Origin of the sequence: Rhodomicrobium sp. Az07, from assembly GCF_018619475.1 — a bacterium.
Lineage (GTDB): Bacteria > Pseudomonadota > Alphaproteobacteria > Rhizobiales > Rhodomicrobiaceae > Rhodomicrobium.
This window is the reverse complement of record NZ_JAHFZG010000018.1, coordinates 1-56,306: the sequence shown is the minus strand read 5'-3', so window position 1 is coordinate 56,306 and position 56,306 is coordinate 1. Positions and strand designations below refer to the sequence as shown.

Here is a 56,306-nt window from a genome sequence, read left to right as displayed (position 1 = left end):
CTTCACGCTTTTCTATATCGCGCTTTCCCGCCTCGCGCTGCCGCGCATTGCGAAAGTGCTTGCCGACCGCAAGACGAAACTCGGCGGTGATCTCTCGGCCGCTCGCGAGGCTCAGGCTTCGGCCGATCAGGAAGCTCAACGCTACGAGACCGAACTCGCCAACGCCAAGGCGAAGGGCAACGGGACGATCCGCAGCGCTCGCGAAAAGCTCGAAGCCGAACTTGGCGAAAAGCGGCGGGTGCTCGAAACGGAGCTTGCGGCCAAGGCCGCTGAAACCGAGACAAAGGTCAAGGCCGTCCTCGAAAAGGCGTCCGGCCAGATGGAAGCCATGACCGCAGATGTGGTCAGCGACATCGTCAAGGAATTGGCGGGCATCGACGTCACCGAAAACGAGGTTCGCGATGCGCTTCGTCAGAGATCGAAGGAGTAGATAGCATGTTGATGGATCCTGAAGTCTGGGTTGCTATTGCCTTCGTGCTCTTCATCTGCCTCATCCTTTACTACAACGTTCCCGGAATGGCTTTGAAAGCGCTTGACCAGCGTTCCGCCGCCATCGGCCGGGAGCTGGAAGAAGCGAGGAAGCTCCGCGCCGAGGCCGAGACGCTTCTGGCGGATTACAGGCGCCGGACGGCAAACGCAGAGGTCGAAGCGCAGGAAATCATCGCTCAGGCCGAGCGGGAAGCGGCCGCCTACGCTTCGGAAGCCCGGGCTTCGTTCGATGAATTGATCACCCGGCGCCTGACCGTCGCCGAGCAGAAGATCAAGCTTGAAGAGGAAAAGGCTCGCAAACAGATCCGAGCGCAAGCGGCAGAACTCGCGGTTTCAGCTGCGGAACAGCTTCTTCAGCACAAGGTTACCGGCAAGATCGCCGACGACACAATCGCCACCAGTCTTGACCGCATCAAGAAGCGCCTTCACTAGTCGATTTTGACATTATGGCGACGGGTGCCGCGAGGCTCCCGCTCAAATGTCGGAATCCTGCGAGCTGGCATTGCTATCCCGCTCGACATCGACCTGAGCGCCTGCCGTGGCGATACGGCGGGTGTTTTTCGTTTCGGCCGCCGCGCCGGACGCCACGCCGGACCCCACTGGCTCGCTCCTCCCCGGTTTCGCGGGGAACAGTTCCGCCGCCCACGCGAAAAAGACGACCTATTCCCCTCGGACTACAGCCCGAATAACTGATGCTGTTCAGCACCAGTCGTCGCAAGTTGTCCAAAAGTGTTTGAAAACTTATCGCTCGACACTTTACGAATTCGGGCCTTTCGCGCATAATCCGCCGCAATCGGGCAAATATCGGAACCCGTGGAACTGCGCGTTTAATAGAATGCCGCAATAGCGGACCAGGATACGCATGACTTCCCCCGATACCGCTTGCTCGCATAGGTTAAAACATGGCGCGAGACCATGTTTTGTTCGTTGGGGAAGAGGAGTGTCATCCCATGCGCCAGACCGGAACGGTCAAATTCTTTAATCAGGCGAAGGGCTTCGGTTTTATCACGCCGGACGAGGGCGGCAAGGATGTGTTCGTTCACATCTCTGCGGTCGAACGCTCGGGCGTCGGGCTGCTCGACGAGGGCATGCGGGTGACTTACGAAACCCAGCCGGACCCCAAGGGCAAAGGTCCGAAGGCGGTCAATCTTGAGCGCGCCGACTAACCAAATCGGCGAATCCTCCTGCGGGGTTGAAAAACCTCACCGTGTCGCTTGCGTCGGAGCGCAAATCTCCTTAACTGCGAGCTATGCGATTTCTTGATCAGGCAAAAGTTTACATTCGCTCTGGAGACGGAGGCAGTGGGTGCCTCTCTTTCCGGCGTGAGAAGTTCATCGAGTTCGGCGGCCCCGATGGAGGGGACGGCGGGCGCGGCGGTAACGTGTATGTCGAATGCGTCACGAACCTCAACACGCTTATCGATTTTCGCTACCAGCAGCACTTCAAGGCCGGTAACGGCCGCCCTGGCGAGGGCGCGAATCGGCACGGGGCGAGCGGCTCCGACACGGTTCTGCGCGTGCCGCCCGGCACTCAGGTCTTCGCCGAAGACAACGAAACGCTGATCGCGGACCTCACTACGCCGGGCCAGCGCGCCCTGATCGCGGCGGGTGGCAATGGCGGTTTCGGCAACGCGCATTTCAAGTCGTCGACCAATCGCGCGCCCCGGCGGATCAATCCCGGCCAACAGGGCGAAGAGCTGACGATCTGGCTTCGGCTGAAGCTCATCGCCGATGCGGGCATCGTCGGGCTGCCTAACGCAGGCAAATCCACTTTTCTGGCGGCCGTCAGCGCGGCAAAGCCCAAGATCGCGGATTATCCCTTCACCACGCTCCATCCCAACCTCGGCGTCGTCAAGGCGGGCGACACGGATTTCGTGCTCGCCGACATTCCCGGCCTGATCGAGGGCGCGCATGAAGGCGCGGGTATCGGCGACCGTTTTCTGGGCCATGTCGAGCGGTGCCGCGTTCTCCTGCACCTCGTCGACGTCACCGAACCCGATGTCGCGGCGGCCTATCGCACGATCCGCGGCGAATTGAAGGCTTACGGCGCGGGCCTCGGGCGAAAGCGCGAAATCGTCGCCCTTTCAAAATGCGATGCGGTGACGCCGGAGGTCGCCGCCGAGAAGGCCGCCGCGCTCAAGGCGGTCGCGCGAAAGAACCCGCTGCTCATATCGGGCGTTTCGGGAGCGGGTGTGAGGGACGCGTTGCTGCGCCTCGGGAAAATCATCCGCGAGCCGGCGCGCGACGAGAAGGCCGCCCCCGCCGCCTGGCAGCCTGAGCTATAGCGAGCGCCCGGCAACTCGTGGGCGCAAAACGCCCCGCGCCGCTATCGCCCGACCAGAAACTTGCGCATGAAATCAGCGGCGCGGCCATAGGGCGGGTGCAGCAGGTTGGTCGCGTTGAGGCGGCTCTGCAAAAACACACTCTTCGCGTGGCTGAATGTACGGAACCCGGCCTCGCCGTGATAGGCGCCCATCCCGGAAGCACCGACGCCGCCGAACGGCAGGTTCTCCGCCGCGACGTGCAGTAGCGTTTCGTTGACCGCCGCTCCGCCGGATGTGGTCCGCGCAAGCACGCGGTCGCGGCCCGCCGTACCCACGCCGAAATAGTACAACGCAAGCGGACGCGGACGCGCGTTCACGAACGCGATGGCGTCGTCGAACGCGTCATATGACAGGATCGGGAGCACCGGCCCGAAAATTTCCTCGCGCATCACTGCGAGGTCGGCGGGCGGGTCCACAACCAGTGTGGGCGCGAATTTCCGGGCCTCGGGCGCGAGCTTCTCAGCCGCCGGGTTGATCTCCACGACGCGCACCCCGCGCTCGCGCGCCTCATCCACGAGCCGCGCGATACGGGCATAGTGACGCGCATTCACGATGCTTGTGTAGTCCGGATTGTCGCGAAGCGTGGGGTAAAGCGCGCGGATCGCGGCTTCGAGACCCGCGACGAAATCGCCGAGCATCGGCTTCGGGACCAGCGCGTAGTCGGGCGCAATGCACGTCTGTCCGGCGTTCAGAAGCTTGCCGAACGCGATGCTTCGGCAGGCGGCGGCGAGGTCTGCGTCAGCGTTGATGATGCACGGCGACTTGCCGCCCAGTTCGAGCGTGACCGGCGTCAGGTTTTCGGCGGCGGCGCGCATGACGCGGCGGCCGATCTCGGTCGAGCCGGTGTAGAAGAGATGATCGAAAGGCAGCGCGGAAAACGCCGCGCCGACTTCGGGGCCACCCAGCACCGTCGCGACCTTCTCTTCCGGGAAAAGCTTCGCGAGAAACCCGGCCAGAAATTCCGACGTGCGCGGCGTCAACTCCGATGGCTTCAGCATGACACGATTGCCGGCGGCGAGGGCCGCGACCAGCGGCGCGATAGCGAGTTGGAACGGGTAGTTCCACGGGCTGACGATGCCAACAACACCAAGCGGCTGATAAAGGATACGCCCCCGCCCCGGCAGAAGCTCGATGCCGACGCCGACGCTCTTCGGCTTCATCCAGCCCGGCAAGTGCTTCGCGGCGTTGCGTGCGCCCGCCACCACGGGCCAGGTATCGGCGACGATCGACTCTTGCTTCGAGCGCGAACCGAAATCGGCGGAAATGGCCGTCGCGATGGCGTCGACGTTTTCCTTGATTGCGGCGATAAGGCGCTTGAGGTCGTCGCGGCGCTCGTTGAGGCTCGGCGCACCGTCGCGCAGAAAGGCCGCGCGCTGGAGATCCAGAACCTCGGCAAGGCGGGTCTGCGGTTTGACATCCGGAGCCTCAAGAGTGGTCATGCTGCCGTCCTCCCGCATTGCCGCCACCAATGACGCGATCAGCGGCATTTCCAGGCAAGATAGGATGAACGCCCACTCCTGAAAAGGCTCTCCGGGGCTTTCTGACAGTTTCGTCAGGCATCGCGCCGCGAAGGGCAAATGGGCCGACACTTCAGTTCGACGAATAATCGAACGGCACAAGCAGCGTGCGCGGCCCTTTCGCGATGTCGGCCGGGATCGGCGGGAACGGCGCAGCGCGCTTCAGCGACGCCATCGCCGTCTCGTCGAGATCGCGCGCGCCCGAGCTTTTCACCACGCGGTGCGATAAAAGCTCCCCCGTCGGCGCGATGGTCAGTTCGAGCAGGACGCGACCCCGTTCCCGGTTCTTCGGCCGGGCCGCATTGCGCATGAGCGCCTGATGGACCTTTTGATTATAGGCGGCGAGAAGCTGGGCGAGGCGGGCCTCGTAGGCGCGTGTCGATGCGCGGGCTTCGTCCTGCGCCGCGCTCGAAGGCGCGGGTGTGGACGGCGCTCGCTCCTGCGGCTTCTCCGGCTTTTCCTCCTCCTTGGTCGGCAGAGTGACCTCGGCCTCCTCCTGCGGCACCTCGATCTTTTCGGCCTCTTGCACCGGCTCCGGCTCGGGCGGCGGCGATTGCTCGCTTCCGGCCGACGCCGCGCTCTGCTCAATGTTCACCGCATCGGGACCGATGCTTTCCACATCGTCGAGCGAGATGGTGGCGACGATGGTCAGGTCGTCGAACCCCGCGCCGGACTGGATCGCGTTCGTGTCGAGGTCTGGGGCGCCGGTCATCAGCAACGCCAAGGGCGCTGCATGGAGGGCGAGTGCGGCAAGCGCGGATGCGAGGCGGACGCGGGTCATCGGATCAGCGCGGCGCGGGCGGATGCGGACCGTGCGAGGCCTGCGGGGCTGCCGCGTCTTTTTGAGGGAGCGAGCCAGCGGGCGCGCTTTCGGCGGACGCCTCCGACAACAGCGAGATACGCTTGTAGCCCGACGCGTCGAGGCGCCCCAGAAGCTCCATCACCTCGCCGTAAGGGATCGTCTTGTCGGCGCGAAGAAACACGAAGCCGTCGCCTTCCGCCGCATGGATCGAAGACAGGCGCGGGATCAGCGAACCGGCGTTCACTTCCTCGTCGCGGATATACAGGCGGCGCTCGGCCGTAAGCGACACGATCACGGGTTTTTCGGGCTTGGCGATCTTCTGCGCGGACGTCTTCGGCAATTGCACCGGCACGCCCGCCATAAGCAGCGGCGCCGTCACCATGAAGATCACCAGCAGCACGAGCATCACGTCCACCATGGGCGTGACGTTGATGTCGGCCATGATCTTCGATTGCGGGCGCGACGACCCATCTCCGGGGATCAAACCTGCCATTCAGCCCTCGCCCTGTCGGCGCACCGAACCACCATCTCAGCGCCCCGCCTGAGCCAGCACAGGCTCGCGCGGCGCTTCGCCTTGCCCCGCCCCGTAAACCCGGAGCTTCGCGAAGCGCGTCGAGGCGGCGGACAGGCGCTCGGCTACGCGGCCAAGCATCACATTGCTCTGATTGTAGAAGATGACGGCGGGGATGGCAGCAAAAAGGCCGACAGCCGTCGCGAACAGCGCTTCCGCGATGCCCGGCGCCACCACGGCGAGGCTCGTATCCTTTGCCGCCGCGATACCCGCGAAGCTTCGCATGATGCCCCACACGGTGCCGAACAGGCCGACGAAAGGCGCGGTCGAGCCAACCGTCGCGAGGAAGGGAAGCCCGGCCTGGAGGCGCTGCAACTGCGCCGCCGCTTCGACATGCAAGCTTTTTTCGAGCCGCGCGCTGAACTCGGACGGCCGTTCGCCACTGGAGCGGGGCTCCTCGTCCACGATCTGGCGCATGCGCTCGACAAGCCATGAGGGCGACGCGCCGCCCGCCGGATTTGCGCGCTCAAGCGCGGCGACTTCCCTGGAGAAGGCGAGAAAGCGTGCCAGCTTTTCGATCGCGATCGTCCAGCAGGCGATGGACGCAATAACCAAAATCGCCATCACACCTTTGACGACGGGATCGGCATTTGCTAACAGGTCGCCAATCGCGAGATGATCCATGCTGCTCTCTCTTGGAAGTTGCGTTCGGATCGCAGGCCGGCAAGGCGGCCACCGCACCTGAAGCTATGCCCCATGAGGCACGACTTCGCAACCTTGGCTTCCGCGAAAACACGACCGGGACAAGTCGGATTTCTCCCCTCACAAGCCGTAACAGACTGCGGTCGCCGGGTTTGGCCCAAGGTTTGCATTCACCATGTGGCCAATCACGTTCTTGATTTATTAGCGTTAAGCGTGAGTAAATGGCGGTGTCGCTTAATCCTGCGGGGGCAGGGGAAGTAAGTAGGTTGAAATGAGACGAGCTTTGCTGATGGGCATTCTGGCGCTTTGCGTCGGAAATGCGGAAGCAACACAGGCTGGGGTGCTCTTGCAGGTGGATGACCGCCCCATGCGCTGGTCGCCGGAAGAACCGGGCAAGAAGACCGTTATCACCTATACACTTCTTTCCGCACCGTACAGGGTCCAAAGCAATCGAAGCATCCTCAGCCCAAGCAATTGCGCGCGTATGCGCCCGTTCGCCGACATCGTTGCGGTTTCGCCAGACGTGAAGGAGCAGGCCGCAAAGAGCGAGCTGCGCGAGGCCCTGCGCACCTGGGAGAGTGCCGCCAACATCGCGTTCGAAGAGGTTTCCGATCCTGGCGCGGCCAAGATCGTCATCGGTGCGGCGGACGATCCCGGAGGGCGCGCCTTCGCCAATCTCAGCTATCGCAGCGAAAAGGGCGTCGCCACGCCCGTAGCCATGGCGCTCGGCAAGCCTGGTATGCGAGCGCAGAGCGGACGCGCGCCGATTGCCCATGGCGGCGACGCCGTCGCGATCGAGCAGGCCTATGTCTGCCTTAATCCGAAATCGCCCTGGAAGATCGGCTTCGACGGAAATCTCAATATATACGACCTCCGTCACACCTTCACGCACGAGGTGGGCCACGCCATCGGCCTCGACCATCCCGACGCGACGGGCGCGATCATGGGCTATCGCTACGATGAGCGGGTGCGGACGTTGCAGCCCTCCGACATCGCGGGTGTGCAACGCCTCTATGGCGCGCCCGCGAGCCGTTGAGCGACGCGTTCCCGATCCTTCCGGCAATGAAAGGGCGGCCTTGGCCGCCTTATTCTTGCCTCGGGTCAGGACGCCGCGAAGGTTCCCTTCTGTCCCGAAAGCGACAATTCCGGCACCGCGTAGCAATCGTCACAGTAGGACGCATACGGCCAAGTCAGGCGTCACACTCCAAAGGATAAGAACTCTGGTTTCATCCGCAGGCGTCACAAATGCGAAGACGCATCCAGCATTCGCCGAACCATCCGCAGTAATTGAAACGCGCCTTCTTCTATCGTTCGAAATACTTTCCTGACTGCGACGTCAGGCCGAGACGATACTTTTCCGAACCTCTCCACGGAACCTACCGCGCTCCAGCGCCTTTCCTTCCTACGCGATACGAAAACAAAGTCGCATGTTCCAGTTGGGAGTGTACGTCATGGAAGAAAAACGGCCTGAGGATAAAAATCTCGGTAACTTCAAGGACAATCCGGAGCGCGCCTCCGAAGCAGGCAGGAAGGGTGCCGAGCAGTCCCACGGCGGACAGTCACAGGGTGGCCAGGATAGCCGTTCCCCGCAGGGCGGAACGCACGAGCAGCATGTGAAAGCTGGTCAACAGAGCCACGAGAATAAGTAAGGTTAGAGAAAGGAGCGGCGGTTCGATCCGCCGCTTTTTTTGCCCGGATTGCAAAGTATTTTAAATTAATTATTGACACAATGGCGTTGGTCTTTTTGCAAAAACGCCTTTTTTGCGGATCAATCAACATCGCCCCGCGTTCCTCCCTCTGACAGGGTGCCGAAATCAGCGGCCAACAGGGAGGAAAGCCTTTGATCAGCAACGAATACATCATTCCAACACTCGCTTTCATGACGCTCGGCATCGTGCTCGTGTTCGCGGGTGTGCATTTCGCTCGCTTCATGCAGAAGCGGCGCGAACGCCAGAACACCCCGCTCGTCCGCAGGAGCGAAAATACCCGCGACCGCGAGCAGATGTACGACAGTCGTTAAAGCGCGGTGAGCGGCCCGAGGCCGCTCACCTCCGGAGGTCAGTCCAATGGCAAAGGAATCAGCCGACCAGAAGGAAGTCGTCGAGCGCGTGATGCACGAATACAAGCATGGCGAGCTGGAGTCGGGAAGCGGGAAGCCCGTCAAATCGCGCAAGCAGGCGGTGGCAATCGCGCTTAACGAGGCAGGCGCGTCGAACCGGAACAGCCCGCAGAAAAATCGCGAAAACCTTCGCCAGACGAAAAAGAAGGAGCGTGAGGGCGCGACAGCCAAGCAGCAGAAGGAAGGGCGACACTGAACATTTGCAGCCGAGGCGCACCGATCTGATTAACCCGATGCCTCGGCAAGCGCGCGCCTGAATGCCTCGATATTTGCCACAACGACCGGCCGCTCCGCCGGTTTGTCGATGCCCGCCGGCACGTCGAGACGCATGCGTTTGTTGAAATAGTAGAGCAGCGCGTACCTGACGGGAATATGGGCCTCCCCATCCTGCATCCCGTAGTCGAGCGCGATGGTTTGCTGCTGGCTTGGCGCAAGTTCGGGATTGGGAACCAGAACCGCCGTGAAAAGCGTATGCCATAGCCGATCGTCGGCGGCAGCCGCGCCTGGTTCGCATTCGGCGCGCACCTCGCGGCAACGCGACAGCAGGAAGTCCTTGAACTTCTTATCCATGTGACAGAAGGCCCGCACATGCCAGCGCATCCCGTCATGCGCGAAGGCGTGGGGGGTGATGCGTCGCCAGATGGGTCCGTCCGTGCGCCTCGATGTCATGGATTGATAGAGGATCTCGATGGAACGTCGATCCCTGATGACACCGACGAGGCGCTTCAGAACTGAGGAATCGATGCGGCGCCTCGGCACCGGTACGACGCCCGCCTCCGGCGCGCGCACGATCCACGTCTCGTCGAGGCCGATGAGCCCATCGGCGACACACCAGAGTTGATCGAGATAGCGGTCCGCGTCCGGCTTCATGAAGCGCGGCGCGAATTCGGCCGTGGGCACATAGCGCTTCTCGCTTGCATCGTAACGCAGGTTAAGCGGCGCCAGACGTTGATAAAGCGCCAGATCGTTGGAGGCCTGAGGGACGGAAACGCCGAATTGCCCGGTGATGTCGCCGCGGCGAATTCCCCCTTCCCAAAAGGTACGAAACTCAATGAACTCCAGACGTTGCTCTGTGCCCCAGCGCAGGCGCTCGTCCGCCTTATCCAAATTCGCTCTCCCTACGGATCAAGTTTCTTGACGGGTCGTCAAATTATACGCATAATTGAACTATAATCTCGTTCTCCTTGTCTTTCAACGGGGTAGACAGCGTTTTCGGGCGAAAGGTGAGGCCGTCATGGTGGGAAAGATCGACATTATTGCGGCCAGCGGAGCCATGCTCATCGACATTGGAGACGGGCGGACGACGCTCGTCTATTCGGAGGTCTCCACCGGGTCGTGCTTCCGCCGGGACGCGGGGAAGGAAGCGAGAACCGAACTGCGGCGCCATCTCGAAAAATCCGGCCGCGACAGCCTCGACACCGTCTGCATCACGCAGCGTGCCGTCTGCAAGGACTTCGGCGATGTGTTCTGGCTCGAACATGCCCCGGCATACCAGGCGTTCGGCCGCATACGAATAGGCGAGCTGCGTGTTCCTGCCTCGCTTCTGATGGAGGACGATGCGCGAGATGGCGACGAACTCCTGCGTCGAGAAGCACTTCATCGCCTTCGGCGAGGAAAAGGCGTGCTCGTCTTCTGCGGCGTGGCAAGCGTGCGAGCGTGGATGGACCGCCATGCCATCGACTACGACAGCCGCAAACATCTTTTTGTCGACATGGCCGGCGCGGGAAGACGCGATCACGTCGCGGACGCGCCGACCTCGCTGCCGCAGTAGGAAATCCCCGCTTTCCAAATCCGACTTGGAAGACGGGACCAGTGCCCGGCGCATAGGTTTGCGCCGCCTTTCCGCACGATCTCAAACTCCGCGCCCGAGCACAATTCGCCGACAAGATGGGCGAGCCGGTCGACGCGCGATTTTGCCGCGATCATCGCATTCCTGTCAGGTTTGGGCGTTATCAGGAACGCGCTCCTGATTCCCCTCCTCGCGGAAGGCGAATGCGGAGACCGGAAGACATGGTCCAAGGGCCATCGAGGCCATGCTCGTCCCGCCAGGGGCGCATGTCACCGCGCAAGCCGGCACTTCAAGACACGGCGCGCGAGTGACCGTCAACCGCACATCAGAAAGCGGAACAGGCAGACGTTCAGGGGAGAACGCGAAAGGAACGTGTTCAAACTCGAAAAGGAATTGCCATGCCCGCTATCGTCGATCTTAACGGAAAACGCGGCCTTGTTATCGGCATCGCGAACGAAGACAGTATCGCGGCCGGATGTGCGGCTGCGTTTCACCAGGCCGGCGCAGAACTCGCGGTCACATACCTCAACGACAAGGCGTTGAGGTATGTCAGCCCCGTCGCCGAGGCGGTCAGAGCGAGGATCATGCTTCCCTGCGACGTCCGCGTGCCCGGCCAGCTCGAAGAGGTGTTCGAGACGATCTCCCGTCAATGGGGACACCTCGATTTCGTGCTGCATTCCATCGCCTTCGCGCCGCGCGAGGACTTGCAGACAAGCGTCGTGAATTGCTCGGCGGAGGGTTTCGCGCTCGCGATGGATATCTCGTGCCACTCCTTCATCCGCGTGGCGAAGCTCGCCATGCCGCTGATGAGTGACGGCGGCTCGCTGCTCACGGTTACGTTCTACGGATCGGAACGCGTCGTGCAGAACTATAACCTCATGGGTCCGGTGAAGGCCGCGCTCGAATCGACCGTGCGCTATATCGCGGCGGATCTCGCCGACAAGCGCATCCGCGCGAACGCCATCTCGGCAGGTCCGGTCAAAACCCGCGCGGCTTCCGGCATCGGACGTTTCGACGAGCTTCTCGACGAAGTTCGCGACCGCACGCCCGGTCATCACCTCATCAGCATCGAAGATGTGGGCCGCGTCGCGGCTTTCCTTGCGAGCGATGCGGGCGCGTCGACGAACGGCTCTGTGGTGTTCGCCGATAACGGCTTCCATACGGTAGCCTGACGCAGGTCGGGCCGGGTGCGTCGCGGGCTTTCGCCGCCGCCGCATCCGGTCACGCACAACGCTTCGGCACGAGCTTCTCCCGAGCCGCTCGCGCCGTGGAAAGGTCCGAAGAACAAATGGACACGATCACGACCGCCCTCGTGCTCGCGCTCGCCGTCGTGTTGAGCGGATGGGTTTCGCGTGCGCTTCCTGTCGCGCTGCCGCTGCCGCTCGTACAGATCGCACTCGGCGCCGCAATCGCCACCGTCGCGGATCTCGGCGTGGAGCTGAAGCCGGACATCTTCTTCCTTCTGTTCCTGCCGCCGCTGCTCTTTCTCGACGGCTGGCGAATCCCGAAGGAAGGTCTGTTTCGCGATGCAACGGCCATCCTCGAACTCTCCTTCGGCCTCGTGATTTTCACGGTCCTCGGCGTGGGGCTTTTCGTGCATTGGCTCATTCCGTCGATGCCGCTCGCCGTGGCCTTCGCGCTCGCGGCTGTGATATCGCCGACGGACCCGGTCGCAGTGTCCGCCATCGCCCAGCGCGTGCCCGTTCCGAAGCGGCTCATGCATATTCTCGAAGGCGAGTCGCTCCTGAACGACGCGTCCGGCCTCGTCTGCATGCAGTTTGCCGTTGCGGCGGCGCTCACGGGAACGTTCTCGCTGATCGGCGCGGCGGGCACATTCCTCTGGCTCGCGGCGGGCGGCATCGCCATCGGCACCGGCGTGACATGGGCGGTAACACGCTCGAAAAACTGGTTCGCCCGAACCTTCGGCGAAGACCCCGGCACGCAGATCCTCATCAGCCTTCTCATTCCGTTCGGCGCTTATCTGCTGGCCGAACACTTTCATTGTTCAGGCATCCTGGCTGCGGTGGCCGCCGGCATCACCATGAGCTACGCGGAACAGACGGGGCAGGCGCTCGCCCTGACACGGGTGAGCCGGGCCGCCGTGTGGGACACGGTGCAGTTCGCGGTGAAGGGCGTCATTTTCGTGCTTCTCGGGGAGCAGTTGCCGACGATCGGAGCGGGAGCGGCGAAGGCCGTGCAAGAGACGGGACATAGCGATCCGGCATGGCTCATTGGATATGTCCTTGCCATCAGTGCTGCATTGATCGTCCTTCGTCTCCTCTGGGTGTGGGTGTCGCTTCGCTTCACGCTCTTTCGGGCGGCGCTCCGGGGCGAGGTCATGCAGCGGCCCGGCTGGCGTATCGTCGCTGTCACCGCGCTCGCTGGCGTGCGCGGCGCGATCACTCTCGCGGGCGTGCTCTCGCTTCCCCTCCTTATGGAAGACGGGCTGACGCCATTCCCGGCGCGCGACCTCGCGATCTACCTCGCGGCGGGCGTGATCATCGTCTCGCTCGTCGTGGCCAGCATCGCCTTGCCGTTTCTCCTCGGCAAACTTCAGCTTCCGCCAGAACCCGCGCGGGAAGAAGAAGAGGACAAGGCCCGCAGCCTCGTCGCCGAGGCCGCGCTGAGAGCCGTCGAGACGCACAAGCGCACCGGCGGAGACACTATCGAAGACGCCGCTCTCTACGCCGATGTTGCGGCGAACATCGGGGACTTTTACCGTCAGCGCATCCGCGACAAGACAGCCGACGGCGAGGGGCGCGAGGCGGTGCGCCGGGCCTATCAGATCGAGCGCGAGCTTCGTCTGGCGGCCATCAGGGCGGAGCGCGTGGAGATTCTTCGCCTCAGGCGTTCCCGTCAGATTTCGGAGGAAGTCGCGCGCAAGTTCGTCCACGAACTCGATTTCATCGAAGCGCGGCTGATGTCGGCCTGACGTCGGACGAAAAATCGGCCACCGTTGTTGGCCTTTTTCTGATCGCGCGTTCGGGAGATAAGCCGCAAATGTCTCACTTAGCGGAAGGCGACTCTACGCCCGCTTTCTCCAGAATGCCCGATGCATGGGCCATGACATGGAAGATCATGTTCTGCTCGATCACGCCCTGAAACAGGTGCGCCGAAGGCCCTTGCGCGAACACCGCCACGTCGTCGCCCGCGTGCGTTTCCGCGTAGATCGGGACCAGCGCCTGCTGACGGTAGTCGAGGGCCGTGGTGTCTACGCCGTTAAGATCGGCGCGTGCTTCGTTCGCCCTGGCGCCAGGCCCGTTAAGATAGCCGAGCGTGGTGTAAGGCTTGCCGTCGAGGCCGTAGCCCGCAAGGCCGAGAATCGGATTGCCGCGCTTCGGATATCCCGCGATGGAAAAGACGTGGCTGTGGTCCGCCGTCAAGATGATCAGCGTCTCCTCGGGATTGACCTTGGCGTAGGCGGCCTTCACCGCCTCGTCGAGCGCGAGCGTGTCGAGAAGCGCGAGACCGGCCTTGCCGTCGTGATGAGCGTGGTCGATCCGGCCAGCTTCCACCAGGAGCACGAAGCCGTCCTTGTTTTTCGAGAGGAGGTCGATTGCCTTGGCGGTCATCTCGACGAGTGACGGCTCGCCCGCCTTGTCCTGCGCGCGTTTGGCCTCGTATTGCATGTGGCCGCGCTCGAAAAGGCCGAGCACATGGCCCGTTTTCGCCGGATCGATCTCGTCGAACTGGGCCTTGTTCCAGACATAGGCCGCGTCGTTGTATTTGCGTTGCCATTCTTCGACGAGGTTTCGGCCATCCGCGCGCGCGCCCGTCTTGCCTTCGGCTTCGGGGTCTGCGACTTCCTTCGGCAGGAAATACGACCGCCCGCCGCCGAGGATCACCTCGAAACCGTTGCCTGCGGGCCATTCGATGAGCTGTGCGGCGATGTCCTTGCAGCCCGCCGCTTTCGCGGGGCCGGGGAGGTTCCTGTCGACTTCCCAGTCGCGGCCCGCCGTCTTGGCATAAGCCGCGGCGGGCGTCGCATGGGTGATGCGCGCCGTCGACACGATGCCAGTCGAAAGCCCGGCCTTTTCGGCCAGCTCGAAGATTGTCGTGACCTCGGTGCCCTTCTGGCTCGCGCAGTTGCCGGCCGTGACATGCTGATCGACGCCGATGGTGCCGTTCACCGACTTCACGCCCGAGACCATTGCCGTCGCGGTGGGAGCGGAATCCGCCACCTGCGCGTCGTGCGTATAGGTTTTCGACAATGCCACATAGGGTAGAAGCGTCTCGAAAGCGAGCGAGTTGCTCTCGCCGTCAATACCCCGGCGCTGTCCATCCAGGATACGCGCGGCAGTAACCGTCGGGATCGACATGCCGTCGCCGACAAAAAGGATGATGTTCTTGGCAGTCCTCGTATTGGGCTGACGTGCGATGATCTTTTCGAGATCGGCTTTCGCCGCGAGGTAATAATTGTCCGGAGCCCGCTTCACGACGGGTTCTTTCTCGGTCATGAAGATCGCTGCGATGCCCGCAAGAAACGCGATCAACGCGAAGAGTCGTAATGACATTATCGTGCCCCCCAACGGCTGCCCAACCGGTCGGCCGGAGCCTAGGGTCTTACTGCGTACTTGTCACAGATATATGTCGGCGCCAGACGAGCCGCTGACACGGAAAGCAGGTTTTGCATTTGTTATGCCAGACATGCCGTGTCCGCATTCCTCGCGGTCATTTCACCGATTCTTGTCGTCCCTCTCTCGTGGATTTTTTCTCATTTTCTTTAATGTTTTCAACGGTACTCCCAAAGTCTTAGCCCCAATGTCTTAGCTCCGTCGCATGGGAGCCATGCTAGATCTGCGATGTATTCGCGCGCCGGAAACGTCTCCGGCAACCGCCATTTGTCCGGTTTTTCGAAAACAGACGCATATCCAATCAGGAGGGTTTGGTGACAGACATCGCAGCAGGAAGAGCATACACGCCCGCCGGGGAAATAAGCCCGGCGGAACAACGCAAGGTGGTCCTTGCGTCGTCGCTCGGGACGGTCTTCGAATGGTACGACTTCTACCTTTACGGCTCGCTCGCGGCCATCATCGGCTCGCACTTCTTCTCCGGCCTGACAGAGTCTGGTCAGTTCATCTTCGCGCTTCTCGCCTTCGCGGCGGGCTTCTTTGTCCGCCCCTTCGGCGCCATCGTGTTCGGCCGCCTCGGCGACCTCGTCGGCCGTAAATACACCTTCCTGATCACGATCATGATCATGGGCCTGTCGACGTTCCTGGTCGGTGTCCTCCCCGGCTACGATACGATCGGCGTCGCGGCCCCTGTCATCCTGATCGTGTTGCGCCTGCTGCAAGGCCTCGCGCTCGGCGGCGAATATGGCGGCGCGGCGATCTACGTGGCGGAGCATGCGGAGCCCACCAAGCGCGGTTACCGTACGAGCTGGATTCAGACGACGGCGACGCTCGGCCTGTTCCTTTCGCTCATTGTCATCCTTCTTTGCCGCTATTTCTCGCCGGGCGAAACGGCCGCTGAAAAGGCTGCCTCGTTCGCGGCCGAATACGGCTTCTGGCGCATTCCCTTCCTGGTCTCCATCGTACTGCTCGGCGTCTCGGTCTGGATCCGCATGACCCTGAACGAATCGCCGGTCTTCAAACAGATGAAGGAAGAGGGCCGCACCTCCAAGGCTCCCCTCTCTGAAGCGTTCGGCAACTGGACCAACGGCCGCCTCGTGCTCATCGCGCTGTTCGGCCTTACCGCCGGTCAGGCTGTCGTGTGGTACACGGGCCAGTTCTACGCGCTGTTCTTCCTTACGCAGACGCTCAAGGTCGACCCCTACTGGTCGAACATCATGATCGCGATCGCGCTTCTGATCGGCACGCCGTTCTTCGTCTTCTTCGGCTGGCTTTCCGACAAGATCGGCCGCAAGCCCATCATCATGACGGGTCTGCTGCTCGCGATCCTCACCTACTACCCGACGGGTCTTCTCAAGCCGCTCGGCCTCGGCTCCTACGCCTATCCCGGCGTGTTCGAAATCCTGACGCACGCCGGCAACCCGCAGCTTGCCAAGGCCATCGACACCTCTCCGGTGACGGTCGTCGCCGACCCGGACCAGTGCCGTCTCCAGTTCGACCCCGTGGGCAAGTCGAAGTTTACCTCGCCTTGCGACGTGGCGAAGGCGTCGCTCGTGAAGGCTGGCGTGCCTTACATCAACGAAACGGGTCCGGCTGGCGCAGCCGTGATCAAGATCAACGATACGGTGATCCAGTCTTATGACGCGGCTGGCCCCAATGCCAAGGTTGAGGGCGAGCGCTTCAAGAAAGAACTCTCGCAAGCACTCCAGACCGCAGGCTATCCGGCCAAGTCTGCGCTCGAAGGCGTGAGCTGGGCGGTTGTTGCCATCCTCGTCTACCTCGTCTTCCTCGTGACCATGGTGTATGGCCCGATCGCGGCGATGCTCGTCGAACTCTTCCCGACCCGCATCCGCTACACCGCGATGTCGCTGCCCTATCACATCGGCAACGGCTGGTTCGGCGGCTTCCTCCCGATCACCGCCTTCGCCATCGTGGCCTCGACCGGCAATATCTACGCCGGCCTGATGTACCCGGTCATCGTGGCGATCATGACCCTCGTCCTCGGCGTGCTGTTCCTCCGCGAGACGAAGGGCCGCGATATCGCCAACTAAGGCAAGCGAGTCTTTGGGCCTTCGGTTTCAAAGCCTCCGCCGCAAGCAATGGAAAAGCCCGCGTTACAACGCGGGCTTTTTTCGTTTCCGGTAAAAGAGCGGTGGACCGTACGCATGCGCCAGAGCCAGAGGCGAGGCTACTGCGCGGGGTGCGCCTCACCGCCAGGCGGGACGCTCCGCTTCGACCTCGCGGAGCGCCTGATCGATGACGTGCCTCCAGTGAAACAGATCGATGCAGGCGGCGACGTAGCCGATTTTCCGCACCATCAGCGCGACACGCTCCTCCACATAGGTGGCGTGATCGTCGCGTTCGGCGCCGATATCGAAGGAAACGCGCAAGAGCGATTGAGACATGGCGATTGACGCAAAACGAGCAAAATTCCCGCATAATTTCTATCCCGGCGCGCACCTTTACGCAAGTGCAATCTAAGATTGCAGCGGGAACCAGCCAAGCGCGCTTCAGAAAGGCTCGCCCCGGACCGACGGGGTCTGGCGGTGTTCGAGCAGGCAGAGAAACGCCTCGCCGAGAGCCTTTGGGACTTGTGCCCACGCGGCTGTTTCCCGGGGCGCGCGCCATCTTTTCCCCAGTCTCGTTTTCGTCAGAATGCGCCGCCCACAACCTCGCGCCTTGTCGAAGTCAAGAAGCCGAGACGAAGCGTCTCGCCTTTTCTCTCTGTCAAGGGCGCGCCTCTCGGAAAAGTGAAGCCAATAAATCCCTGTCAATCCTGCAACTTCATGATCGATGTGTGATAGGCCACCCTTGGATTTGATCGAAATCAAGGCCGCGAAGCGGCTGCGTAGGAATTCTCGCAAAAGATCGCAAACGTATGCCCGCATTCGCCGGCTGACGGGGAGAACATCATGGAAGTTGCGAGCACTAAGACAGGCGGCGCAGCGTTTCTCGATTGGGGAGCGCTCGCTCTAACCCTTGTAGGGATGGCCCTCGGTATTTTCGTAGCCCTCTTCTCGCACGACGCCGTGATGCAGTTTCATGCCGTCCTCTTCGCGCTTTTTGCGCTGGCCGGAACCATCTTCCTGGCGGGCAAGGCATTTTCGAGCGCGCCGAGCCAACCGGCAGACTTCTACGCGGACAACGTCATCAAGGCGGGCACGATCGCAACGGTGTTCTGGGGCGTGGCGGGCTTCATGCTCGGCGACATCATCGCCTGGCAGCTCGCCTTTCCGGCGCTGAATTTCGACCTGCCATGGACGAACTTCGGCCGTCTGCGTCCGGTTCACACCTCGGCGGTGGTTTTCGCCTTCGGCGGCAATGCGCTGCTCGCCACGTCGATGTACGTGGTGCAGCGGACCTGCAAGGCGAAGCTCTTCGGCGGCTGGCTGCCGTGGTTCGTGTTCTGGGGCTACCAGCTCTTCCTGCTGATGGCCGCTTCGGGCTACCTGATGGGCGTTACCCAAAGCAAGGAATACGCGGAACCGGAATGGTACGTCGATCTCTGGCTGACCATCGTCTGGGTGGCTTACCTGCTCGTCTTCCTCGGCACGATCATGAAGCGCCGGGAGCCGCACATCTACGTGGCGAACTGGTTCTACCTCGCTTTCATCGTCACCATCGCGATGCTGCACATCGTGAACAACCTCGCGGTGCCGGTGTCCTTCCTCGGAACGAAGAGCTATTCGGCCTTCTCCGGCGTGCAGGACGCCATGACGCAATGGTGGTACGGTCATAACGCGGTGGGCTTCTTCCTGACCGCGGGCTTCCTCGGCATGATGTATTACTTCGTGCCGAAGCGCGCCGAACGACCCGTGTACTCATACAAACTCTCGATCGTACACTTCTGGTCGCTGATCTTCCTCTACATCTGGGCCGGCCCGCATCACCTGCATTACACCGCGCTGCCGGATTGGGCGCAGACGCTCGGCATGACGTTCTCGATCATGCTCTGGATGCCCTCGTGGGGCGGCATGATCAACGGCCTGATGACGCTGTCCGGCGCGTGGGACAAGCTTCGCACCGATCCCGTGATCCGCTTCCTCGTCGTGTCGGTCGCCTTCTACGGCATGTCGACCTTCGAAGGTCCGCTGATGGCCATCCGCTCGGTCAACTCGCTGTCGCATTACACCGACTGGACCGTCGGCCACGTGCATTCCGGCGCGCTCGGCTGGGTCGGCATGGTGTCCTTCGGCGCGATCTACTGCCTCGTTCCGTGGCTGTGGAAGCGTCAGGGGCTATATTCGCAGCGCCTCGTCGAGTGGCATTTCTGGGTCGCGACAATCGGCATCCTGCTCTACATCACCGCGATGTGGGTGTCCGGCATCATGCAGGGCCTTATGTGGCGGGCGACGGACGCGCTCGGCGTGCTGCAATACTCGTTCGTCGAAAGCGTCGAGGCGATGCACCCCTACTACGTCATCCGCGCCATTGGCGGTCTCCTGTACCTCACCGGCGGTCTTATCATGGCCTACAACGTCTTCCGCACCATCCGCGGCGACGAGCCGGTGGACGTAGCCGACCAACCGAGGATCGCAGCGGCGCCTGAGATTCGCCACCCGCAAACCGTTCCAGCCGTGTAGGAGGCGAACATGAAACTCAGTCACGCACCGTTCGAGAAATACTCTCTCGTCCTCCTCGTAGGCATTCTCTTCGTGGTCTCCATCGGCGGCCTCGTTGAGATCGCGCCCCTCTTCTGGCTGAAATCGACCATCGAAAAGGTGGACGGGGTGCGCCCCTATTCGCCGCTCGAACTCAAGGGCCGCGATGTCTACATCCGCGAGGGTTGCTACGCCTGCCACAGCCAGATGATCCGCACGCTCAAGGACGAGCTTGAGCGCTACGGTCATTACAGCCTCGCGGCGGAGAGCATGTACGATCACCCCTTTCAGTGGGGCTCGAAGCGGACGGGGCCGGACCTCGCCCGCGTCGGCGGCAAATATTCGGACGAGTGGCACGTCGCGCACATGACCGCCCCTCGCTCGATCGTGCCGGAAAGCGTCATGCCGGGTTATCCCTTCCTGGCGAAGCGCAAGCTCGACTACGACGACATTTCCGAACGGCTGAAGACGCTCCGCAAAGTCGGCGTGCCGTACACCGACGAGCAGATCGAAAACGCGAAGCTCGACATCATCGCGCAGACAAAGCCCGACACGCCGGAAGCCGCCGCTGTCGCCGCGCGTTACCCGAAAGCCGTCGTTCGCAAGTTCGACGCCAAGCAGGGCGATGTGACGGAACTCGACGCGCTGATCGCGTATCTCCAGATGCTCGGAACGCTCGTCGACTTCGCGAAGTACGACGCATCCGGCCCGAACCTGCGCTGAGGAGGAGGACACCATGACTTACGAAACGGTTCGATCACTCTCCGCGATGACGGGTCTCTTCATCTTCGTGACGCTCTTCATTGGCGTGCTGGTCTTCGTGTTCTGGCCCGGCAACCAGAAGGGCTTCGACGAGGCGAGCCGCATTCCGCTGGATTCGGACGACTTTGGCGCTGGGGGCAACAATGGCCGATAAGCACGAGAAAACAGTAGATCCCCACACCGGCACTGCGACCACAGGTCACGAGTGGGACGGTATCGCCGAACTCAACACGCCTCTGCCGCGCTGGTGGCTGTGGACGTTCTACGCCTGCATCATCTGGTCGGTCGGTTACTGGGTCGCCTATCCGACGTGGCCGCTGGTGTCCGATTACACCAAGGGGCTGCTCGGCTACAGCGAGCGGATGAACGTGACCGAAAGCCTTCAGGCCGTGCGCAATAGCCAGGCAAAGCTGAACGACGCCATCGTCAATGACAGCTTCGCCGACATCAAGGCCAACCCGCTGCTTCTCAATTTCGCCATGGCGGGCGGCAAGGTCGCTTTCGGCGACAACTGCGCGGGTTGTCATGGACGCGGCGCGCAGGGCGGGCTCGGCTTCCCGAACCTCAACGACGACAGCTGGATCTGGGGCGGATCCTTCGAACAGATCCTCCAGACGATCCAGTACGGCGTTCGCGGCGACCATCCCGAGACGCGGATTTCCCAGATGCCCGCATTCGGGGTTGACGGTCTCCTGACGCCCTCCCAGATCAGCGATACGGCGGAGTTCGTCCTCTCGCTGTCGAATCTCCCGCATGACAGCGCTGTTGCCGAGCGCGGCAAGGCGGTCTTTCACGGCGACGGTGCCTGCGCGAGTTGCCATGGCGAAGACGGCAAGGGCAATCAGGAGGTGGGCGCACCGAACCTCACCGCGAATATCTGGCTCTATGGCGGGACGAAAGAAGCCATCATGAATCAGATCACCACGGGCCACGGCGGCGTCATGCCGGCATGGTCGGGGCGCCTCGATCCCGCGACGCTCAAGAAGCTCGCCATCTACGTTCATTCGCTCGGTGGCGGGCAATAACACCGTCGCCCGACCGCTGGCGAGGGACACGGGCGGAAAGTGGCCGGCTCCCGGCCTCTGCCCAACCCTCCCGGCGGGGGAACCGAGCAGAAGCGAGGTAGCAAGCCATGAGCTGCTGCGATTCGATTTACGCCCGTGCCCTTATTCTGGAGCACACCATGACCGACATCTCGACGTCCATCACTCCTGCTGCAAGCCCGACTCCGGGCAAGAAGCGCGCCGAGGTGTCTCCCCCGACGCAGAGCACGAATCTTTATAAGGCGCGCGAGCCGATCTATCCGAAGCTGGTGCACGGCAAGTTTCGACGCATCAAGTGGATCTTCATGGCCGTGTCGCTTGGCATCTACTACCTGCTGCCGTGGCTCAGGTGGGATCGCGGGCCGACGCTGCCCGATCAGGCGGTGCTGCTCGATTTCGCCCATCAGCGGCTCTACATCTTCGACCTCGAAATCTGGGCGCAGGAATTCTATTACGTCACCGGCCTTCTCATCATATCCGCGCTGCTGCTGTTTCTCGTGACGGCGCTCGCGGGGCGCGTCTGGTGCGGCTATGCCTGCCCGCAGACGGTCTGGACCGATCTCATGATCGCGGTGGAGCGTATCTGGCAGGGCGACCGCAACGCGCGCCTGAAGCTCGCGAAGTCTCCATGGTCGCTCGACAAGACATGGCGGCTCGCGGGAACACATGTGTCGTGGCTCTTCATCGGCCTTGCGACCGGCGGCGCGCTCGTCTTCTATTTCGCCGATGCGCCGACGCTTTTCATGGAACTCGTGAACTTCGAAGCTCCGGCCGTCGCCTATATCTTCATCGGCATTTTCACCGCCACGACCTACGTGCTGGGCGGCCTCTCTCGCGAGCAGGTCTGCACCTACATGTGCCCGTGGCCTCGCATTCAAGGCGCGATGTTCGACGCGGATTCGCTCCTCATAACCTATCGCGGCTTTCGCGGCGAGCCGCGCGGACCGCACAAGAAGGGCGACACATGGGAAGGGCGCGGCGATTGCATCGACTGCAATCAATGCGTGGTGGTGTGTCCGGCGGGCATCGACATCCGCAACGGCGCGCAGCTCGAATGCATCCAGTGCGCGCTGTGCATCGACGCCTGCGACGAGGTCATGACCAAGGTCGGCCGCCCGACGAAACTCATCGCCTACGACACCTATCGCAACCTTGAGGCGGAGGCTCATGGCGAGCGCGCGCGAATCCGCCTGATCCGCCCGCGCACGATCCTTTACGCCGGTCTGACCGCGCTTGTGGGCGGGCTGATGCTCTTCGGCCTGTCGCAAAAGACCATCTTTGAAATGAACGTGGTGCCGGACCGCAATCCGCTCTTCGTGCAACTCAGCGACGGCAGCATCCGCAACGGCTACGAAATCCGCCTGCTCAACAAGCGGCGTGAGACGCGCACCTTCGCGCTTTCCGTGAGCCTGCCGGAAGCGAAAATAAACGTCGTCGGCATCGATGGCGAAAACCCGCCGCTCACGGTCGCGCCGGACGATCTGCGCTCGATCAAGGTCTATGTGAGCGTGCCCCGTGAAAAGGCTGCCACTCTCGGCGCGACAACGCCGGTAACGATCAGCGCGCGCGACACGGACGACGGCACCGAAACCTCGCGCGAGACCACCTTCAAGGGACCGGAACGATGAGTACGACGACGAGCGAACGCGGCGGTCTCACCGGGAAGCACGTCCTCCTGATCCTTCTCGGGTTTTTCGGGCTGATGTCCTCCGTGAATGCCGTCTTCGTTTATATGGCGATCTCCACGAAGCCCGGCGAGGCGACGGGCGCGAGCTACGAGGCGGGCCTGCGCTATAATCAGACGCTGGCTGAAGCCAAGGCGCAGGCCGCTCTCGGCTGGCATCACAAGGTCGAACTTCGCGGCGAACGGCTTCGCGTCTCGATGACGGACGCGGGCGGCGAGCCTGTCGCCGGGCTTGCCATTACCGGCCGCATCGAGCGTCCGGCTTCCAGCGAGAAGAGCCACGGCGTTTCGTTCAGGGAGGCTGACGCCGGACTTTACGAAGCGGATCTTGGCAAGGTCGGCACCGGCAAATGGATTCTGGCGTTCAACGCCGAGAAGTCGCGGCCGGGCAGCGCGCCCGCTATCTACCGCGTGAAGGAAAGATTATGGCTCGAACCATCGCAGCAGACGAACTAGTCGAGTTCAAGCAGCGAGAAGCGGGCGCATCGCCCGCAGGCAGCCGCGCGCCGTCATCATCGCGCACGATCACGCTGGCGGTGGAGAACATGCATTGCGGCGGCTGCATGCGGAAGGTCGAGACCGCCCTTCTGGGCGTGCCGGGCGTCGCCGCCGCGCGCGCGAACCTCTCCGCCCGCCGCGCAACCGTGATCTTCGACCGCGACGCGGGCGCGGCCGCCCCCCTTGTCGACGCGCTGGAGAAGGCAGGCTTCAAGGCCGCCGAACTCGCGCCCGACACCATCGACAATGAAAAGGACAACCCCGCGCGCCCCCTCCTCGCGCGGCTGGCGGTGGCGGGCTTCGCCGCCGCCAATATCATGCTGCTTTCGGTGTCGGTGTGGTCCGGCAAGGGCGGCGGCGCGGACGATCCCACCCATGCGCTGTTTCATTGGCTGTCCGCCGCAATCGCGCTGCCGGTGGTGGCCTATGCGGGCCAGCCGTTCTTCAGTTCGGCCTGGGGCGTGCTGAAGCGCGGCCGCGTGAACATGGACGTGCCGATCTCGCTTGCGATCTGGCTGTCCGCCATCATGAGCCTCTACCAGACGATGCGCGGCACCGATCAGGTCTATTTCGACGCCTGCGTGACGCTGCTGTTCTTCCTGCTCATCGGCCGCTATCTCGATCAGCGCGTGCGCATCACGGCGCGGGGCGCGGCGGAAAATCTGATCGGCCTGCAATCCCGCTGGGCGCATGTCATCGCGCCGGACGGCACCATCGAGCGGCTGCCATCGCGGCTTGTCGAGCCCGGCATGCGCATCGCGGTTGCGGCGGGCGAACGCTTCCCCGCTGACGGCGTGATCGCCAGCGGCACGACAATCGTGGATGAAAGCCTCATCACGGGCGAGACGACGCCCCGGACGGCCGCCGCCGACGCGGTCGTTTACGCCGGTTCCGTCAATCTCGGGGGGCCCGTCGAGATGGAGGCGCGCGCCGCCGAAAACGATACGCTGCTCGCGCAGATCGCGCGGCTCATGGCGACGGCGGAACAGGCGCGCGGGCGTTACGTCCGCCTCGCCGACCGTGCCGCGCGGTTTTACGCGCCGATGGTGCATAGCCTCGCGCTGGCCTCTTTCATCGGCTGGATGATCGCGGGCGCGGGCTGGGAGCATGCGCTGACCATCGCGATTGCGGTGCTGATCATCACCTGCCCGTGCGCGCTGGCGCTTGCCGTGCCCGCCGTACAGGTGGCGGCGTCTGCGCGGCTTTTCGACAAAGGCATTTTGCTGAAAGCGCCGGACGGCCTCGAACGGCTCGCTGAAACAGACGTGGCTGTGTTCGACAAGACCGGGACGCTGACGGCGGGCGTTCCCTCGCTCGCGAACGGCGATGCAATCGACGACGCAACGCTGATGGCCGCGTCCGCGCTCGCCGCCGCAAGTCGCCATCCTTACGCGCAGGCCGTAACGCAGGCGGCGAAAGCGCGCCTCGGCGCGGTGTCGGCGGCGGGCGGCGTGGAAGAAAAGCCGGGCTTCGGGCTGCGTCGCGCGACCGATGGCGGCGAAGAACGTCTCGGCTCCGCCGCGTGGTGCGGTGTGGATGACGCGCAAGCCTCCGCCGCCTCACTCTGGTACACGCGCCCGGGCGCTGCCCCCGTCGCTTTCCGCTTCGAGGACAAGCTTCGCGAGGACGCCGCCGCAACCGTGGATGCGCTCATCCGCGCGGGCTATCGCGTGGAGCTTCTGTCCGGCGACCGCATCGAAGCCGTCGCCGCCGCAGCTTCCGCCGCGCACATCGCGGACTGGCAAGCCGGGCTGAAACCGGACGAGAAAATTGCGCGACTCGACGAGTTGAAGGCCGAAGGCCGCCGCGTGCTCATGGTCGGCGACGGGCTGAACGACGCGCCCGCGCTCGCCGCCGCGCACGCCTCGGCGTCGCCGTCGACCGCCGCAGACATCAGCCAGACGGCGTCGGACGCGGTGTTTCAAGGCGCGAAGCTCTCGCCGGTGATCGAACTGCTCGCCACGGCGAAGAAGGCGCGGCGCATGTCGTTCCAGAACTTCGCCATCGCTTTCGGCTACAACATCGTGTTCGTTCCGCTCGCCATCGCGGGCTTCGTGAACCCGCTCGTGGCGGCCATCGCGATGTCGACGTCGTCCATCTTCGTCACGCTGAACGCGGTCCGGCTGCGCACGGCGAAACTGGAGTTGAAGGCATGACCTCGCTTGCGTGGCTGATCCCCATCGCGCTGTTTCTCGGCGGCCTCGGCCTCGCCGGGTTCATCTGGGCGCTGAAGTCCGGCCAGTACGAAGACCTCGACGGCGCGGCCTGGCGCGCGCTCGAAGACGATCCGCCGGAGAAGCCGCGCCCCGGCGCTTGAGCGCGTCCGGCTCGCGCGCGACGCCGTTGTGGATTGCGGCGCATTCCCGCAGCCCGAATCCGCGAATTGGCGCAAGCTCCGCGCAGGCGATTCTCAGGGGGCACGTATGGGACGGGCGAAGGCGGCAGCCAGAAACTTCACCGTGGATATGTGGTGGACCGGCCTCAACGATGTGGAGGTCGGCCTGTTCGTGCACTCGCGGCACCGTGCGAAGTCGCGGCAATTCACGGCGGACAGCGATGTGATCGGCGAGGTGCTCGAAGGCGGCGAACGCGTCGGCCTGATCACCTATCGCGAGGGCCTGTGGAAATCCGAAGATCCCGGCGCGAAGCGTGTGGTGCTGAAGCTCTTCAGCCCGTCGATGACGTGGCGCGGCAGCATCGATCTGCTCGTGGGACGCAGCGTGCAGCTTTCGACCGGCGCGCGCGGCTTTCCGGTGACGTCGTGGTCGCTCAACGTCGACGGCCACGATCAGATCGTGCAGGTGGAGCGTTCGGCGCGCAAATGGCCGGGCATGCCGGAAGAGTTTTCGTTCTTCCTGCTGGAAGGCGGTGAGGCGCGATTCTATCGGCTGCGGCAGGACTGGATCAATTTCGGCGGCGACTATACGCTCTACGATCAGACGGGCGCGCGGATCGGCCATCTGAACGGGCATGTGTTCCATATGGCGGGTCGTTGGGACGTGACGCTCGACGGCGCACCATCGCCGCTTCTGGCGACGACGCTGCAACTCATCGGCGGCATGCTGAAGTTCAACGGTGCGGCGCGGCGCCATGTCGGCCGCGTGGTGCGTGGTGTCCGGCAGGGCGCCATTTCGCTGGCAATCGAGAAAAAGGAAGCCGACCTTTACCTGAACCCGAGGCGGCCGCGCTGATTTCGGGCCGAGGCGCGGCGTTTCGCCCGGTCGCGACGACCGTTCCCGCCTTCATCGACGCCAGAAAGCGGATGAGGTGGGCGCGCGTCATCGCGATGCAGCCGGCAGTCGGGGCGAACGACTTGCGCGCGACGTGCATGAAAATGGCGCTGCCGCGACCTTGCGCACGCGGCGCAATGTTGTAGTCGAGCACCGCGATGAGGTCGTAAAGCGAATCGTTTCGCCAAAGCCGCTCCGCGCTCGCCGGATAAGGCATCGTCACCCTGCGGTTGTAGTTGCGGTCTGTCGCCGCATCGCACCAGCCGTAGGTGGGGCGGTTGGCGAGCACTGGTACGGCGGCAACCGGCCTGCGCACCCTGTCGGGTCGATAATACACCGTCAGAATCCGCCATCGGCCCAATGGCGTAGCACCGTCGCCTTCACGCTTCGCGGCGCGAAGACCGGACTTCCCAAGGGCGACGGAAAACTGTAAATGACCGTATGTCATTATCCCCGTCGCCGCCGCGTCCGATAGTGTTAGAACGCGTGCGTATGTGCGTTTTCGCGTTTTCAGGCGGTGCTTTTGCTGTACATTCGCCTTTGGCACCAAAGGTCACCCGTTGCGTCGGCCAGTACCGTCGTTAAATCAAAAAGCGCGATCTTCCGCCCGGAGTTAAAAATGAGCAATAAGCGCAATATCCTGGTTGTCGATGATGATCAAGACCTTGCGCTGTCGCTGATCGAGCAGCTTGCGCTTCATGAAGAGTTCAATCCGCATGTCGTGCACAGCGCCGCGCAAGCTTTTACGGCGGTCAAGGGGCAGCACACCGAACTCGTGATCCTCGACGTCGGGTTGCCGGATATGGACGGCCGCGAGGCGTGCCGCATCCTTCGCAAGAACGGATTCAAGAACCCGATCATCATGCTGACCGGCCACGACACCGATTCGGACACGATCCTGGGCCTCGAATCCGGCGCAAACGACTACATCACCAAGCCGTTCCGCTTCGCCGTGCTTCTCGCCCGTATCCGCGCGCAGCTTCGCCAGCATGAGCACAGCGAGGAAGCGGTGTTCACGATCGGTGACTATTCCTTCCGGCCATCGGCGAAACTGCTCGTCGACAAGAAGGGGTCGAAAGTGCGGCTCACCGAAAAGGAAACGTCGATCCTGAAATACCTCTACCGCGCGGGCGAAAAGGTGATCTCGCGCGATGTCCTCCTGCACGAGGTCTGGGGCTACAATGCGGGCGTTACCACGCACACGCTGGAAACCCATATCTACCGGCTCCGGCAGAAGATCGAAAAGGATCCGTCGCGCGCCGAACTCCTCATCACCGAAGCGGGCGGCTACAAGCTCGTTCCGTAACGAGCCTGAATCAAGCGCAACCTTGAGTTGCATAACCGAATCGCGCAAAGTCCGAACCGTTCGTATGGGTTTGAAGGAGTTCGGCCACTCAAGCGATAGGTTCCTCAGCTATGCTCGATGCGCATATCGAGCTTCTTCGAGCACTGCCCATTTTCAGAGGCCTTGGGGAGAAGCAACTCGCCGCGATACTTGACGTCGGCAAGAAGGTGTATTTCGAGCCTGGGCATGTTCTGACAAGGAAAGATGTGGCGGGCGATTGCGCGTTTCTCGTCCTGTCCGGGGCGGTCCGCTGCAAGGATTTTCCCGGAATGGCAACCGGCAGCGAGCCTATCGGACCGGGTGCTCTCGTCGGCGAGATGGCGATGCTGGTCGACACCGTCTATCCGCTCACCGTAGAAGCGACGGAACGAGTGCGCGCGCTTGCCCTGCAACGCTCCCGGCTGACTCGCGTCATGCGGCGCGATCCGGGCATTGCGCGGCAATTGGCCGACAATCTTCTTCTCAGATTGCGGTCCTTCGCGCGGGATTTGCGCCATTTCGAGTTGCAGCTCGAACAAAAGGAAGATGCCTCGCCTCCTGCCGCGCAAGCGCGGACGGCGACCGAAATTGCCGTGTCATCCGCGGCCTTCGATGAAAGTCGCGCGCGAGGGGCCGCACGCCGTTTTGGCGGAGAATACTAAGCTTTCGTTAATATCGTTGCGAATGAGGACGAATCAAACAAAACTCTACTTCTGTAGTTGTAAACGTGTGGGAGACTTTTGGCAGAAGCAAAGACGGGTGGTTCAATGCTCGACCATAAAATCGAGCTTTTACAGCAGGTTCCCCTATTTACGGGGCTTTCCGACGAGCTGCTCGAAGCGATCGCGGCGATAGGCCAGAAGACATTCTTCGAGGCTGGCGCGGAGCTTATTACCGAAGGCGAGACCGGCAGCACCGCTTACTTGATCATGACCGGAAAGGCGGGGTGCCCGCGTTTCGAGGGCGGCGAGCTTTTCGTCGAAGACCTTTGGCCCGGCACGCTCGTCGGCGAACTCGGCATGCTGGTGGAGACCGTTCACAGCGTGACCGTGACGGCGCGGGAGCGGCTGCGCGCGCTCGCGTTCTCTCGCGACGCCTTCCGCGCGACGATGGAGCAACGGCCCGAACTTGCGCAGCACATTTCCGAGAAGCTGCTCGTTCGGCTGCACGGGTTGGCGGCGGATATCAGGCGCGTCGACAGCAAGCTCGCGGACGTCGAGAAGGCCGAAAAGGCAGCGTGACAGGGTCGCGGAGTGCGCGCCTGGAGGGGCGTCATCGCTTTTGAGGGATGCGACTCACGGGGTCGCGCTGGATTTTACGCGCCTTCGAAAGGCGGTGTACCGCTCCAACTTTAAAGCCGCCGGGCCTTCTCCTCGACGCCTCGCGCAACGCATCCGGTGCGCTTATTTCTATTGGCCGCCACGCGGAAATTAGCTACAATCAAGAGTAGGTAGGACTCGATCTCGCCGGTTTCGATGCGGAAGGGGAGATTATGAGATTTGTTGTTGCTATAGTCGCGGCGTTACTCGTGGCTCCCCAAGACTCGTATCCGGCAGAAGTGCCCGATATTTTCCACGACAAGATTGAAGCCGTTGCATTGCAATTTTCTTCTCTGAATATACCCGATCTTGAGAAAATTCAGCTTCCGCAGCCGCAGGCCGATGGGTCGCTCATATTCCTTTACATCTGGCTGCCTCAGACGCACGCGCCCTCGCCTGAGTCTTTCGAAGCGAACATCGCAGATTATTTCGACGTGACTGCGCCGCTTGGACATGCTTTCGCCGGCTGGTGCTATCTGCGCAAGCCCGAGACCTACACTCTCAAGACGGTGACGGGCGAGATTGCCGTGCAGCGCATTCGGGCGCTGGCATTCCGGCGGAAACCGCCGCTCGCGCGCTGCCAGGGCGGCGTGCCCGGGGCGGCGGGACGGCTCGGCCAGACGCAGGTCTTCGTCGATCCGCGATCAGGTGTGAAATCGATGGTGAGATCCGGCCACCCGACGCGGTTCCCACCGGTGTCTCAGGTGCGGTGAATGCAGCTTTCCACAGGCGACCGCTGCGTCGCTTAAAGCTCAATCGCGCTTGAGGCGCGCAGCGAGATCAGGGCGCCGCTCACGCGTCAACGCCTCCGACTGTTCGCGCCGCCATCGCGCGATGCGGGCGTGGTCGCCGGACAGCAGCACGTCCGGAATCTCGCTGCCCTCGAACACACGCGGCCGCGTATAATGCGGGTATTCGAGCAGGCCGTTCTCGTGGCTTTCCTCGCCGAGCGACGCCTCGGCACCGATCACGCCCGGCAGCAGACGCACGCACGCATCGAGCAGCACCATCGCGGCAAGTTCGCCGCCCGACAGCACGTAATCGCCTATGGAGATTTCTTCGAGCTGGCGCGCGTCGATCACCCGTTGGTCGAGCCCTTCGAAGCGGCCGCAGAACAGGAGCGCGCCCGGCCCTGCGGCGAGCGTACGGGCGCGAGCCTGCGTGAGCGGCGCGCCGCGCGGCGAAAGATAGATGCGCGGCAGATCCGGGGCGTCTGCGCTGGCCGCGTCGATGGCCGCCGCCGCCACATCCGCGCGCAGCACCATGCCCGCGCCGCCGCCCGCCGGTGTGTCGTCCACCGAGCGATGCCTGTCGGTCGCGAAGTCGCGAATGTTGCGCGTCGAGAGCCGCCACAGGCCGTCGGAAAGCGCGCGCCCGGACAGGCTCAAGCCGAGCGGGCCGGGGAACATCTCGGGGAAAAGCGTTAGTATGCTGGCATGCCAGGTCATCTCAGCAATCCAGCATCTTGAGCCAGGCTTCGGGCTTTTGCCCGCTCGCCAGCCGCAGGAACCCCAGCGACACGGGCAGCCCGAAGCGGCGCGGCCCGGCGCTGCCGGGGTTCACATAAAGCACGCCGGCCTTCTCTTCGATCAGCGGCTTGTGCGTATGGCCGGAGACGACGACAGCCATGCCCGCAGCTGCCGGGTCAATCGCGATATTGCGCAGGATGTGCAGCATATAGATGTCGAAGCCGCCGACGCTTGCAATCGTGTCGAGCGGCAGGGCCGCCAGCTCGCCGCCGTCGACATTGCCGCGCACCGCGAACACCGGCGCGATGCTGCGAAGCGCCGCGAGCACAGCCGGGCGGCCGACATCGCCCGCGTGCAGGATCGCGTCGACACCCGCCAACGCCGCCGCCGCTTCCGGGCGAAGCAGGCCGTGCGTGTCGGAGATGAGGCCGAGAACGGTCATTCGTGGGACTCGCCATCCGCCCCATCCGCCTCCGCGCTCTCAAACGCCGGACGGATCACCGTCACGCGGCCCGCGCCGAGATCGACATGCGGCACGTGCGCGTTGTCGAAGGGGATCAGCACCGGCTGGCGTTCGTCTCCGAAGCGCACTTCGAGCAAGTCGCCCGCGCCGAAATTATGGACGCCGATCACCTTGCCGACGACCGCGCCCTCGGGCGAAACGGCGGCAAGACCGATGAGGTCGGAATGATAGAACTCGTCCTCGTCCTCAGGCGGCGGCAGCGCCTCGCGCGGAACGTAAAGCTCGATGCCGTTCAGCGCCTCGGCCTGCGTGCGGTCGGCAACGCCTTTCAGGCGCGCGATGACGGAACCGGCGGACGCGGCCCGCATGCCGGTGATGACAAAGGTGCGCGTGCCGTCGGCGCTCGAAAGCGGCCCGTAAGCCGTGATGTCTTCGGGCGCGGCGGTGAAGGTCGCGATTTTCACTTCGCCGCGCAAACCATGGGCGCCGCCGATCCGGCCGAGCAGAACCTTATCTTGCGTCATGCGCTTTGCACCTCAGGGGCCAGGCGGTGGCTTCGGCCACGGGTTTCTCCTTCAGCGCATGGAAAAGCGGTACAAGACACACAAGCAACCGGAAGTCCATCGCGGCTCCGATACGCAAGCGGAGCGCCTCCGCGATGCGGCAGCGCTCCGGCAATTCCACATCCCGCACGAAGCGTGCGTAAAGCGTGCTGCTTACGCGGCTTCGCTCGTCTCTTCGGCCTTCTTGCGACGCTCTTCGGCGCGCTCGACGGCCTTCGTGCCCGGCTCGCCCTTATTCGGATTGTTGCGCTCGGGGCGCTTGGCAAGGCCGCGCGCGTCGAGGAAACGAAGCACGCGATCGGTGGGCTGGGCGCCTACCGAGAGCCAATGCTTCACGCGCTCTTCAAGGAGCGTCACGCGGTCCGTGTGGTCCTTCGGAAGCAGCGGATTATAGGTGCCGAGCTTCTCGATGAAGCGGCCATCGCGCGGAGCGGTCGCCTCGGCGACGACGATGCGGTAGTACGGGCGCTTCTTCGCGCCGCCGCGGGACAGTCTGATCTTCAGGGGCATGTTCGTCTCCGTTAAACGTTCGATCTCTGATCTTGCGAAAATTCTGTTCTGCACGAGCCTTGCCCGCGCGGTTGACAGCACTCTGAGCGCTCTCATTTCTTTTTCCCTGGCAGGCCCGGAAGGCCGCCGAAACGTCCGCCACCCGGCATACCCGGAAGGCCCGGCAAACCGCCGCCGCCGCCTCCGAGAACTCCCGGCAGCTTCATGCCCGGCGGGAGCTGCATCTTGCCCGCCTTCGCTGCTTCAATCATTTCGGGCGTGGGTTCCGGCATCTTTCCGCCGATGCCGAACAACTTCGCAAGTCCGCCCTTGCCCTTGCCGACGACCTTCATCATGTCGGCCATCTGCCGGTGCATCTTGAGAAGCTGATTCACCTCCTGCACGGTGGTGCCGGACCCGGCTGCGATGCGGCGCTTGCGGCTCGCTTGCAGGACTTTCGGGTTGCGGCGCTCCTGTGGCGTCATGGAGGAGATGATTGCGGTCTGCCTTTTCAGCAGCTTGTCGTCGAGGTTGGCGGCGTCGAGCTGCTTCTTCATCTTGCCGATGCCGGGCAGCATGCCCAGCACGCCCGACATGCCGCCGATCTTCTGCATCTGGCGGAACTGGTCGGAGAGGTCTTGCAGGTCGAACTGGCCCTTGGCGAGCTTCTTCGCCATGGCCTGCGCTTTTTCCTGGTCGATGGTCTCGGCGGCGCGCTCGACGAGGCTCACGACGTCGCCCATGCCGAGGATGCGGCCCGCGACGCGCTCGGGGTGGAAGTCTTCGAGGCCGTCGAGCTTTTCGCCCGTGCCCAGCAGCTTGATCGGCTTGCCCGTGACGGCGCGCATGGAGAGCGCCGCGCCGCCGCGTCCGTCGCCGTCGATGCGGGTCAGCACGATGCCGGTGATGCCGATGCGCTGGTCGAAGGTGCGCGCGAGGTTCACCGCGTCCTGACCGGTGAGGCTGTCGGCGACAAGCAGCGTCTCGTGCGGCTTGGCGATGTCGCGCACCTGCTCGGTTTCGCGCATCAGCTCATCGTCGATATGCAGGCGACCGGCGGTGTCGAGCATGACGACGTCATAGCCGCCGAGTTTCGCCGCCTGAATGGCGCGCGCCGCGATCTGCTGCGGCGTCTGGCCCTTGATGATGGGGAGCGTGTCTACGCCGGTCTGCTGGCCGAGAACTTCGAGCTGCTCCTGTGCGGCCGGGCGGCGGGTGTCGAGCGAGGCCATCAGCACCTTGCGCTTGTCGCGTTCGGTGAGGCGCTTCGCGATCTTCGCGGTGGTCGTGGTCTTGCCTGAGCCTTGCAGGCCGACCATCATGATCGGCACCGGCGGAATGGACTGGAGGTCGATGGGATCGGCTTCCGCGCCGAGCGTGCGGACGAGTTCGTCATGCACGATCTTGACGACCATCTGGCCGGGCGTCACTGAGCGGACGACTTCCTGGCCGACTGCCTTTTCCTTCACGCGGTCGGTGAAGCTCTTGACCACGTCGAGCGCCACGTCCGCCTCGATCAGCGCCCGGCGGACTTCGCGCATCGCTTCCGAAACATCGCTGTCGGTCAGCGCGCCGCGTCGGGTAAGCTTGTCGAAGATGCCTGAGAGGCGGTCGGATAGGGAGTCGAACATAAGGGGCTTTCGCGTTTCGCTCGGTTCTGGCGGAGGTCCGGTTTTTCTGTCATCGGCGCGTCATCCACGCCTTGAAACGAAAGGTCTCGGTCCTGTTTTCCTTCAATGCCGGCGCTGTGGGCATGCTCCAACAGACAACGCACCCGCGGGCGAACTCTCGCTGGCGGGCGACGGATATCTAATGCAACATCGGTATAGACGATTACAATTGCTCTTTCAAATGCGATTTTAGACCAAATGACGACACAGTGACGTTCGGATAAAATTCGCGAGCCTCATGGCGCCTTCACCTTCACATCGGGGGCGTCGGAATGCTTCATGAGACGCCCCCGCTCCGTCACCAGCACGGTGACGAGCGTAGCCGCGAACATGATGCTGATGCCGATGCAGAGCGGGCGCACCGACCCGTCGAAGGACTGGCCAACGATGGTGCCGAGCGCCGCTGCGGCAACGGTGGTGTAGAAGCCGATGAGCGAAGAGGCCGTGCCCGCGATATGTCCCATCGGCTCCATCGCAAGCGAGTTGAAATTCGCGGACATCAGGCCGAAGCATAGAAACACCGCCGCCATGAAGGTGCCGAACGCCCAGAGCGGCGGCTTGTCGGGAAATCCGAACCCCGCCATCACGCCGCAGACGGCAAGGCCGCCGATGATCGCACGGTGGGAGACGCCGCGCATGCCGACCCGGCGCACAAGCTTCGCGTTGATGATCGAAGCCGCCGCGAGGAATGCCGCGATGAGGCCGAAGGCTATCGGGAAGTCGGCGCCAAGCCCGTACACGTCGACGAAGATCTGCTGCGACGTGATGATGTACGAAAACAGCAGGCCGAATGAAAACCCCAGCGCGACCGCATAACCGACTGTCTGTCTGGTGGTCGCAACCGCCGCGCACGCCGCCCATATGGTGCGGACATTGAACGGAAGCCGGTCGCTCTTGTCGAATGTTTCGGGCAGGCGCAGGCCGGACCAGAGCGTTGCCACAAGCCCCATGGCGAGCAGAACCCAGAAGATGATGTGCCAGTCCGAAAACTGGACAATCGCTTCGCCGAGCGTCGGCGCAAGGATCGGCACGATCACGAAGACCATCGTCACGAAGGACATGATGCGCGCCATCTCGCGCCCGGCAAAGCGGTCGCGCACCACGGCAATGGCAACGATGCGGGGAGCGGCAGCGCCGAAGCCTTGAAAGGCGCGCGCGAACAGCAGCATCGCGAAGGATGTCGCCGTGACGGCCAGCACAGTTCCGATGGTGTAAAGCGCAAGTCCGAGGAGCAGCGGATTGCGCCGCCCGTAGGAGTCCGAAAGCGGCCCGAAAAGGAATTGCCCGATGGCAAAGCCCACGAAGTAGATACTCAGCACAAGCTGCTGCTCGTTCTCTGTCGTCGCGCCCAGCGCACCGGCGATCTTCGGTAACGCCGGTAGCATGATGTCGATGGAAAGCGCCGTCAGCGCGGTCAGCAACGCGATGAGCGTTACGAATTCCGGTGTGGAGAGAGGGAATCGGGTCGCCTGCGGCGGGGAGGCGTCGTCGGACTTGACAAGCATCTGGTGTGAACTCGGGGGACCGAAGTTAGGTTCGGCACAAAAGCAAAACAGCGCCGATATGAATACCGGCGCTGCGTTCGTGCGTAAATGAAGACCTTATCTCTGATTGTATCGCGCGATTGCCGCGATGCGATATCAGAACGGGTTCAGGCTCGCGCGCTCCGTGAACTTGAGATAGGCGACGCTGGCGCCGATCCGAAGGCCGAGCCCGGTGCGGATCGGTACGATGAGCGTGTCGCCGTTCTTGTAGACCGTCAGACCGACGCCGCCCGCGACATAGGCCGAACCGTCCAAGCCGGGGAAGCGGCGGTAGAGGGTGTGCGGGCTATCCAGATTGTAGACGAGAAACAGCGCGCGTGATCCCGTTGCGCCGATGTCCGCGCCGAACGACGGACCCTGCCAGTAGATTTTGGTCGGGCCGGTTTCAACCCCGTTCACCCGCGAATAAAGCCTTCCGTCGCCGTAGCGCAACCCTGCGAGGAACGCGCCGCCGCCCTCATCGCCGACGATATAGGCGTTAGGCTGGCCGAATTTCTGGAACGCGTAGTTCATGACGGCGGCAAGTTCCGACGTGACCGAACCGAACACGCCACGGCCGGCGTCGCGGATTTCCTGCACCGAATAAATGGGAGCGAACGGCGGTGAATAGGAGGATGGCGGCGGCGAGCTGAAGGTCACCGGCGGCAGGGTGTCGATTCCGCGAGGCGGCGTCAGCGCCGCGACCCTCTCTTCCTGCTTCGGCGCGGGCTTGAGCGACAAAGGCGCATTGGGATGAGGCGCAACGGTCGCGGCGGGGCGTGCCTGCTGTTGCGGCGGCGGCTGTTGCGGATTGCGCAACGCCTGCGATACGTTGGCCGACCACGGCACGTCCGTGGAGGCGGCGATGTCAGGCGTCACAGGCGAATTCTCGCCCGCCGCTTCGGCCGTTCGTACCGGATCGCGCGAGATGGGCGTCGCCGAATCGGCTTGCGGAAATGCATCCGCCTTCGGCAAGGCGTCGCTCTTGCCGCTTGCTATCTTGTAGGGATTCAGCGCCGGTTTGTCCGCCTCGGCTTCGAGTTGCGCGAGGATGAAACCAGCCTTCCGCCTCATGACGCCAATGAGCTTGTCATTGATCGTCTTGAGTTCGTTCAGCCGGTCGCACGAAATTTCGTTCTTCGGCGTGGCGTTGAGCGTGTCGAGTTGGCCGACCAGATCTTCAATATCCGAATTGAAGGATTGGAGCTTGGTGTCGTCCATCGCGGCCGCGGCGTGATCGGCCCGCTCGCCATCGCTCCAGCCCTTCGCCCTGGCGATGGCCATAAGCCGATCCTGGAAGCGCGTCTCGCTGTCACGGTTGAGTGTGCGGAGCGCCTGTGCCGTCTGATCGATCTGCTGGCTGAAGGCGCGTGTGTCGCAATTCTGCGCGGCATGGGCCGACGCAGGCATGAGTGCAACAAATGCGGCAAGTGCAAAATTATGTCTGAAAGTCATGGCTGCCCTCGCGCTCTGGTGGCATCCCCACCCGCGCACAATGGAGCGATTCGCGCCTCGACCCTAAGCCAAACAACGGCACGTCCCGCGTTCTCAAGAGCTTATGCGCGGGTATTCGATGCCTGTCATCACTTCTGCAATCGCCGCAACGAACCTCAACCCCGGCGCGACCATCGATCAAAGGCTGGGCGTTTTCATGGCGGTGCGGTGCCCGCCTTGAATCTCCGTCGCGATCCATGTTCCATGAAAGCCTTGGGGCACTCGAACCGGCAGCCGTATCCGGGCGACGGGTTTGCCGCCGATGTCGCCCGCGTCGAGGATGACGAGATCGCTCGTCGTACGCGCGCGGTCGTAGACGTAGCCCATCAGCCAGCCTTCGTCGTCGCCCGCCGCCTCCGACGCGGGTACCATGGTGAACTCGCTCGGGAGTTCGCCGTCGAAGCGGCGGCTGTCGACACGGCCGGTTTTCAGATCGTATTTCAGAAGCTCGGTGAAAACGCCATCCGCGAGGCTGCCATCGGTTGCGAGCGCGTAGACGGCGTTGTGGGGTAATCCCGTGCGGCGCTCGTCGATGCGGGGAAACTCGATGCTGCGGTCGTCGAGCGGCGTTTCATCTGCGCGGGTCGCTCCCGGCGCGATCCGCCAGCGCATGAGCGAGGCGGTGTCGAAGGCGTTTCGCTTCGGCCCATCGCGCCAATGCTCGTCATAGCGGGCTACGTCGAGAACGATAGCACCGCCCGCCTCCTCGAAGGCGTTCGCCACGTGATACACAAAGCACGGCTCGATATCGATCCAGCGCAAGCCCTCCGCGCCGCCGCCGCGCGGCAGCACGCCGAGCCTCGCGCCGTGGCTTTCGCTCCAGTGAAACGGCATCGTGCTGCCCGCCATGGCCGTCGGCATGTCGAACACCACGGGCAGGTCCATGAAGATCGCGTGGCGGGCCGTCAGCGCGAAATCATGGATCATGGTCGCGGCCTTCACGGGGATTTCGACGCTGCGGACGAGCGCACCCGCCGCATCCGCCACGTGATAGGTGAGGTATGGCGGGATCACCCGATAGCCGAAGAAGTGCATTTCGCCCGTCGTCGGGCAGATTTTCGGATGCGCGGTGCATGGGGTTTCGAGGCGGCCGCCGAAATCGTTGAAGCCGCGCGTCTCAAGCTCGCGCGAAATCTCCATGGGCAATGCGTTCTCGACGAGTGCCATGATGCGGTTCGCATGCGCGACAACGCTCGTGTTGGAAAGGGCGTAACGAATGTCGAGGCCGGACAGCGGATGGCGCGGCGCGCCCTCGAAGATCGGCGTTCGTACATAACGGTTGCGATACCACTGCGCCTTGCCGCCATCGATCGCGACGCCGTGAAGCATGCCGTCGCCGAGAAACCAGTGGCTCGACTGACCGTGGCGCGGGTTTGCGCCGTTTCGCATGTACAGGCCGGAAAGCTCCGGCGGGATCGCGCCTTCGACGGCGAGATCGAACGCGGTGATTTCTTCCGTCACCGGCGCGAAATTACCTTGCATCCAGAAGGGCGGCTCAACTCGATCCTGCATCGGCTCTCTACGTGTCTCCCGCGCAATTCAACCTGCCGCGCGTCGCGATTGTTCCGCGCCCTGTAACGAAACAGGCAACGCGACGCGATCTACGTAAGTATTTGTTGAGAAGGCGACCGACTTCTGATAAATCGTTCCGTATGCAAACGGATGAATTTCTCGATCTCGTCGACGAAAACGACATCGTCGTCGCAAGTCGGCCGCGTTCCGAAATCTATGCGGAAAATCTGCATAATTTTCGGGTGATCAACGCTTTCCTGGTCAACGGCAAAGGAGAGATCTGGACCCCGCGTCGAACAGCGCACAAGCGCATCTTTCCGCTCGCGCTCGACATGAGCGTCGGCGGCCACGTCGAAAGCGGCGAGACCTACGATGAAGCCTTCGCCCGCGAGACGCTCGAAGAACTCAGGATCGATATCGCAAAAGTGCCGTGGCGGCTTCTTGCCTACCTCAGTCCGGCACCGGGCGGCGTTCGCCCGCGCCAATTCATGAAGGTCTACGAGATAAGCGGCGACGAAACGCCCGACTACAACCGGGACGATTTCATCGAATCATTCTGGCTCAGGCCGCGCGAAATCCTCAACCGCATCGAGGCGGGCGAGGCCGCGAAGGGCGATCTGTCGGCTCTCGTGACGCGGTTCTATCTTTAGGCTCGCGCGTTGCGATCAATCCGCCGACTGCTTCCGATGCCGCTCGACGCCCGGATCGCGATATTTCCGAAGCTCGATCTTCGCGATGTGATTGCGATGCACCTCGTCGGGGCCGTCCGCGATGCGAAGCGTGCGGATCGTCGCGTAGTCATACGGCAGGCCGAAATCGTCGCACACGCCCGCGCCGCCATGCGCCTGAATGGCCCAGTCGATCACCTTGCATGCCATGTTCGGCGCGACGACCTTGATCATCGCGATCTCGGCCTGCGCGGCCTTGTTGCCGACCGTGTCCATCATATACGCGGCCTTGAGCGTGAGCAGCCGCGCCTGATCGATCGCCATGCGGCTTTCCGCGATGCGCTCCATCCACACGGTCTGATCGGAGATGCGCTTGCCGAACGCGACGCGCGCGTCGAGCCTGCGGCACATCTTTTCGAGCGCACGCTCGGCTCGGCCGATGGTGCGCATGCAATGGTGGATGCGGCCCGGCCCGAGGCGGCCCTGCGCGATCTCGAAGCCGCGTCCCTCGCCGAGAATGACGTTCTCCTGCGGCACGCGGACATTGTGGAAGCTCAACTGCCCGTGGCCGTGCGGCGCGTCGAGATAGCCGAACACCGGCAGCATGCGCTCCTTGTTCACTCCCGGCGTGTCCATCGGCACGAGGATCATGGATTGCTGGCGGTGGCGGTCGGGATTGTCCGGGTCGGTCTTGCCCATCAGGATGAGGATCTTGCAGCGCTTGTCGCCCGCGCCGGACGTCCACCATTTGCGGCCGTTGATGACGTAGTCGTCGCCGTGCTTGACGATGGAAATCGCGATGTTGGTCGCGTCGGACGATGCAACCTTCGGTTCGGTCATCGCGAAACCGGAGCGGATCTTGCCGTCGAGCAGCGGCTTCAGCCAGCGCTTCTTCTGTTCTTCCGTGCCATAGCGGACCAGCACTTCCATGTTGCCGGTGTCGGGTGCATTGCAGTTGAAGATTTCCGGCCCCCAGTGCGAGCGGCCCATGATTTCCGCAAGCGGCGCGTAATCGAGGTTCGAGAGGCCCGCGCCAAGCTCGCTATCCGGCAGGAACAGGTTCCAGAGCCCCTCCGCGCGCGCCTTCGCCTTCAGCTCTTCCATGAGCGCGAGCGGCTCCCAGCGATCCGCCTGCGTGTCCGCCGTCTCGAACAGCGCGGCCTCGTTCGGGTAGACGTGCTCGTCCATGAAGCGTTCGAGCCGCGCCTTGTAGTCGGCGGCTTTCGGCGAAAGCTGAAGGATGTCCGCCATCGTAGTTCAGCTAGCCTCCAGCCAGATAACGGCGAATGAATTGCGATAATCGATCCTTTGAAACGACCTCCAATTGATTTCCTCGTCGATCATAGAATTCACCATCATAGTGGCTTACATCCTCCTGCCCCTCGGTTTCAAATACGTAAACCGTCTTATCATAATACTGGACCGATTTAATATGTCTCGCAATATACTCCTTAAGTGGGCTCGAAAGCCTCGAATTTGCAACCTTGTCAGTTATCATTTGAAACATTTGGTCAGGCGTCTTTCCCAACGCCGTCCATTCATGGTTTACGCCGGAAACAGAAAATCCAAGCTGGTTCCTCGGAGTTATATTATACTGAGTGCATATCCTTTCGGTCGTACTTTGCTTGTCGGAAACGCCAACGATTACGTACCCTTTTCGTCCTTTCCGAATGCAAGCTATTGCAGCGCACGTCTTCAGAATTTTCTCGAAGCTTTCTTCGTCGAAAGCTTGGCTTCCATCAAGGCGCAAAAAGCCCTGCTTAAAATCGAAATACGATTGCTCGGTGAGCGATTGCGAGAGCAAGTTGTTTAACTGTGTAATCCAATGGATTTTTGCAGGATCGCTATCGCCGCTAGCTGGTTCGAATGCTTCCCTGTATAGACCAGAAATAGATTGAACTTTTGCATGCCGATCATCCCCGCCCCAGCGTCCTCCCTCGGGAATCGTGATGTTGTTAGCGCCGTTATTCATCCTTGATATAAGCAGATCTCTGTTTGACACTTCAAGTGCATCTCTAATAATTAACTTGTAAAAAGCGAGAAACACGACCTGAAAATATCTAGGCGCTCTATCTGGCCGTTGTTCAAACATTAACTGTCCGAATGTTCTTTTCGACGCCTCCAGCGTAACACGCAATTCATCCAGCGCACGCCTGAAGTCGTGTATCACAAGTTCCACGGATCTTTGTTGTACAGCAGCTTCGATTTCCGAAAATCTTTTCTGAGATGCATCAGATTTTGTTACGCCGTAAAAATCATCAAAATGCTCAGAGCGCGATGCAGGAGGTTGGGGCAACACCATATACGCGACAATATCGGCGATTATCTCCTCGTCTCGACTCTCCCTAACTTGTTCTTTTGTAAGTATATTTTGATTAACCCAGAAGATCTCTTCAACTGGTATGCCATAATCTAAGTCTCTATTCGTAATGCTGACCTTGGCCATCTTATTTAGGCTAAGGGAGTCCGAATAGCTCTCATCTCCTCGAACCTGCGCGGCTATCTTGCGCACGGCCGTTGCAAAATGACCCGTTGCGCCTGCTGTCCGCAGCTCCTGCCGGGAGAGTTTTCTACCTCCGGAGTTGATCCTACGAAAAACTTCGTCGACAGCGGATGGTTCGCTGAATTCAAAAATAGATACAGGTAGAGAATAAGTGGCTATCTGAACGCAGATATTCCTATCTAACGCCGGTGACTTTTGTTTTATTAGATTTCTATCTAGTAATTCTTTTGTGCCAGCCATCGCATTCAGGTCGAAATAACAGCCATCTACAGAAAATTCGTTCTCCAAGAACGATACTATTGAATTTAATCGCTGCATGCCGTCTATGATTTCGTAAGCCGATGGGTCGCGTCCAGCATTCTCCGCAAGTAAAATTATAGGAACGGGATATCCTCTTATAATTGAGTCAATAAAGCTTCTCTTCTCATCAAGAGTCCAAATCAATTTTCTCTGGTAGCGACGATTTACCCAGTATTTCTCACTTCGGTAGTTGCGATATACAGTCTCTATTGTGTCGCCCCTGACAGTCAATTCCTGTGTGGCACTCAATTTATTGGTCATAACAAAGCCTTATAATTTTTTCGAATTTAAAGTTCTAGATATTTGCGTTCGCCGCGATCTTCCAGCCCTCCCGCGCGAGCACTTGCGCGGCCTGCTCGGCCAGCGGCGCGCGCTTGTCGGCGGCGTTGCCTTGCAGGAAGCGCGCATAGACGCCTTGCGCGATGGCCGCAAAGCGGAAGAACGACAGCGCGATGAAGAAGGTGAGGTCCGGCACGCTGTCGCGGCCCGCGCGGCGGCAATAGGCGGCGACGATTTCATCCTCCGAGGGGATGCCGAGCGCGTTAAGGTCCACGCCCTTGAGGCCCTTCAGGATCGGCAATTCCTTCGGCGTGCGGTAGGCCATGCAGACATAGCCGAGATCCGCCAGCGGGTTGCCCAGCGTCGAAAGCTCCCAGTCGAGCACCGCGATGACGTGCGGCGCGTCGAGTTCGAACATGACATTGTCCAGCCGATAGTCGCCATGCGTAAGCGCGGGCTCATCCTCGGCGGGCAGGTTGGCGTTGAGCCACGCGATGAGTTTGTCCATCGCGTCGTTCGGCCCGGTTTTCGACGCCTCGTATTGCTCGGTCCAGCGCTTGAGTTGCCGCGCCGCGTAGCCATCGGTGCGGCCGAAATCGGCAAGGCCCAGCGCGCGGAAATCCACCTCGTGGATCGCGGCCAACGTCTCGGCGAAGGCGAGGTAAACCGCGCGGCGCTGGTTCTGATTGAGTTCCGGCAGCTTGTTGTCCGCGAAGATACGGCCGGGGTAATAGTCCATGACGTAGAACGGCGTCCCGATCACGGACGGGTCCTCGCAGAAAAGCTGCATCGAGACCACAGGGACGGGCGTGTCCTTCAGCGCCATCTGCACGCGATATTCGCGGTCGATGGCATGCGCGGAGGGCAGGAGCTTGCCCGGCGGCTGCTTCCGCAGCACGTACTTCCGCGATGCGGTCGTGATGAGGAAGGTCGGGTTCGACTGGCCGCCCTGAAATTGCTGGATCGTCGGATCGCCCACGAAATCCTGAAGATGCCGCTTGAGGTAATGTCGGAGCTTCGCTTCGTCGAAACGATGGCCTTCGGGAATGTCAATGAGTTCTGCCATGGTGATCACCCGATGGGGGTAAAGATGGATGCGCCGCCGTCCACGAGGAGGAACTGGCCTGTGATGTAGCGCGCGGCGTCGGATGCGAGAAACACGGCCACGCCCGCGATGTCTTCCGGCTCGCCGAGGCGCTTGAGGCACGTCATGTGCGCGACCGTCGCCGCGGCCTTCGGATTGTCGTACAAAGCCTTTGCGAAATCGGTCTTGACCACGCCGGGCGCGATGGAATTCACGCGGATGCCGCGCGGCCCCCACTCCACCGCGAGATTCCGAGCGAGTTGCGCTTCTGCGGCCTTCGAAATCGCATAGACGCCGATATTGGCCGCGCCGACGGTGGCCACGATGGACGACAGCAGGATCACCGAGCCGCCGCCGTTTTCCGCCATGCCCGGCAGCACGAGCTGGCACAGCCAGTTGGTCGCGGTGAGGTTCGTGGTCAGAACCTTGTTCCACACCTCATCCGACACCTCGGACGACGGACCATAAGCGGGGTTGATGGCGGCGTTCGGGATGAGCACGTCGATGCGGCCATATTCGCGCAGCGCATGCGCGACAAGCGTTTCGAGATCCGCCTTGACGCCGACATTGCAGGCGACAGCCGTCGCGCGACCGCCGCTTTCGCGGATTTCATCGACGACACGCTGACAAGCATCGATCTTGCGCGACGAGACCACGACGCTTGCGCCCGCTCGCGCCGCTTCCAGCGCGATGGCGCGACCGATGCCTCGCGACGATCCGGTGATCACGGCGACGCGGCCCGAAAGGTCGAACAGGCCCATGACGTTTCCCCAATGTTGAGGCGGTCTTTTGCCGCCACCTTGTTATTTGTGCGAAGCGGCGTCCGCGCCGTTCGGGAGGGTCGCTTGCATCGTCAGCGCGGCCATGTGGGTTTGCGCGTGGTGACGAGCGACTTGAGGAGCGGCGCGGGCTTCCAGCGGTCGCCGAAGCGCATGTGAAAAATGTCGATGTCGGACAGCACCTCGGCGAGACCACGCAACTCCGCGTATTTCATCGGGCCTCCGCGCCAGGCAGGGAAGCCGTAACCGTTGATATAGATCGTGTCGATGTCGCCGGAGCGATACACCACGCCCTGATCGAGGATGTTCGCCCCCTCGTTCACGAGCGCGTAAACCGTGCGCTTCACGATTTCCTGCTCGGACACCGATTTCACGCGCGGGCCAACTTCCCCGCGATAAGCTTCGATGATCGCGTCCGCCTCCGGGTCGGGAAGCGGGGCGCGACTTCCGGATTCGTAGCGATAGAAGCCCTTGCCGGTCTTCTGCCCGAAGCGCCCCGCATCGTAGAAGCGGTCCAGCAACGCCGATCCATAGGGCTTGCCCTGCTTCAGGCGGCGCTGGCGGATGTGCCAGTTGACGTCGATGCCGGTCAGGTCGAACACGGCGAACGGCCCCATGGCAAGGCCCCAGCGCGTCAGCGCATTGTCGACCTCGGCGGGAGTCGCTCCCTCTTCGAGGATGATCATCGCCTCGGTGACATATTTCTCCAGCATGCGGTTGCCCGCGAAGCCGTCGCAATTGCCGACCGCGACGCCGATCTTGCCGATCTTCTTCGCCACGGACAACGCGGTGGCGAGCACGTCCGCGTTCGTCTGCTTGCCCCGCACCACTTCGACGAGACGCTGCACGTTTGCGGGCGAGAAGAAATGCATGCCGATCACGTCGCCGGGACGCCGCGTGAAGCTTGCGATTTCGTCGATGTCGAGCGTCGAGGTATTGGACGCGAAAATCGCGCCCTTCTTGCAGGTGCGGTCGAGGTCGCGGAACACCTGTTCCTTGACGCCGATATCCTCGAACGCAGCCTCCACCACGAGGTCGACGTCGGCGAGATCCTTGTAATTGACTGTGCTTCGGATCGCGCTGAGGCGCTTGTTCATGCCGGGCTGATCGAGGCGGCCGCGCCGGACCATGCTTTCATAGTTCTTCGCGACGACGGAAAGCCCGCGTGACAGCGCCGCCTGATCGCGGTCGAGCACGATCACCGGAAAGCCCGCATTGGCGAAGGCCATGGCGATGCCGCCGCCCATGTGTCCCGAACCAACCACCGCAACGCTTCTTATGTCGCGCGGCGTGAGGTCGGTGCGGAAACCGGGGATCTTCGCGGCCTCGCGTTCGGCGAAGAACGTGTGGATCAGGGCTTTGCTCTGATCGTCGTCGAGCGCTTCGTTGAAGAGTTCGCGCTCACGCTTCAGCCCCTGACTGAACGGCAGATGCACCGCGCTTTCGACGGCGTCGACGCAGCGGAACTGCGCGTGCTGGAAGGGCTGGCGGCGGCGAAGCTCGTCGCGTCGCGACTCGAACAGATGCGAGCCGCGATCCGGAGCGATCTTCGCGCTCTGTTCGCGGGTTTTCGGATGCTTCGACAGGACAGCCTTCGATTTCGCGAAGGCGATGGCGGCGGACAGGATATCTCCGTCGACCACGTCGTCGACGAGGCCGATCAGCTTGGCCTTCGCCGCCGGGACGAGGTCGCCGGATATGATCATATCGAGCGCGGGCTTCGCGCCGACGAGTCGCGGCAGCCGCTGCGTGCCGCCGCCGCCGGGCAAAAGGCCGACCTTCACTTCGGGCAGGCCGAGGAAAGCGTCCTTTGCGGCGATGCGGTAATGGCAGGCCAGCGCCACCTCGAGGCCGCGCGCGACGGGGGTGCCGTGAAGCGCCGCCACGACGGGCTTCGGCAGATCTTCGAGGGCGGCGCAGATGTCATTGATGTCCGCGCCCGAATAGGGATGCGTCAGTTCGTAAATGTCCGCGCCCGCAGCGAAATTTCGTCCGGCGCCGATCAGGACGACCGCTTTCGCGGCCGGGTCCGCCTCCGCCTTGCCGATAGCGAGCATGAGGCCGTCGCGCACTTCGTTCGAGACGACGTTCAGCGGCGGATTGTCGACGGTGATGACACCGACGCCGTCCTTCGTTTCGTATGTTACGAGACTTCGGGCCATCATTTCTCCCGGGGGAATCGTTGTGTTCGTCTTATTGTTCGGCCACTCCGAACATTACCGGTTGCGGGAGGGAACCGTCAACGTCCAACGGGTCGCGCTACGCCAGCGCATGCCAGAACGCGCGGGGCTCGGAATGCGACGTGGAGTTTGTCACCTAGGCCGCCTGAACCGCGAGCGTGCGATGATCGAGCGCGGCAGCGATGAGCGCCTTCGTATAATCGCTCTTCGGATGCTCGAAAATCTCTCTCGTCGGTCCTTCCTCCACCACCACGCCGTTGCGCATCACGATGACGTAGCTCGCGAGCGCGCGCATGACCTTGAGGTCGTGGCTGATGAAGAGATAGGCGAGGCCGCGCTTCTTCTGGAGGCCGCTCAAGAGGTCAACGATCTGCGCCTGCACCGAAACGTCGAGCGCGCTTGTCGGCTCGTCGAGCATGAGGAAGCGCGGTTCCAGGATCATGGCGCGGGCGATTGAGATGCGCTGACGCTGGCCGCCGGAGAATTCATGCGGGTAGCGATCCTGCCACTCGGGGTTGAGCCCGACTTCATCCAGCGCGGCCGAAACGCGCGCGCGGCGCTCCTCGCGGCTCATGTCGGGGTTCTGGATGAGCAGCCCTTCCTCGATGATCTGGCCGACCGAAAGGCGGGGACTGAGCGAACCGAACGGGTCTTGAAACACGATCTGCATTTCGCGCCGGAGCGGCCGCATCTCGCGCGACTTCAGCCCGTCGATGCGCTGGCCAGCGTAGACGATCTTTCCCTCGCTCGAAATGAGCCGCAGCATGGCGAGGCCCAGCGTCGTCTTGCCGGAGCCCGACTCGCCCACGATGCCGAGCGTCTGCCCGGCGCGCAGCTTGAAGGACACGCCGTCCACCGCCTTGATGTGATCGACCGTCTTTTGCAGGAAGCCGCGCTTGATCGGAAACCACACCTTCAGGTCGTCGGCCTTCAGCACAACGGGCGCGGTTTCGTCGAGCGGCGGCGCTTCGCCTTTGGGTTGCGCGGCGAGAAGCTGCTTCGTGTAGGGATGCTGCGGGTTGGTGAACACCTCCTCCGCCGCGCCGCGCTCCACGACGAGCCCGTCCTTCATCACGCAGGTGCGATCCGCCATCTTGCGGACGATGCCGAGGTCGTGCGTGATGAGCAGCAGCGCCATGCCGAGTTCGCGCTGAAGGTCTTTCAGCAGGTCGAGGATCTGCGCCTGAATGGTCACATCGAGCGCGGTTGTCGGCTCGTCCGCGATGAGCAGGTCCGGCTCGTTCGCGAGCGCCATGGCGATCATCACGCGTTGGCGCTGGCCGCCCGAAAGCTGGTGCGGATAAGCGCCGAGGCGGCTTTCGGGGTCGCGGATGCCGACCTTGGTTAGGAGTTCCAGCGTGCGCTTGCGGGCCGCCGTGTTCGACATGCCTTTATGGACCTTCAGCACCTCGCTGACTTGCGTCTCCACCGTTTGAAGCGGATTGAGCGAGGTCATCGGCTCCTGAAAGATGATGGAGATGCGGTTGCCGCGCACGCGGCGGATGTCCGCTTCCTTCGCCTTCAGAAGATCCTGCCCCTCGAACCAGATTTCGCCGATGGGGTTCGTCGCGTCGCCCACGGGCAGCAGGCGCAGGATCGAAAGCGCCGACACGGTCTTGCCGGAGCCCGACTCGCCGACGAGCGCGAGCGTCTCGCCCTTGTTGATGTCGAAGGAGACATCGCGCGCGGCAAAAACGTCCGGCGCGGTGCCGGAAAATTTCACCGCGAGGTTCCGCACTTCGATCAACGGCGCTTCTGCCGGAGCGGTTTCGACGGGCGTTGTCTGTGTCGCTTGCGTTTCGGTCATCGGCCTAGCTCCCCGTCGCGACATGGTTCACGCGCATGGTCTTCCTCGGGTCGAGCGCATCGCGCACGGCCTCGCCTACGAAGACGAGCAGGCTCAACATCAGCGCGATGGTGAAGAACGCGGTCAAGCCCAGCCACGGCGCTTGCAGGTTCTGCTTGCCCTGCTGGAGAAGTTCGCCGAGCGACGGCGAGCCGGGCGGCAGGCCGAAGCCGAGATAATCCAGCGCCGTCAGCGCCGTGATCGCGCCGCCGAGGATGAACGGCGCGAAGGTGACGGTCGCGACCATGGCGTTCGGCAGGATGTGCTTGAACATGATCTGCACGTTCGACAGGCCGAGCGCGCGCGCCGCTCGCACATATTCGAAGTTTCGGCCGCGCAGGAACTCCGCGCGCACGGGGCCGACGAAGGCCGTCCACTCGAAGAGGAGCATGATGAACAACAGCCACCAGAAGCCGGGCGCGAGGATCGCCGACAGGATCAGGAGGATGTAAAGCCGTGGCAGCGATCCGATGATCTCGATGAAGCGCTGCATGAGAAGGTCGGTCCAGCCGCCGAAATAGCCCTGGATCGCGCCGAGCGTCACGCCGATCAGCGCCGAGAAAATGGTGAGGAACAGCCCGAACAGCACGGAGATGCGGAAGCCGTAGATCACGCGCGCGAGCACGTCGCGGCCCTGATCGTCGGTGCCGAGCCAGTTTTCCCACGATGGCGGCGCGGGCGCGGGCACCGGCAGGTCGAGCTTGATCGTGCGGTAGCTATACGGGATGAGCGGCCACACCATCCAGCCGTTCTTCTCTTCGATGAGGCGTTTCACCTCGGGATCGCGGTAATCGGCCTCGGTCTCGAACTCGCCGCCGAACTGCTTCTCCGTGTACATCTTGAAGATCGGCGTATAGATCGCGCCGTCGTACTTCACGAGGAAGGGTTTGTCGTTCGCGACGAACTCGGCGAACAACGTCACGAAGAACAGCACCGTGAAAAGGATGAAGCTGTAGAAGCCGCGCTTGTTCGACTTGAAGATCCACCATCGCCGCTGGTTGAGCGGCGAGAGGTGGAACAGGCCGCGCTTCTGCGTCACGGGCGCGGCGGCATCCGCAGGGCCTGTTTCTTCGGGAGCGTCTGGCGCGCGGTCGACGCGAATGTCCATGGCCTAGACCTCCCTCGTCTCGAAATCGATGCGCGGATCGACCCATGTGTAAACGAGGTCCGACACCAGGTTGAGCAAAAGGCCGATGGCCGAGAAGATGTAGAGCGTGGCGAACACCACCGCGTAATCGCGGTTCAGGACGCTCTCGAAGGAGAGGCGGCCTAACCCGTCGAGCGAGAAGATCGTCTCGATCAGGAGCGCGTTGGTGAAGAACGCCGAAATGAACGCCGCCGGAAAGCCCGAAATCACGAGCAGCATCGCGTTGCGAAACACGTGGCCGTAGAGCACGCGCGTTTCGGTGAGGCCCTTCGCGCGCGCCGTCATCACATATTGCTTCCTGATTTCGTCGAGGAACGAGTTCTTTGTCAGGAAGGTGATGGTCGCGAGCGAGGAAATCACCATCGCGGTGATGGGCAGCGCCAAATGCCAGAAATAATCGAGGATCTTTTCAGGCCACGAAAGCTGCGCGAAATTGTCGGAGACGAGGCCACGCAGCGGGAACAAGTCGAGGAAAGAGCCGCCAGCGAACAAAACGATGAGGAAGATCGCGAACAGGAAGCTTGGGATCGCATAGCCGATAATGACGACGCTCGATGTCCACACGTCGAAGCGCGAGCCGTCCTGCACCGCCTTGCGGATGCCGAGCGGGATCGAGATCAGATAGGTGAGAAGCGTCAGCCATAGCCCGAGCGAGATCGACACCGGCAGCTTTTCCTTGATGAGCTGGAGCACGCTGACATCCCGGAAATAGCTCTGGCCGAAGTCGAAGGTGAGGTAGCTCGTCATCATGTGCAGGAAGCGCTCGACGGGCGGTTTGTCGAAGCCGAACTGCTTTTCGAGGCTCTTGATAAGCTCGGGGTCGAGCCCGCGCGCGCCGCGATAGGAGCCACCGCCACCCGCATCCTGACCGGGCGCGGCCATTTTCGAGAAGTCGCCGGTGGAGGAGCCTCCGATGCGCGCGGTGGCATCGACATTCGTGCCCTGAAGTTGCGCGATGATTCGCTCGATCGGGCCGCCGGGGGCAAACTGGATGATGATGAAGCTGATCAGCATGATGCCGAGCAGCGTGGGGATCATCAGGGCCAGGCGTCGGACGATATATGCGGTCATCTTTCCCTTGTTGCTTGGCTTGGCGCGGCCTCCGCTGGCGGCGACTTCGTTCGCGGCTCTGCGGCGGATCGCACCCGCTGAATTCTCAAGCCGCGACGGTCGGTCCTTGCGGCGTCACGTGGCGCGTACGGGCGCGCGTTCAGCCCCATGGTGCGCCTCGGTGCTTGCCCCATCCTTTACGGGCTGAGGCGGCGTTTGCGCGGCGCGAGACTATGTCCGCCAAAACACTTGCGGCCACCCCATATATCTCCACTATGGTAAACGGCGGTAAGATCCTCTTAACGACTTTCAGTGTGTTGCAAGCATAGGCTGAAGCATTGCCGTCCGGGGTTTGTCGGTTGTGCCCAACACCGTATGGAAAGCTGCTCGCAATCGCAAGGGATAGACTTGCATTTCGAAGCGACACGCCGACAAAGGCGCACGCACGCGCGGCTTTCTCTGTCCGCCCTTTCGCTTATCCTCCGAGCTTGGCGGCCTTCTCCGCGTCGATCCACCATGTGTCGAGAATGGCCGGATCGTATGCGGGCTTGACGGCGGGACGCGCGAACTTGTCCCACATCGCTATGTGGTGCGCAGCCTTGTACCACTGCGGCACCCAGTAATGCCCGGCGCGCAACACGCGGTCGAGCGCGCGGCACGCGGTGCGCAGCTCGTCGCGGCTTTTCGCGGCAAGCACCTTGTCGATCAGCGCATCAACGACAGGATCGGCAATGCCGGAGAGATTATAGCTGCCGTCCTCCTTGCCCGCCTCGCTGTTCCAGAACGCGCGAACCTCCGGACCGGGCGTCTGCGAGAGGGAATAGCGCTGCGTGCTGATATCGAAATCGTAGCGCCGGAGCCGCTCCTGTTCCTGCGCGGGATCGATGCGGCGAAGCGTTGCCTTCACGCCGAGGTCGGAGAGCCTGCCCGCGTAGGGGCCGACGATGCGCTCGGTAACGGGATCGTCAACGAGGAACTCAAGGTCGAGCGTTTCGCCTTTCGCGTTCTTGCGCACGCCGCCGTCGAGCTTCCAGCCTGCCCCGTCGAGAAGTCGCGATGCCTCGCGAATACTCGGTCGGAAGCGGCCCGAACCATCGGTGACCGGCGGCGTATACGGCTCGCCGAACACCTCGGGCGGAAGCTTTTCGCGGAACGGTTCGAGCAGGGCAAGTTCGGCGTCAGACGGCTTGCCTTCGGCCTTCAGGTCGGAATTTTCGAAGTAGCTCGCCGTGCGGGTGTAAAGGCCAAAGAACAGCGCCTTGTTCGTCCACTCGAAGTCGAAGGCGTAGTCGAGCGCCTTGCGAACGCGGCTATCGGCGAGATTTTCGCGACGCGTGTTGAGGAAAAAGCCCTGCGCGCCGGAAGGGCGGCCATCCGGCAGCGTCAGCTTGACGATCTTGCCTTCGCGGACGGCGGGCACATCATATTCGGTGGCCCAGCTTTTCGAGGTGAATTCCTCGCGCAGATCGTAGGCGCGCGCCTTGAACGCTTCGAGGCCCACCGCGCGGTCGCGATAATATTCGAAGCGGATCGTATCGAAATTGTACCGCCCGCGATTGACCGGCAGATCGGCGGCCCAATAGTCCTTGCGGCGATTGTAACTGACGAAGGTGCCCTGCCGGAACTCGCCCACCTCGTAGGGGCCTGAGCCGAGCGGCGGGTCGAGGCTTTCCTTCAGGAAGTCGTTCGCCGTGTAGAAAGCCTTCGAAAAGATGGGCAACTGCGCCACCATAAGCGGCAGGTCACGCAGGTTATCGCCCTTAAAAGTGTAGCGCACCGTCTGCGGGTCGACCGCCGCAGCGCTCACGACATCGCGCAGCATCATCTGATAGCGCGGATGGCCGTCCTTCTTCAGCTTGTCGAGCGTGAACACCACGTCATCCGCCGTGAGCAGGCTGCCGTCGCGAAAGCGCGCCTCGGGGCGAAGGTAGAACGTCGCCGACAGCCTGTCGTCCGCCACTTCGGCCGAATGCGCGACAAGGCCATAAACGGCGTCGGGTTCGTCCATCGCGCGCGCCATAAGCGAGTCGAACAGGACGCCGACGCCTTCCGGCGCGTCGCCGCGTAAAATGTAGGCGTTGAAGTGATTAAACGTGTTGATCGAACTCGTCGGCATCGTCGCCAGCCGTCCGCCTTTCGGGGCGTCCGGGTTCACATAGTCGAAGTGCTTGAACTCGGCGGGATATTTCAGCGTGCCGAAGGAGGAAAGCCCGTGTGTGCGCTCCGCCGCATCTGCGGTTACCGCGAAGACGAGCATCGCCATTGAAAAGAGCGCGGCGACAAACGCGCGTCCGCGCCACGCGTGCGGCAGCCTGGGAGCCTCATATGTCCTCATTTCAAACCGTTCTTTGCGGCGAGTTCAGCGTCAAACCACCAAACATCGGGGAAGCCGATTGTGATCCTCGGCAGGGGATTAGGCGAGCCGAACTTGTTCCAGTAGGCGATGCGCTCCGTTGCCGAGTGCCATTGAGGAATAACGAAAGCGCTCCAGAGAAGGACGCGGTCGAGCGCCCGGCAGGCCGTGACGAGCGCGTCGCGGTTCGGCGCGAAAATGATCTTGTCGACGAGAGCGTCGACGGCGGGGTTCTTGATGCCGATCAGGTTGTTGCTTCCGGTCTGGTCGGCGGCCGCCGAACTCCAGAATTCGCGTTGCTCGTTGCCGGGCGATTCCGATTGCGCGAAGACACTCACGATGATGTCGAAGTCGAACGTGTCTTCGCGGCGCTTCATCTCGGTGGAATCCACGAGCCGCACATTCGCGTCGATGCCGAGCCTGCGAAGGTTCTCCACGTAGGGCAGGATCACGCGCTGGAACGTCTCGGATGCAATGAGAAATTCCACCGTGAACGGCTCGCCCGTCGGACTTACCAGCTTGTTGTTGACGACGTTATATCCCGCCTTCTTCAGAAGGCGGGCGGCCTGACGAAGATTAGTGCGAAAATCGGTCGGGTCCTTGTTCACCGGGTTCCGAAATTCCTCGGTGAACACTTCCGGCGGGATCTTGTCGCGCAGCGGTTCCAGAAGCTCAAGCTCGGCGGGCGAAGGCAAACCCTTGGCCGCGAGTTCCTGCCCCTCGAAGAAGCTGTTCGTGCGCGTGTACTGGCCATAGAAAAGGTTCTGGTTCGTCCACTCGAAGTCGAAAGCCAGATTGAACGCGCGGCGAACGCGGACGTCCTCGAATTTCGGGCGGCGGATATTGAACACAAAGCCCTGCATCGGTTTCGGCGTTTCAAGCTTTACTTCGCGCTTGACCACCTTCCCCTCGCGCAATGCCGGGAAATCATAGGCCGTGGCCCATGTCTTCGCGCTCGACTCGCGCCGGAAGTCGTATTGCCCGGCCTTGAACGCCTCCATCGACACGTTCAGATCGCCGTAATACTGGAATTCGAGCGTGTCGAAATTGTTCTCGCCCGCGCGCACGGGAAGGTCGCGGCCCCAATAGGCGGGAACGCGCTCGAAGGCGATCCACTCGCCCGGCCGCGTCGCCTTCACCTTGTAGGGCCCGGAGCCCAAGGGCGGTTCGAGCGAAGTTTTCGAGATGTCGCGCGCGTTGCCGCTTTCGTCGCGGCCCTCCCACCAGTGCTTGGGATACACCACGAGTTCGCCCACGATGAAGGGCAATTCGCGGTTGCCGGAGACATCGAAGGTGAACGTCACCTCATGCACGCCGGTCTTCTCGCCCTTGACCACGTTCTTGTAATACTGCGCAAGGAGCGGCTGCCAGGGCGCGCCCGTCTCGGGATCCTTGCCCTTCGCGACGTCCATGCTGAAGATCACGTCTTCCGGGGTTACGGCCACGCCATCGTGCCAGCGCGCGCCTTCCCGCAGCTTGAACGTGACGGACGAACGATCTTCCGGGAAGCTGACCCACTCGCACAGAAGGCAGTATTGCGTGGAGCCTTCCTCACGAGACGTTATCATGAGCGCTTCGAAAACGAGGTCCGCGCCGCGCGACATGCCCGGCGCGATGTTGCCGCGAAAGACCGCCGGATTGAGATTGTCATAGGGCGCGGCGGAGGCGAGCCGAACCGTGCCGCCTTTGGGCGCCTGCGGATTGACGCCGTCGAAATGCTTGAAATCGGCCGGATATTTCGGCTCGCGCACCAGCGAAAGCGCGTGGTGCTTTTCAGGCTCGGCGAACGCGGGCGCGGCGACGGCAAATCCGATCAGCGCGGCGAACAGCAAATGCACGAAATGGGGCATGAGGCTTGCGACCTTCTTTTCAGCTATTTTGAAGGTAGACACGCAGCATGCCCGCTTCCACTTAAAGATCCTTCATGCGGGGCGCGACCTTGCAAAGCCTGTGGACGACGACGAAATCGCGCGCCCGGACGCGAAAAGCCCCGGCCGCGCGAACGCTCCGGGGCTGCGATGCGATAGCGAGGAGGGCGCGCCGCCTCTATTTTTCGACGAACGCCTTTTCGAGCACGAAGTCGCCCGGCTCGCCGTGATTGCCTTCTTCCCAGCCAAGGCCGGTGAGCAGCGTCTTGATGTCGGCGAGCATCGCCGGGCTGCCGCACATCATGACGCGGTCGTCATCGCGGTTGAGGTGGGGCAGGCCGATGTCGCTGTAGAGCTTGCCGGACACCATGAGATCGGTGATGCGGCCCATGTTGCGATATTGCTCGCGCGTGACCGTGGGATAATAGACGAGCTTCTCGCGCACCACCTCGCCGAGGAACTCGTCGCGCGGCAGTTCGCTCGTGAGCCATTCATTGTAGGCGAGGTCGTTCACCTGACGCACGCCGTGAACGAGGACGATCTTCTCGTAGGCTTCGTAGGTGTCGGGATCGCGAATGATGCTGAGGAAGGGCGCAAGGCCCGTGCCGGTGCTCAGAAGATACAGATGCTTGCCGGGCTTCAAATTGTCGATGACGAGCGTGCCCGTGGCCTTCTTGCCGACGAGGATCGTATCGCCGTCCTTGATGTGCTGAAGGCGCGAGGTCAGCGGGCCGTTCTGCACCTTGATGCTGAAGAATTCGAGCGTGTCGTCGTAGTTCGCGCAGGCCATGCTGTAGGCGCGGAGCAGCGGCTTGCCGTCGACCTTGAGGCCGATCATCGTGAATTCGCCGTTGCGGAAGCGGAATGTCTGATCGCGCGTGGTCCGGAAGGTGAAAAGGTCGCCGTTCCAATGTTTCACGGCCAAGACTTTTTCTTCGTAGAACGCGCCCATTTGCAGAACTTCCCTGTCGAGATGATGCCGGTGTCGTTAGTTGAGCCATATTACATGGCTGTCAATTCTCTGCCGCGCCGCAGATAGCATGGCTGCTATGCGGAGACAATATGGCGGCGGGAATTTGTAGCTGCGACGAACGCCGCTTGCTGGAATTATTCCGCGTTTAACATGACAAGGTGGTTGGGCAAAAGGTTTTCTTTTGCCGCATCTGGAGGGAAATGGGTTGCAAGATGAGCGCCGATCTTGTGAACCGCTTCCACAAGGCCCGCCGCAGGCTCGCCCCGCCCGATCCGATCCGTTAGCCGGTCGACGATCTTTTTCCACTCCGCGTCGGGCACTTTCTCGTGAATGCCCGCGTCGACGAGGATTTCAGCGCGGCGCTCCGCTTGCGACACGAAAACGAGCACACCCGTATGCCCGGCCGTCGTGTGAATGTCCTGCGCGACAAATTGCTGCGCCGCGCGCTGATGTACGCGCTGGCGGCGAACGCTCGCCGGAACAAGCACATAGCGAAGCGACGGATAATGCAGGAGGAGCGCCAGAGCCGCGAAAACGCCGAGCTGGATGATGTAGATCGTCTGCACCGGCATCCACGTCCAGTGAATCAGCGGCCACGGAACGACGAGCGCGACAAGCGCCGCCCACATATACGGCACATAATAATAGTCGCTGCTCGCCCGCGCGATCACGACGACGATCTCGCCCGAGGTGCGCGCTTCTTCCTCGGCGATGGCGTGTTCGATGGCCTTTTGCTCGGCGTGCGAAATCATGTGTTTGCCTCCCCTACCAGTCGCCGGATGCGCCGCCGCCGCCGAAATCCCCGCCAC

General features: G+C 62.4%; 54 protein-coding genes and 1 pseudogene (1 of these 55 running past the window's edge). 26 read left to right on the top strand and 29 right to left on the bottom strand.

Annotation, left to right across the window (positions count from 1 at the left end):
- Together KKP04_RS13030 and atpF are read left to right on the top strand one after the other, a co-directional pair.
- On the top strand, positions 1-430 hold the 3' portion of the coding sequence (locus tag KKP04_RS13030) for a F0F1 ATP synthase subunit B' (RefSeq protein ID WP_215032149.1). The gene continues 56 nt to the left of window position 1, outside the view; the window shows 430 of its 486 coding nt (coding positions 57-486); the start codon falls outside the window, past its left edge; it ends in the stop codon at positions 428-430.
- A 5-nt stretch (positions 431-435) separates the two neighbouring features.
- On the top strand, positions 436-921 hold the full coding sequence (gene atpF / locus KKP04_RS13025; protein WP_215032146.1) for a F0F1 ATP synthase subunit B: 486 nt from the start codon (positions 436-438) through the stop codon (positions 919-921).
- A gap of 42 nt (positions 922-963) precedes the next feature.
- Here the strand turns inward: atpF and KKP04_RS15780 are convergent, their stop codons facing one another.
- The gene (locus KKP04_RS15780; RefSeq protein WP_256437997.1) at positions 964-1,089 is read right to left on the bottom strand and encodes a hypothetical protein; all 126 of its coding nucleotides are present in this window, start codon (positions 1,087-1,089) and stop codon (positions 964-966) included.
- A 350-nt stretch (positions 1,090-1,439) separates the two neighbouring features.
- On the opposite strand from KKP04_RS15780, the gene KKP04_RS13020 reads away from it, so the two are divergent.
- Positions 1,440-1,655, top strand: a complete 216-nt coding sequence (locus tag KKP04_RS13020; RefSeq protein WP_215032143.1) for a cold-shock protein — start codon at positions 1,440-1,442, stop codon at positions 1,653-1,655.
- An 83-nt stretch (positions 1,656-1,738) separates the two neighbouring features.
- Complete coding sequence (gene obgE / locus KKP04_RS13015) at positions 1,739-2,773, top strand: GTPase ObgE (RefSeq protein WP_215032130.1); 1,035 nt, start codon at positions 1,739-1,741, stop codon at positions 2,771-2,773.
- 41 nt (positions 2,774-2,814) lie between these two features.
- Here the strand turns inward: obgE and KKP04_RS13010 are convergent, their stop codons facing one another.
- The 4 genes from KKP04_RS13010 to KKP04_RS12995 form a co-directional block, all read right to left on the bottom strand.
- Positions 2,815-4,251: a coniferyl aldehyde dehydrogenase gene (locus KKP04_RS13010; RefSeq protein ID WP_215032113.1), complete on the bottom strand. Its 1,437-nt coding sequence runs from the start codon at positions 4,249-4,251 to the stop codon at positions 2,815-2,817.
- A 151-nt stretch (positions 4,252-4,402) separates the two neighbouring features.
- A complete protein-coding gene (locus tag KKP04_RS13005) occupies positions 4,403-5,041 on the bottom strand; it encodes an energy transducer TonB (protein ID WP_215032110.1) in 639 nt (212 codons plus the stop codon).
- A 73-nt stretch (positions 5,042-5,114) separates the two neighbouring features.
- Positions 5,115-5,624, bottom strand: a complete 510-nt coding sequence (locus KKP04_RS13000; protein WP_215032107.1) for an ExbD/TolR family protein — start codon at positions 5,622-5,624, stop codon at positions 5,115-5,117.
- A 36-nt stretch (positions 5,625-5,660) separates the two neighbouring features.
- The gene (locus tag KKP04_RS12995) at positions 5,661-6,326 is read right to left on the bottom strand and encodes a MotA/TolQ/ExbB proton channel family protein (RefSeq protein ID WP_215032104.1); all 666 of its coding nucleotides are present in this window, start codon (positions 6,324-6,326) and stop codon (positions 5,661-5,663) included.
- Between the two features lie 307 nt (positions 6,327-6,633).
- On the opposite strand from KKP04_RS12995, the gene KKP04_RS12990 reads away from it, so the two are divergent.
- From KKP04_RS12990 to KKP04_RS12975, 4 genes are all read left to right on the top strand, one after another.
- Complete coding sequence (locus tag KKP04_RS12990; protein ID WP_215032088.1) at positions 6,634-7,380, top strand: matrixin family metalloprotease; 747 nt, start codon at positions 6,634-6,636, stop codon at positions 7,378-7,380.
- A 415-nt stretch (positions 7,381-7,795) separates the two neighbouring features.
- Complete coding sequence (locus tag KKP04_RS12985) at positions 7,796-7,993, top strand: general stress protein (RefSeq protein ID WP_215032085.1); 198 nt, start codon at positions 7,796-7,798, stop codon at positions 7,991-7,993.
- A 191-nt stretch (positions 7,994-8,184) separates the two neighbouring features.
- The gene (locus KKP04_RS12980; RefSeq protein WP_215032082.1) at positions 8,185-8,364 is read left to right on the top strand and encodes a hypothetical protein; all 180 of its coding nucleotides are present in this window, start codon (positions 8,185-8,187) and stop codon (positions 8,362-8,364) included.
- Between the two features lie 46 nt (positions 8,365-8,410).
- Positions 8,411-8,659 carry a DUF6496 domain-containing protein gene (locus KKP04_RS12975; protein WP_215032079.1) on the top strand — a complete coding sequence of 83 codons (249 nt, stop codon included), beginning with the start codon at positions 8,411-8,413 and terminating at the stop codon, positions 8,657-8,659.
- Between the two features lie 29 nt (positions 8,660-8,688).
- Here KKP04_RS12975 and KKP04_RS12970 read toward each other — a convergent pair whose 3' ends face one another.
- Entirely contained in the window at positions 8,689-9,570 is an 882-nt protein-coding gene (locus KKP04_RS12970) for a WYL domain-containing protein (protein ID WP_215032077.1), read from the bottom strand.
- 127 nt (positions 9,571-9,697) lie between these two features.
- On the opposite strand from KKP04_RS12970, the gene KKP04_RS12965 reads away from it, so the two are divergent.
- From KKP04_RS12965 to KKP04_RS12955, 3 genes are all read left to right on the top strand, one after another.
- Entirely contained in the window at positions 9,698-10,234 is a 537-nt protein-coding gene (locus KKP04_RS12965) for a hypothetical protein (RefSeq protein ID WP_215032075.1), read from the top strand.
- 416 nt (positions 10,235-10,650) lie between these two features.
- On the top strand, positions 10,651-11,424 hold the full coding sequence (fabI, locus tag KKP04_RS12960) for an enoyl-ACP reductase FabI (RefSeq protein WP_215032073.1): 774 nt from the start codon (positions 10,651-10,653) through the stop codon (positions 11,422-11,424).
- A gap of 116 nt (positions 11,425-11,540) precedes the next feature.
- Entirely contained in the window at positions 11,541-13,184 is a 1,644-nt protein-coding gene (locus tag KKP04_RS12955) for a Na+/H+ antiporter (RefSeq protein ID WP_215032070.1), read from the top strand.
- Positions 13,185-13,257: 73 nt separating this feature from the next.
- Here KKP04_RS12955 and KKP04_RS12950 read toward each other — a convergent pair whose 3' ends face one another.
- Positions 13,258-14,766 (bottom strand): alkaline phosphatase, encoded by a 1,509-nt coding sequence (locus KKP04_RS12950; protein WP_215032067.1) that lies wholly within the window; start codon positions 14,764-14,766, stop codon positions 13,258-13,260.
- Positions 14,767-15,140: 374 nt separating this feature from the next.
- Here KKP04_RS12950 and KKP04_RS12945 point away from each other — a divergent pair, with 374 nt between their 5' ends.
- A complete protein-coding gene (locus KKP04_RS12945; RefSeq protein WP_215032064.1) occupies positions 15,141-16,874 on the top strand; it encodes an MFS transporter in 1,734 nt (577 codons plus the stop codon).
- 156 nt (positions 16,875-17,030) lie between these two features.
- On the opposite strand, the gene KKP04_RS12940 is transcribed toward KKP04_RS12945, so the two are convergent.
- Positions 17,031-17,228, bottom strand: a complete 198-nt coding sequence (locus KKP04_RS12940; protein ID WP_215032061.1) for a hypothetical protein — start codon at positions 17,226-17,228, stop codon at positions 17,031-17,033.
- Positions 17,229-17,735: 507 nt separating this feature from the next.
- On the opposite strand from KKP04_RS12940, the gene ccoN reads away from it, so the two are divergent.
- The 9 genes from ccoN to KKP04_RS12895 all read left to right on the top strand — a co-directional run bounded on the left by ccoN (position 17,736) and on the right by KKP04_RS12895 (position 26,602).
- Entirely contained in the window at positions 17,736-19,406 is a 1,671-nt protein-coding gene (gene ccoN / locus KKP04_RS12935) for a cytochrome-c oxidase, cbb3-type subunit I (protein ID WP_215032058.1), read from the top strand.
- A 9-nt stretch (positions 19,407-19,415) separates the two neighbouring features.
- A complete protein-coding gene (gene ccoO, locus KKP04_RS12930; RefSeq protein ID WP_215032055.1) occupies positions 19,416-20,147 on the top strand; it encodes a cytochrome-c oxidase, cbb3-type subunit II in 732 nt (243 codons plus the stop codon).
- A gap of 13 nt (positions 20,148-20,160) precedes the next feature.
- Entirely contained in the window at positions 20,161-20,340 is a 180-nt protein-coding gene (locus tag KKP04_RS12925; protein WP_215032052.1) for a cbb3-type cytochrome c oxidase subunit 3, read from the top strand.
- A complete protein-coding gene (gene ccoP, locus KKP04_RS12920; protein WP_215032049.1) occupies positions 20,330-21,211 on the top strand; it encodes a cytochrome-c oxidase, cbb3-type subunit III in 882 nt (293 codons plus the stop codon). The genes KKP04_RS12925 and ccoP overlap by 11 nt, the downstream gene beginning before the upstream one ends.
- 158 nt (positions 21,212-21,369) lie before the next feature.
- A complete protein-coding gene (gene ccoG, locus KKP04_RS12915; RefSeq protein ID WP_251134097.1) occupies positions 21,370-22,857 on the top strand; it encodes a cytochrome c oxidase accessory protein CcoG in 1,488 nt (495 codons plus the stop codon).
- Complete coding sequence (locus KKP04_RS12910) at positions 22,854-23,369, top strand: FixH family protein (RefSeq protein WP_215032042.1); 516 nt, start codon at positions 22,854-22,856, stop codon at positions 23,367-23,369. The genes ccoG and KKP04_RS12910 overlap by 4 nt, the downstream gene beginning before the upstream one ends.
- The gene (locus tag KKP04_RS12905; RefSeq protein WP_215032039.1) at positions 23,339-25,567 is read left to right on the top strand and encodes a heavy metal translocating P-type ATPase; all 2,229 of its coding nucleotides are present in this window, start codon (positions 23,339-23,341) and stop codon (positions 25,565-25,567) included. The genes KKP04_RS12910 and KKP04_RS12905 overlap by 31 nt, the downstream gene beginning before the upstream one ends.
- Positions 25,564-25,728: a cbb3-type cytochrome oxidase assembly protein CcoS gene (gene ccoS / locus KKP04_RS12900; protein ID WP_215032036.1), complete on the top strand. Its 165-nt coding sequence runs from the start codon at positions 25,564-25,566 to the stop codon at positions 25,726-25,728. The genes KKP04_RS12905 and ccoS overlap by 4 nt, the downstream gene beginning before the upstream one ends.
- Before the next feature lie 106 nt (positions 25,729-25,834).
- Complete coding sequence (locus tag KKP04_RS12895; protein WP_215032033.1) at positions 25,835-26,602, top strand: hypothetical protein; 768 nt, start codon at positions 25,835-25,837, stop codon at positions 26,600-26,602.
- Between the two features lie 46 nt (positions 26,603-26,648).
- Here the strand turns inward: KKP04_RS12895 and KKP04_RS15580 are convergent.
- Positions 26,649-27,089: pseudogene (locus KKP04_RS15580) on the bottom strand (L,D-transpeptidase); the annotation flags it as partial.
- Positions 27,090-27,260: 171 nt separating this feature from the next.
- Between KKP04_RS15580 and KKP04_RS12890 the strand changes: the two are divergent.
- From KKP04_RS12890 to KKP04_RS12875, 4 genes are all read left to right on the top strand, one after another.
- Positions 27,261-27,947: a response regulator transcription factor gene (locus tag KKP04_RS12890; protein ID WP_215032030.1), complete on the top strand. Its 687-nt coding sequence runs from the start codon at positions 27,261-27,263 to the stop codon at positions 27,945-27,947.
- Positions 27,948-28,057: 110 nt separating this feature from the next.
- A complete protein-coding gene (locus KKP04_RS12885; RefSeq protein ID WP_215032028.1) occupies positions 28,058-28,627 on the top strand; it encodes a cyclic nucleotide-binding domain-containing protein in 570 nt (189 codons plus the stop codon).
- A gap of 105 nt (positions 28,628-28,732) precedes the next feature.
- Positions 28,733-29,206 carry a cyclic nucleotide-binding domain-containing protein gene (locus KKP04_RS12880; protein WP_215032025.1) on the top strand — a complete coding sequence of 158 codons (474 nt, stop codon included), beginning with the start codon at positions 28,733-28,735 and terminating at the stop codon, positions 29,204-29,206.
- A 251-nt stretch (positions 29,207-29,457) separates the two neighbouring features.
- A complete protein-coding gene (locus tag KKP04_RS12875) occupies positions 29,458-29,997 on the top strand; it encodes a hypothetical protein (protein WP_215032022.1) in 540 nt (179 codons plus the stop codon).
- Positions 29,998-30,036: 39 nt separating this feature from the next.
- Here the strand turns inward: KKP04_RS12875 and trmD are convergent, their stop codons facing one another.
- The 8 genes from trmD to KKP04_RS12835 form a co-directional block, all read right to left on the bottom strand.
- On the bottom strand, positions 30,037-30,732 hold the full coding sequence (gene trmD, locus KKP04_RS12870; protein WP_215032019.1) for a tRNA (guanosine(37)-N1)-methyltransferase TrmD: 696 nt from the start codon (positions 30,730-30,732) through the stop codon (positions 30,037-30,039).
- A gap of 1 nt (position 30,733) precedes the next feature.
- Entirely contained in the window at positions 30,734-31,195 is a 462-nt protein-coding gene (locus KKP04_RS12865; protein ID WP_215032016.1) for a metallophosphoesterase family protein, read from the bottom strand.
- Positions 31,192-31,740 carry a ribosome maturation factor RimM gene (gene rimM, locus KKP04_RS12860; protein WP_215032013.1) on the bottom strand — a complete coding sequence of 183 codons (549 nt, stop codon included), beginning with the start codon at positions 31,738-31,740 and terminating at the stop codon, positions 31,192-31,194. The genes KKP04_RS12865 and rimM overlap by 4 nt, the downstream gene beginning before the upstream one ends.
- A gap of 192 nt (positions 31,741-31,932) precedes the next feature.
- Positions 31,933-32,289 carry a 30S ribosomal protein S16 gene (rpsP, locus tag KKP04_RS12855; protein ID WP_215032010.1) on the bottom strand — a complete coding sequence of 119 codons (357 nt, stop codon included), beginning with the start codon at positions 32,287-32,289 and terminating at the stop codon, positions 31,933-31,935.
- A gap of 92 nt (positions 32,290-32,381) precedes the next feature.
- Positions 32,382-33,899 carry a signal recognition particle protein gene (ffh, locus tag KKP04_RS12850; protein ID WP_215032007.1) on the bottom strand — a complete coding sequence of 506 codons (1,518 nt, stop codon included), beginning with the start codon at positions 33,897-33,899 and terminating at the stop codon, positions 32,382-32,384.
- Between the two features lie 275 nt (positions 33,900-34,174).
- Positions 34,175-35,443 carry a multidrug effflux MFS transporter gene (locus KKP04_RS12845; RefSeq protein WP_215032004.1) on the bottom strand — a complete coding sequence of 423 codons (1,269 nt, stop codon included), beginning with the start codon at positions 35,441-35,443 and terminating at the stop codon, positions 34,175-34,177.
- A gap of 135 nt (positions 35,444-35,578) precedes the next feature.
- Positions 35,579-36,916, bottom strand: a complete 1,338-nt coding sequence (locus tag KKP04_RS12840) for a DUF1134 domain-containing protein (protein ID WP_215032001.1) — start codon at positions 36,914-36,916, stop codon at positions 35,579-35,581.
- A gap of 177 nt (positions 36,917-37,093) precedes the next feature.
- Positions 37,094-38,467: a carotenoid oxygenase family protein gene (locus KKP04_RS12835; RefSeq protein ID WP_215031997.1), complete on the bottom strand. Its 1,374-nt coding sequence runs from the start codon at positions 38,465-38,467 to the stop codon at positions 37,094-37,096.
- Positions 38,468-38,607: 140 nt separating this feature from the next.
- Here KKP04_RS12835 and KKP04_RS12830 point away from each other — a divergent pair, with 140 nt between their 5' ends.
- Positions 38,608-39,117 carry an NUDIX domain-containing protein gene (locus KKP04_RS12830; protein ID WP_215031994.1) on the top strand — a complete coding sequence of 170 codons (510 nt, stop codon included), beginning with the start codon at positions 38,608-38,610 and terminating at the stop codon, positions 39,115-39,117.
- Between the two features lie 15 nt (positions 39,118-39,132).
- On the opposite strand, the gene KKP04_RS12825 is transcribed toward KKP04_RS12830, so the two are convergent.
- From KKP04_RS12825 to KKP04_RS12770, 12 genes are all read right to left on the bottom strand, one after another.
- Positions 39,133-40,386, bottom strand: a complete 1,254-nt coding sequence (locus KKP04_RS12825) for an acyl-CoA dehydrogenase family protein (protein ID WP_215031991.1) — start codon at positions 40,384-40,386, stop codon at positions 39,133-39,135.
- Positions 40,387-40,396: 10 nt separating this feature from the next.
- Entirely contained in the window at positions 40,397-42,199 is a 1,803-nt protein-coding gene (locus KKP04_RS12820; protein WP_215031988.1) for a DUF262 domain-containing protein, read from the bottom strand.
- Positions 42,200-42,233: 34 nt separating this feature from the next.
- On the bottom strand, positions 42,234-43,283 hold the full coding sequence (locus KKP04_RS12815) for a phosphotransferase (protein ID WP_215031985.1): 1,050 nt from the start codon (positions 43,281-43,283) through the stop codon (positions 42,234-42,236).
- A gap of 5 nt (positions 43,284-43,288) precedes the next feature.
- Entirely contained in the window at positions 43,289-44,062 is a 774-nt protein-coding gene (locus KKP04_RS12810; protein ID WP_215031982.1) for an SDR family NAD(P)-dependent oxidoreductase, read from the bottom strand.
- A 92-nt stretch (positions 44,063-44,154) separates the two neighbouring features.
- Positions 44,155-46,242: a 3-hydroxyacyl-CoA dehydrogenase NAD-binding domain-containing protein gene (locus KKP04_RS12805; RefSeq protein ID WP_215031979.1), complete on the bottom strand. Its 2,088-nt coding sequence runs from the start codon at positions 46,240-46,242 to the stop codon at positions 44,155-44,157.
- A gap of 154 nt (positions 46,243-46,396) precedes the next feature.
- On the bottom strand, positions 46,397-48,067 hold the full coding sequence (locus KKP04_RS12800) for an ABC transporter ATP-binding protein (protein ID WP_215031976.1): 1,671 nt from the start codon (positions 48,065-48,067) through the stop codon (positions 46,397-46,399).
- A 4-nt stretch (positions 48,068-48,071) separates the two neighbouring features.
- The gene (locus KKP04_RS12795; protein ID WP_215031973.1) at positions 48,072-49,214 is read right to left on the bottom strand and encodes an ABC transporter permease; all 1,143 of its coding nucleotides are present in this window, start codon (positions 49,212-49,214) and stop codon (positions 48,072-48,074) included.
- 3 nt (positions 49,215-49,217) lie between these two features.
- Positions 49,218-50,324 (bottom strand): microcin C ABC transporter permease YejB, encoded by a 1,107-nt coding sequence (locus KKP04_RS12790; RefSeq protein ID WP_215031969.1) that lies wholly within the window; start codon positions 50,322-50,324, stop codon positions 49,218-49,220.
- A 454-nt stretch (positions 50,325-50,778) separates the two neighbouring features.
- A complete protein-coding gene (locus KKP04_RS12785; protein ID WP_215031966.1) occupies positions 50,779-52,638 on the bottom strand; it encodes an extracellular solute-binding protein in 1,860 nt (619 codons plus the stop codon).
- The gene (locus KKP04_RS12780; RefSeq protein WP_371818802.1) at positions 52,635-54,548 is read right to left on the bottom strand and encodes an extracellular solute-binding protein; all 1,914 of its coding nucleotides are present in this window, start codon (positions 54,546-54,548) and stop codon (positions 52,635-52,637) included. The genes KKP04_RS12785 and KKP04_RS12780 overlap by 4 nt, the downstream gene beginning before the upstream one ends.
- 154 nt (positions 54,549-54,702) lie before the next feature.
- Positions 54,703-55,476: a ferredoxin--NADP reductase gene (locus KKP04_RS12775; RefSeq protein ID WP_215031963.1), complete on the bottom strand. Its 774-nt coding sequence runs from the start codon at positions 55,474-55,476 to the stop codon at positions 54,703-54,705.
- A 155-nt stretch (positions 55,477-55,631) separates the two neighbouring features.
- On the bottom strand, positions 55,632-56,306 hold a 675-nt coding region (locus KKP04_RS12770; protein ID WP_371818801.1), incomplete at its 5' end, for a TPM domain-containing protein.

Coding starts and splice junctions, on each gene's coding strand:
- KKP04_RS13010 (WP_215032113.1), bottom strand. CDS start 4,251: ATGACCACTCTTGAGGCTCCGGATGTCAAACCGCAGACCCGCCTTGCC.
- ccoO (WP_215032055.1), top strand. CDS start 19,416: ATGAAACTCAGTCACGCACCGTTCGAGAAATACTCTCTCGTCCTCCTC.
- KKP04_RS12790 (WP_215031969.1), bottom strand. CDS start 50,324: ATGACCGCATATATCGTCCGACGCCTGGCCCTGATGATCCCCACGCTG.
- KKP04_RS12910 (WP_215032042.1), top strand. CDS start 22,854: ATGAGTACGACGACGAGCGAACGCGGCGGTCTCACCGGGAAGCACGTC.
- ffh (WP_215032007.1), bottom strand. CDS start 33,899: ATGTTCGACTCCCTATCCGACCGCCTCTCAGGCATCTTCGACAAGCTT.
- KKP04_RS12800 (WP_215031976.1), bottom strand. CDS start 48,067: ATGACCGAAACGCAAGCGACACAGACAACGCCCGTCGAAACCGCTCCG.
- KKP04_RS12950 (WP_215032067.1), bottom strand. CDS start 14,766: ATGTCATTACGACTCTTCGCGTTGATCGCGTTTCTTGCGGGCATCGCA.
- KKP04_RS12805 (WP_215031979.1), bottom strand. CDS start 46,242: ATGGCCCGAAGTCTCGTAACATACGAAACGAAGGACGGCGTCGGTGTC.
- KKP04_RS12885 (WP_215032028.1), top strand. CDS start 28,058: ATGCTCGATGCGCATATCGAGCTTCTTCGAGCACTGCCCATTTTCAGA.
- KKP04_RS12965 (WP_215032075.1), top strand. CDS start 9,698: ATGGTGGGAAAGATCGACATTATTGCGGCCAGCGGAGCCATGCTCATC.
- KKP04_RS12835 (WP_215031997.1), bottom strand. CDS start 38,467: ATGCAGGATCGAGTTGAGCCGCCCTTCTGGATGCAAGGTAATTTCGCG.
- trmD (WP_215032019.1), bottom strand. CDS start 30,732: ATGACCTGGCATGCCAGCATACTAACGCTTTTCCCCGAGATGTTCCCC.
- KKP04_RS12940 (WP_215032061.1), bottom strand. CDS start 17,228: ATGTCTCAATCGCTCTTGCGCGTTTCCTTCGATATCGGCGCCGAACGC.
- rimM (WP_215032013.1), bottom strand. CDS start 31,740: ATGACGCAAGATAAGGTTCTGCTCGGCCGGATCGGCGGCGCCCATGGT.
- KKP04_RS13020 (WP_215032143.1), top strand. CDS start 1,440: ATGCGCCAGACCGGAACGGTCAAATTCTTTAATCAGGCGAAGGGCTTC.
- obgE (WP_215032130.1), top strand. CDS start 1,739: ATGCGATTTCTTGATCAGGCAAAAGTTTACATTCGCTCTGGAGACGGA.
- KKP04_RS12785 (WP_215031966.1), bottom strand. CDS start 52,638: ATGAGGACATATGAGGCTCCCAGGCTGCCGCACGCGTGGCGCGGACGC.
- ccoN (WP_215032058.1), top strand. CDS start 17,736: ATGGAAGTTGCGAGCACTAAGACAGGCGGCGCAGCGTTTCTCGATTGG.
- KKP04_RS13000 (WP_215032107.1), bottom strand. CDS start 5,624: ATGGCAGGTTTGATCCCCGGAGATGGGTCGTCGCGCCCGCAATCGAAG.
- KKP04_RS12890 (WP_215032030.1), top strand. CDS start 27,261: ATGAGCAATAAGCGCAATATCCTGGTTGTCGATGATGATCAAGACCTT.
- KKP04_RS12985 (WP_215032085.1), top strand. CDS start 7,796: ATGGAAGAAAAACGGCCTGAGGATAAAAATCTCGGTAACTTCAAGGAC.
- KKP04_RS12875 (WP_215032022.1), top strand. CDS start 29,458: ATGAGATTTGTTGTTGCTATAGTCGCGGCGTTACTCGTGGCTCCCCAA.
- KKP04_RS12925 (WP_215032052.1), top strand. CDS start 20,161: ATGACTTACGAAACGGTTCGATCACTCTCCGCGATGACGGGTCTCTTC.
- KKP04_RS12880 (WP_215032025.1), top strand. CDS start 28,733: ATGCTCGACCATAAAATCGAGCTTTTACAGCAGGTTCCCCTATTTACG.
- KKP04_RS12775 (WP_215031963.1), bottom strand. CDS start 55,476: ATGGGCGCGTTCTACGAAGAAAAAGTCTTGGCCGTGAAACATTGGAAC.
- KKP04_RS12995 (WP_215032104.1), bottom strand. CDS start 6,326: ATGGATCATCTCGCGATTGGCGACCTGTTAGCAAATGCCGATCCCGTC.
- KKP04_RS12895 (WP_215032033.1), top strand. CDS start 25,835: ATGGGACGGGCGAAGGCGGCAGCCAGAAACTTCACCGTGGATATGTGG.
- KKP04_RS13005 (WP_215032110.1), bottom strand. CDS start 5,041: ATGACCGGCGCCCCAGACCTCGACACGAACGCGATCCAGTCCGGCGCG.
- atpF (WP_215032146.1), top strand. CDS start 436: ATGTTGATGGATCCTGAAGTCTGGGTTGCTATTGCCTTCGTGCTCTTC.
- ccoP (WP_215032049.1), top strand. CDS start 20,330: ATGGCCGATAAGCACGAGAAAACAGTAGATCCCCACACCGGCACTGCG.
- KKP04_RS12865 (WP_215032016.1), bottom strand. CDS start 31,195: ATGACCGTTCTCGGCCTCATCTCCGACACGCACGGCCTGCTTCGCCCG.
- KKP04_RS12905 (WP_215032039.1), top strand. CDS start 23,339: ATGGCTCGAACCATCGCAGCAGACGAACTAGTCGAGTTCAAGCAGCGA.
- KKP04_RS12810 (WP_215031982.1), bottom strand. CDS start 44,062: ATGGGCCTGTTCGACCTTTCGGGCCGCGTCGCCGTGATCACCGGATCG.
- KKP04_RS12825 (WP_215031991.1), bottom strand. CDS start 40,386: ATGGCGGACATCCTTCAGCTTTCGCCGAAAGCCGCCGACTACAAGGCG.
- ccoS (WP_215032036.1), top strand. CDS start 25,564: ATGACCTCGCTTGCGTGGCTGATCCCCATCGCGCTGTTTCTCGGCGGC.
- KKP04_RS12955 (WP_215032070.1), top strand. CDS start 11,541: ATGGACACGATCACGACCGCCCTCGTGCTCGCGCTCGCCGTCGTGTTG.
- KKP04_RS12990 (WP_215032088.1), top strand. CDS start 6,634: ATGGGCATTCTGGCGCTTTGCGTCGGAAATGCGGAAGCAACACAGGCT.
- KKP04_RS12820 (WP_215031988.1), bottom strand. CDS start 42,199: ATGACCAATAAATTGAGTGCCACACAGGAATTGACTGTCAGGGGCGAC.
- rpsP (WP_215032010.1), bottom strand. CDS start 32,289: ATGCCCCTGAAGATCAGACTGTCCCGCGGCGGCGCGAAGAAGCGCCCG.
- KKP04_RS12975 (WP_215032079.1), top strand. CDS start 8,411: ATGGCAAAGGAATCAGCCGACCAGAAGGAAGTCGTCGAGCGCGTGATG.
- KKP04_RS12840 (WP_215032001.1), bottom strand. CDS start 36,916: ATGACTTTCAGACATAATTTTGCACTTGCCGCATTTGTTGCACTCATG.
- ccoG (WP_251134097.1), top strand. CDS start 21,370: ATGACCGACATCTCGACGTCCATCACTCCTGCTGCAAGCCCGACTCCG.
- KKP04_RS12845 (WP_215032004.1), bottom strand. CDS start 35,443: ATGCTTGTCAAGTCCGACGACGCCTCCCCGCCGCAGGCGACCCGATTC.
- KKP04_RS12830 (WP_215031994.1), top strand. CDS start 38,608: ATGCAAACGGATGAATTTCTCGATCTCGTCGACGAAAACGACATCGTC.
- KKP04_RS12795 (WP_215031973.1), bottom strand. CDS start 49,214: ATGGACATTCGCGTCGACCGCGCGCCAGACGCTCCCGAAGAAACAGGC.
- KKP04_RS12815 (WP_215031985.1), bottom strand. CDS start 43,283: ATGGCAGAACTCATTGACATTCCCGAAGGCCATCGTTTCGACGAAGCG.
- fabI (WP_215032073.1), top strand. CDS start 10,651: ATGCCCGCTATCGTCGATCTTAACGGAAAACGCGGCCTTGTTATCGGC.